General features: G+C 71.5%; 53 protein-coding genes, 5 pseudogenes and 1 riboswitch (1 of these 59 only partly in view). Of the genes and pseudogenes, 33 read left to right on the plus strand and 25 right to left on the minus strand.

Annotation, left to right across the window (positions count from 1 at the left end):
* Nucleotides 1–117 precede the first annotated feature (117 nt).
* The gene (locus AB0C73_RS05140) at nt 118–1,512 is read left to right on the plus strand and encodes an MFS transporter (protein ID WP_362524757.1); all 1,395 of its coding nucleotides are present in this window, start codon (nt 118–120) and stop codon (nt 1,510–1,512) included.
* A gap of 283 nt (nt 1,513–1,795) precedes the next feature.
* On the opposite strand, the gene AB0C73_RS05145 is transcribed toward AB0C73_RS05140, so the two are convergent.
* The 7 genes and pseudogenes from AB0C73_RS05145 to AB0C73_RS05175 form a co-directional block, all read right to left on the minus strand.
* Nucleotides 1,796–2,155 (minus strand): hypothetical protein, encoded by a 360-nt coding sequence (locus AB0C73_RS05145; protein WP_362524759.1) that lies wholly within the window; start codon nt 2,153–2,155, stop codon nt 1,796–1,798.
* Nucleotides 2,156–2,894: 739 nt separating this feature from the next.
* Nucleotides 2,895–3,134 (minus strand): hypothetical protein, encoded by a 240-nt coding sequence (locus tag AB0C73_RS05150; protein WP_362524761.1) that lies wholly within the window; start codon nt 3,132–3,134, stop codon nt 2,895–2,897.
* A gap of 114 nt (nt 3,135–3,248) precedes the next feature.
* A complete protein-coding gene (locus AB0C73_RS05155; RefSeq protein WP_362524762.1) occupies nt 3,249–3,428 on the minus strand; it encodes a hypothetical protein in 180 nt (59 codons plus the stop codon).
* A 100-nt stretch (nt 3,429–3,528) separates the two neighbouring features.
* The gene (locus AB0C73_RS05160) at nt 3,529–4,191 is read right to left on the minus strand and encodes a hypothetical protein (protein ID WP_362524764.1); all 663 of its coding nucleotides are present in this window, start codon (nt 4,189–4,191) and stop codon (nt 3,529–3,531) included.
* Nucleotides 4,191–4,772, minus strand: coding sequence for a sigma-70 family RNA polymerase sigma factor (locus AB0C73_RS05165; protein WP_362524766.1), 582 nt, complete (start codon nt 4,770–4,772; stop codon nt 4,191–4,193). Before AB0C73_RS05165 ends, AB0C73_RS05160 begins: the two co-directional genes overlap by 1 nt.
* A gap of 432 nt (nt 4,773–5,204) precedes the next feature.
* Nucleotides 5,205–6,394: pseudogene (locus tag AB0C73_RS05170) on the minus strand (dihydrofolate reductase family protein).
* 23 nt (nt 6,395–6,417) lie between these two features.
* Nucleotides 6,418–7,845, minus strand: a complete 1,428-nt coding sequence (locus AB0C73_RS05175) for a helix-turn-helix transcriptional regulator (RefSeq protein ID WP_362524767.1) — start codon at nt 7,843–7,845, stop codon at nt 6,418–6,420.
* Between the two features lie 287 nt (nt 7,846–8,132).
* Here AB0C73_RS05175 and AB0C73_RS05180 point away from each other — a divergent pair, with 287 nt between their 5' ends.
* From AB0C73_RS05180 to AB0C73_RS05250, 15 genes and pseudogenes are all read left to right on the plus strand, one after another.
* Nucleotides 8,133–8,618 (plus strand): ATP-binding protein, encoded by a 486-nt coding sequence (locus AB0C73_RS05180; protein WP_362524770.1) that lies wholly within the window; start codon nt 8,133–8,135, stop codon nt 8,616–8,618.
* A 22-nt stretch (nt 8,619–8,640) separates the two neighbouring features.
* On the plus strand, nt 8,641–9,309 hold the full coding sequence (locus tag AB0C73_RS05185; RefSeq protein ID WP_362524772.1) for an HAD family hydrolase: 669 nt from the start codon (nt 8,641–8,643) through the stop codon (nt 9,307–9,309).
* Nucleotides 9,306–11,117, plus strand: coding sequence for a hypothetical protein (locus tag AB0C73_RS05190; protein ID WP_362524774.1), 1,812 nt, complete (start codon nt 9,306–9,308; stop codon nt 11,115–11,117). Before AB0C73_RS05185 ends, AB0C73_RS05190 begins: the two co-directional genes overlap by 4 nt.
* Nucleotides 11,114–12,070, plus strand: a complete 957-nt coding sequence (locus tag AB0C73_RS05195; protein ID WP_362524775.1) for a thymidylate synthase — start codon at nt 11,114–11,116, stop codon at nt 12,068–12,070. Before AB0C73_RS05190 ends, AB0C73_RS05195 begins: the two co-directional genes overlap by 4 nt.
* Before the next feature lie 8 nt (nt 12,071–12,078).
* A complete protein-coding gene (locus AB0C73_RS05200) occupies nt 12,079–13,797 on the plus strand; it encodes a carbamoyltransferase C-terminal domain-containing protein (protein ID WP_362524778.1) in 1,719 nt (572 codons plus the stop codon).
* Nucleotides 13,794–14,849: a hypothetical protein gene (locus AB0C73_RS05205; protein ID WP_362524780.1), complete on the plus strand. Its 1,056-nt coding sequence runs from the start codon at nt 13,794–13,796 to the stop codon at nt 14,847–14,849. The genes AB0C73_RS05200 and AB0C73_RS05205 overlap by 4 nt, the downstream gene beginning before the upstream one ends.
* Before the next feature lie 96 nt (nt 14,850–14,945).
* Entirely contained in the window at nt 14,946–15,461 is a 516-nt protein-coding gene (locus AB0C73_RS05210) for a topology modulation protein (protein WP_362524781.1), read from the plus strand.
* A gap of 31 nt (nt 15,462–15,492) precedes the next feature.
* Nucleotides 15,493–16,338, plus strand: coding sequence for a methyltransferase domain-containing protein (locus AB0C73_RS05215; protein WP_362524783.1), 846 nt, complete (start codon nt 15,493–15,495; stop codon nt 16,336–16,338).
* A complete protein-coding gene (locus tag AB0C73_RS05220; protein ID WP_362524785.1) occupies nt 16,335–17,096 on the plus strand; it encodes a phosphotransferase in 762 nt (253 codons plus the stop codon). Before AB0C73_RS05215 ends, AB0C73_RS05220 begins: the two co-directional genes overlap by 4 nt.
* Nucleotides 17,093–17,749: a histidine phosphatase family protein gene (locus AB0C73_RS05225; protein ID WP_362524788.1), complete on the plus strand. Its 657-nt coding sequence runs from the start codon at nt 17,093–17,095 to the stop codon at nt 17,747–17,749. The genes AB0C73_RS05220 and AB0C73_RS05225 overlap by 4 nt, the downstream gene beginning before the upstream one ends.
* Nucleotides 17,746–18,582: an aminoglycoside phosphotransferase family protein gene (locus AB0C73_RS05230; protein ID WP_362524791.1), complete on the plus strand. Its 837-nt coding sequence runs from the start codon at nt 17,746–17,748 to the stop codon at nt 18,580–18,582. The genes AB0C73_RS05225 and AB0C73_RS05230 overlap by 4 nt, the downstream gene beginning before the upstream one ends.
* Nucleotides 18,583–18,635: 53 nt before the next feature.
* Nucleotides 18,636–19,616 carry an NAD-dependent epimerase/dehydratase family protein gene (locus AB0C73_RS05235; protein ID WP_362524793.1) on the plus strand — a complete coding sequence of 327 codons (981 nt, stop codon included), beginning with the start codon at nt 18,636–18,638 and terminating at the stop codon, nt 19,614–19,616.
* Nucleotides 19,617–19,670: 54 nt separating this feature from the next.
* Complete coding sequence (locus AB0C73_RS05240) at nt 19,671–20,435, plus strand: 3-deoxy-manno-octulosonate cytidylyltransferase (RefSeq protein ID WP_362524795.1); 765 nt, start codon at nt 19,671–19,673, stop codon at nt 20,433–20,435.
* A gap of 99 nt (nt 20,436–20,534) precedes the next feature.
* Nucleotides 20,535–21,002 carry a hypothetical protein gene (locus tag AB0C73_RS05245; RefSeq protein WP_362524797.1) on the plus strand — a complete coding sequence of 156 codons (468 nt, stop codon included), beginning with the start codon at nt 20,535–20,537 and terminating at the stop codon, nt 21,000–21,002.
* Between the two features lie 130 nt (nt 21,003–21,132).
* Nucleotides 21,133–21,303 (plus strand): annotated as a pseudogene (locus tag AB0C73_RS05250) (transposase); the annotation flags it as partial.
* Between the two features lie 247 nt (nt 21,304–21,550).
* On the opposite strand, the gene AB0C73_RS05255 reads toward AB0C73_RS05250, so the two are convergent.
* Nucleotides 21,551–22,516: a pirin family protein gene (locus tag AB0C73_RS05255; RefSeq protein WP_362524800.1), complete on the minus strand. Its 966-nt coding sequence runs from the start codon at nt 22,514–22,516 to the stop codon at nt 21,551–21,553.
* 149 nt (nt 22,517–22,665) lie between these two features.
* Here AB0C73_RS05255 and AB0C73_RS05260 point away from each other — a divergent pair, with 149 nt between their 5' ends.
* Nucleotides 22,666–23,013: a tetratricopeptide repeat protein gene (locus tag AB0C73_RS05260; RefSeq protein WP_362524802.1), complete on the plus strand. Its 348-nt coding sequence runs from the start codon at nt 22,666–22,668 to the stop codon at nt 23,011–23,013.
* A 31-nt stretch (nt 23,014–23,044) separates the two neighbouring features.
* Here AB0C73_RS05260 and AB0C73_RS05265 read toward each other — a convergent pair whose 3' ends face one another.
* Together AB0C73_RS05265 and AB0C73_RS05270 are read right to left on the minus strand one after the other, a co-directional pair.
* A complete protein-coding gene (locus tag AB0C73_RS05265) occupies nt 23,045–25,108 on the minus strand; it encodes a right-handed parallel beta-helix repeat-containing protein (protein ID WP_362524804.1) in 2,064 nt (687 codons plus the stop codon).
* Between the two features lie 12 nt (nt 25,109–25,120).
* Entirely contained in the window at nt 25,121–27,823 is a 2,703-nt protein-coding gene (locus AB0C73_RS05270; RefSeq protein WP_362524806.1) for a hypothetical protein, read from the minus strand.
* A gap of 211 nt (nt 27,824–28,034) precedes the next feature.
* Between AB0C73_RS05270 and AB0C73_RS05275 the strand changes: the two genes are divergently transcribed.
* Both AB0C73_RS05275 and AB0C73_RS05280 read left to right on the plus strand, forming a co-directional pair.
* Nucleotides 28,035–28,529, plus strand: coding sequence for a hypothetical protein (locus AB0C73_RS05275; RefSeq protein ID WP_362524808.1), 495 nt, complete (start codon nt 28,035–28,037; stop codon nt 28,527–28,529).
* A gap of 104 nt (nt 28,530–28,633) precedes the next feature.
* Nucleotides 28,634–29,305 carry a DUF305 domain-containing protein gene (locus AB0C73_RS05280; RefSeq protein ID WP_362524810.1) on the plus strand — a complete coding sequence of 224 codons (672 nt, stop codon included), beginning with the start codon at nt 28,634–28,636 and terminating at the stop codon, nt 29,303–29,305.
* Between the two features lie 152 nt (nt 29,306–29,457).
* Here AB0C73_RS05280 and AB0C73_RS05285 read toward each other — a convergent pair whose 3' ends face one another.
* The 4 genes from AB0C73_RS05285 to AB0C73_RS05300 are packed head-to-tail and all read right to left on the minus strand — an operon-like array spanning nt 29,458 to nt 32,559.
* Entirely contained in the window at nt 29,458–29,829 is a 372-nt protein-coding gene (locus AB0C73_RS05285; protein ID WP_362524812.1) for a VOC family protein, read from the minus strand.
* Entirely contained in the window at nt 29,826–30,047 is a 222-nt protein-coding gene (locus tag AB0C73_RS05290) for a hypothetical protein (RefSeq protein ID WP_362524814.1), read from the minus strand. Before AB0C73_RS05290 ends, AB0C73_RS05285 begins: the two co-directional genes overlap by 4 nt.
* The gene (locus tag AB0C73_RS05295) at nt 30,044–31,093 is read right to left on the minus strand and encodes a hypothetical protein (protein ID WP_362524817.1); all 1,050 of its coding nucleotides are present in this window, start codon (nt 31,091–31,093) and stop codon (nt 30,044–30,046) included. Before AB0C73_RS05295 ends, AB0C73_RS05290 begins: the two co-directional genes overlap by 4 nt.
* Nucleotides 31,090–32,559 carry an NAD(P)/FAD-dependent oxidoreductase gene (locus AB0C73_RS05300; protein ID WP_362525576.1) on the minus strand — a complete coding sequence of 490 codons (1,470 nt, stop codon included), beginning with the start codon at nt 32,557–32,559 and terminating at the stop codon, nt 31,090–31,092. Before AB0C73_RS05300 ends, AB0C73_RS05295 begins: the two co-directional genes overlap by 4 nt.
* 184 nt (nt 32,560–32,743) lie before the next feature.
* Here AB0C73_RS05300 and trxA point away from each other — a divergent pair, with 184 nt between their 5' ends.
* Nucleotides 32,744–33,127: a thioredoxin gene (gene trxA, locus AB0C73_RS05305; protein ID WP_362524819.1), complete on the plus strand. Its 384-nt coding sequence runs from the start codon at nt 32,744–32,746 to the stop codon at nt 33,125–33,127.
* Nucleotides 33,128–33,200: 73 nt separating this feature from the next.
* Here trxA and AB0C73_RS05310 read toward each other — a convergent pair whose 3' ends face one another.
* The 3 genes from AB0C73_RS05310 to AB0C73_RS05320 all read right to left on the minus strand — a co-directional run bounded on the left by AB0C73_RS05310 (nt 33,201) and on the right by AB0C73_RS05320 (nt 35,964).
* Nucleotides 33,201–34,388: a thiolase family protein gene (locus AB0C73_RS05310; protein WP_362524822.1), complete on the minus strand. Its 1,188-nt coding sequence runs from the start codon at nt 34,386–34,388 to the stop codon at nt 33,201–33,203.
* A gap of 136 nt (nt 34,389–34,524) precedes the next feature.
* Entirely contained in the window at nt 34,525–34,818 is a 294-nt protein-coding gene (locus AB0C73_RS05315; protein WP_362524824.1) for a hypothetical protein, read from the minus strand.
* Nucleotides 34,819–34,923: 105 nt separating this feature from the next.
* On the minus strand, nt 34,924–35,964 hold the full coding sequence (locus AB0C73_RS05320; protein WP_362524826.1) for a LacI family DNA-binding transcriptional regulator: 1,041 nt from the start codon (nt 35,962–35,964) through the stop codon (nt 34,924–34,926).
* 188 nt (nt 35,965–36,152) lie between these two features.
* Here AB0C73_RS05320 and AB0C73_RS05325 point away from each other — a divergent pair, with 188 nt between their 5' ends.
* Complete coding sequence (locus AB0C73_RS05325; RefSeq protein WP_362525579.1) at nt 36,153–36,356, plus strand: hypothetical protein; 204 nt, start codon at nt 36,153–36,155, stop codon at nt 36,354–36,356.
* Nucleotides 36,357–36,438: 82 nt separating this feature from the next.
* Nucleotides 36,439–37,881: an SPFH domain-containing protein gene (locus tag AB0C73_RS05330; RefSeq protein WP_362524829.1), complete on the plus strand. Its 1,443-nt coding sequence runs from the start codon at nt 36,439–36,441 to the stop codon at nt 37,879–37,881.
* 70 nt (nt 37,882–37,951) lie between these two features.
* Here AB0C73_RS05330 and AB0C73_RS05335 read toward each other — a convergent pair whose 3' ends face one another.
* Both AB0C73_RS05335 and AB0C73_RS05340 read right to left on the minus strand, forming a co-directional pair.
* A complete protein-coding gene (locus tag AB0C73_RS05335; protein ID WP_362524831.1) occupies nt 37,952–38,128 on the minus strand; it encodes a hypothetical protein in 177 nt (58 codons plus the stop codon).
* Between the two features lie 54 nt (nt 38,129–38,182).
* Entirely contained in the window at nt 38,183–39,010 is an 828-nt protein-coding gene (locus AB0C73_RS05340) for a TIGR02452 family protein (protein WP_362524833.1), read from the minus strand.
* Nucleotides 39,011–39,207: 197 nt separating this feature from the next.
* Between AB0C73_RS05340 and egtA the strand changes: the two genes are divergently transcribed.
* The 4 genes from egtA to egtD all read left to right on the plus strand — a co-directional run bounded on the left by egtA (nt 39,208) and on the right by egtD (nt 43,785).
* Nucleotides 39,208–40,491, plus strand: coding sequence for an ergothioneine biosynthesis glutamate--cysteine ligase EgtA (gene egtA / locus AB0C73_RS05345; RefSeq protein WP_362524836.1), 1,284 nt, complete (start codon nt 39,208–39,210; stop codon nt 40,489–40,491).
* A gap of 224 nt (nt 40,492–40,715) precedes the next feature.
* Entirely contained in the window at nt 40,716–42,071 is a 1,356-nt protein-coding gene (egtB, locus tag AB0C73_RS05350; RefSeq protein ID WP_362525581.1) for an ergothioneine biosynthesis protein EgtB, read from the plus strand.
* Nucleotides 42,071–42,823, plus strand: coding sequence for an ergothioneine biosynthesis protein EgtC (egtC, locus tag AB0C73_RS05355; protein WP_362524839.1), 753 nt, complete (start codon nt 42,071–42,073; stop codon nt 42,821–42,823). The genes egtB and egtC overlap by 1 nt, the downstream gene beginning before the upstream one ends.
* Nucleotides 42,820–43,785 carry an L-histidine N(alpha)-methyltransferase gene (gene egtD / locus AB0C73_RS05360; RefSeq protein ID WP_362524841.1) on the plus strand — a complete coding sequence of 322 codons (966 nt, stop codon included), beginning with the start codon at nt 42,820–42,822 and terminating at the stop codon, nt 43,783–43,785. Before egtC ends, egtD begins: the two co-directional genes overlap by 4 nt.
* Here egtD and AB0C73_RS05365 read toward each other — a convergent pair.
* From AB0C73_RS05365 to AB0C73_RS05375, 3 genes are all read right to left on the minus strand, one after another.
* Entirely contained in the window at nt 43,680–45,455 is a 1,776-nt protein-coding gene (locus tag AB0C73_RS05365; RefSeq protein ID WP_362524843.1) for a 1-acyl-sn-glycerol-3-phosphate acyltransferase, read from the minus strand. The genes egtD and AB0C73_RS05365 overlap by 106 nt on opposite strands.
* On the minus strand, nt 45,452–46,294 hold the full coding sequence (locus tag AB0C73_RS05370) for a GNAT family N-acyltransferase (RefSeq protein ID WP_362524846.1): 843 nt from the start codon (nt 46,292–46,294) through the stop codon (nt 45,452–45,454). The genes AB0C73_RS05365 and AB0C73_RS05370 overlap by 4 nt, the downstream gene beginning before the upstream one ends.
* Before the next feature lie 452 nt (nt 46,295–46,746).
* Nucleotides 46,747–47,994, minus strand: a complete 1,248-nt coding sequence (locus AB0C73_RS05375; RefSeq protein ID WP_362524848.1) for an extracellular solute-binding protein — start codon at nt 47,992–47,994, stop codon at nt 46,747–46,749.
* A gap of 283 nt (nt 47,995–48,277) precedes the next feature.
* Here AB0C73_RS05375 and AB0C73_RS05380 point away from each other — a divergent pair, with 283 nt between their 5' ends.
* Nucleotides 48,278–48,493: a dodecin gene (locus tag AB0C73_RS05380; protein ID WP_362524850.1), complete on the plus strand. Its 216-nt coding sequence runs from the start codon at nt 48,278–48,280 to the stop codon at nt 48,491–48,493.
* A 164-nt stretch (nt 48,494–48,657) separates the two neighbouring features.
* Here AB0C73_RS05380 and AB0C73_RS05385 read toward each other — a convergent pair.
* Nucleotides 48,658–49,145, minus strand: a pseudogene (locus AB0C73_RS05385) (hypothetical protein).
* Between the two features lie 94 nt (nt 49,146–49,239).
* Here AB0C73_RS05385 and AB0C73_RS05390 point away from each other — a divergent pair.
* From AB0C73_RS05390 to AB0C73_RS05400, 3 genes and pseudogenes are all read left to right on the plus strand, one after another.
* A pseudogene (locus AB0C73_RS05390) lies at nt 49,240–49,392 on the plus strand (LLM class flavin-dependent oxidoreductase); the annotation flags it as partial.
* 351 nt (nt 49,393–49,743) lie between these two features.
* Nucleotides 49,744–49,807: riboswitch (cobalamin riboswitch) on the minus strand.
* 220 nt (nt 49,808–50,027) lie between these two features.
* Nucleotides 50,028–50,972, plus strand: coding sequence for a 5'-nucleotidase (locus tag AB0C73_RS05395; RefSeq protein ID WP_362524853.1), 945 nt, complete (start codon nt 50,028–50,030; stop codon nt 50,970–50,972).
* 516 nt (nt 50,973–51,488) lie between these two features.
* Nucleotides 51,489–51,650 (plus strand): annotated as a pseudogene (locus AB0C73_RS05400) (ATP-binding protein); the annotation flags it as partial.
* A 63-nt stretch (nt 51,651–51,713) separates the two neighbouring features.
* Here AB0C73_RS05400 and AB0C73_RS05405 read toward each other — a convergent pair.
* Both AB0C73_RS05405 and AB0C73_RS05410 read right to left on the minus strand, forming a co-directional pair.
* Entirely contained in the window at nt 51,714–52,157 is a 444-nt protein-coding gene (locus AB0C73_RS05405; protein WP_362524856.1) for a hypothetical protein, read from the minus strand.
* A 174-nt stretch (nt 52,158–52,331) separates the two neighbouring features.
* Nucleotides 52,332–52,724, minus strand: a complete 393-nt coding sequence (locus tag AB0C73_RS05410) for a hypothetical protein (protein WP_362524859.1) — start codon at nt 52,722–52,724, stop codon at nt 52,332–52,334.
* A 394-nt stretch (nt 52,725–53,118) separates the two neighbouring features.
* Here AB0C73_RS05410 and istA point away from each other — a divergent pair, with 394 nt between their 5' ends.
* The 3 genes in view from istA to AB0C73_RS05425 are tightly spaced (at most 27 nt apart) and all read left to right on the plus strand, a layout consistent with a single transcriptional unit that may run on beyond the window.
* Nucleotides 53,119–54,717, plus strand: a complete 1,599-nt coding sequence (gene istA / locus AB0C73_RS05415; protein ID WP_362524862.1) for an IS21 family transposase — start codon at nt 53,119–53,121, stop codon at nt 54,715–54,717.
* Nucleotides 54,714–55,481 (plus strand): IS21-like element helper ATPase IstB, encoded by a 768-nt coding sequence (gene istB / locus AB0C73_RS05420; protein WP_362524865.1) that lies wholly within the window; start codon nt 54,714–54,716, stop codon nt 55,479–55,481. The genes istA and istB overlap by 4 nt, the downstream gene beginning before the upstream one ends.
* Before the next feature lie 27 nt (nt 55,482–55,508).
* Nucleotides 55,509–55,746, plus strand: the start of a protein-coding gene (locus AB0C73_RS05425; RefSeq protein ID WP_362524867.1) for a hypothetical protein. Its footprint extends 530 nt past the window's final position; 238 of the gene's 768 nt are visible here — the first part of the coding sequence; it begins with the start codon at nt 55,509–55,511; the stop codon falls past the right edge of the window.

Raw genomic sequence — 55,746 nt, forward strand, 5'->3', positions numbered from 1 at the left:
GGGGTGCCGGGCGCTGCTGGCGTACGTCATCGTTCAGGCTCCTCGCGGGTGGCGCGGGACTCCGGGCAGGCCCCACCCCCCACCCGCTCACATCCCCGACCCGAGACGGTGACACCCGTGTCCGACTCCACCACTCCCGCCACCACCGGCAGCGCCAGATCCGAGCGGCTCGCCGGCGTCGTCGGCGCCAGCCTCATCGGCACCACCATCGAGTGGTACGACTTCTTCCTCTACACCCTCGCCTCCGCCACCATCTTCGCCCCGCTCTTCTTCCCCGACTCCGACCCGCTCACCGGCACCCTGCTCTCCTTCCTCACCTACACCATCGGCTTCGCCGCCCGCCCCATCGGCGCACTCGTCTTCGGCCACTACGGCGACCGGATCGGCCGCAAGAAGCTCCTGATCCTCAGCCTCGTCATGATGGGCGGCGCCACCACCCTCATCGGCTGCATCCCCACCTACTCCACCATCGGCATCGCGGCACCCCTCCTGCTCACCGCGCTGCGCATCGTTCAGGGCTTCGCCCTCGGCGGCGAATGGGGCGGCGCGGTCCTGCTGATCTCCGAGCGCGGCAACCCCAAGCGCCGTGGCTTCTGGTCCTCCTGGCCCCAGGGCGGCGCGGCCCTCGGCTTCGTCCTCGCCGCCGGCGCGCTGACCGTGCTCACCGACGTCTGGGGCGCCGACACGATCCTCGCCTACGGCTGGCGCATCCCGTTCCTGCTGTCCGCCGCCCTGCTCGGCACCGGCCTGTGGATGCGGCTCTCGATCGAGGAGTCCCCGGTCTTTCAGCAGGCCCTCGCCGAGGCGGACGCACGCAAGGCCGAAGGCGTCAAGGAGTCCACCCCGCTGCTGGCGGTGCTGCGCCACCACTGGCGGGACGTTCTGGTCGCCATGGGTGTACGCATCGCCGAGAACATCTCCTTCTACGTGATCGGCACCTTCGTCATCACCTACTGCGTCGCCGTCCTCAAGCTCAGCCAGAAGACCGCCCTCAACGCCGTCCTCATCGCCGCCACCATCGAGTTCGCCCTCATCCCCGCCTTCGGCGCCCTCTCCGACCGGATCGGCCGCAAGCCGGTCTACCTGTTCGGCGCGATCGGCATGGGCGTGTGGGCCTGGCCCTTCTTCACCCTGGTCGGCACCAAGAGCTTCCCGATGATCCTCCTCGCGGTCACCGTCGGCCTGGTCTTCCACGCCGCGATGTACGGCCCGCAGGCCGCCTTCGTCTCCGAACTGTTCGGCACCCGGATGCGCTACTCCGGTGCGTCCATCGGCGCCCAGTTCGCCTCACTCGCCGCCGGCGCCCCCGCACCGCTGATCGCCGTCGCGCTGCTCAAGTCGTACGGCAGCTCCACCCCGATCTCCCTCTACCTGACCATCGCCAGCGCCATCACCGTCATCACCCTCCTCGTCGCCAAGGAGACCCGCGGCCGCGACCTGACCACCATCACACCCACCTCCGGCACACGCACCGCCGCGCCGGACACCACCCCCGCCGCCGTGGAAGCCTGACCCGGCACCCGCACGCCCCCGGCTCGGCCGCCCGCCCAAGGGGACAGCGAGCGGACCATCGCCCTGGACGAAACGCCCCGCGCCCTCCTCCGGGAGCGGAAGTTCACGCAGGACCGGGCAAGGATCCGCTGCCACCAACGGCTGGACCTCGCGGCAAAGGCGGAAGGTTGATGAGGATCGGAAATCACTCGCGCCCTGCTGGTGGATCCCCGGACTCCGTGGTGCGGTATGCGCCTCTTCAGGCGGCACGCCTTTGGTCCGGCCGGCTGATCCGGCGCTTGGCTCAGGCGGCCGGGCGCGGTTCCCGCGCCCGCAGCCTGCGTGCGAGCAGGCCGAGCAGCACGGCGTTGACCAGCCCGGACAGTGCCACCCCGATGGAGAAGACCAACGGGCTCAACCAGCCGATCGAGGAGTAGTACTCAACGGGCGACGACACCGCCATCGCGAGGATGCTGAACGGCGCCGTGGCCATGAGCGGCCAGATGCCGGCGAATCCGGGATCCGGCAGCACGAACGCGGCGCACAGGAAGAAGCCCAGCGCCACCGCGACGACGGCGAGGTATCCACGCGCCAGCCAGTTGTCCACCGCGGGCGCCAGCAAGGCCAGAACCCTCTGCGGGCGGGTGCCCGCAGGGTCCGTCATGTCTGTTCTCTTCCGCTCTCTTCCGCTCAGCCGGGTCCGCGACGTCCGGGAGGGGCTCACGCGCGCCGGCCGATGTGGCGGTCGCGGTCCTCGCGGCGAGGGCGCCGAGCACGGCAGCGTTCACGAGGGTGCACAGCAGGAGCCATACGGCGAAGACCGCGACCGCCGTCACGTCGGCAGCCCCGTCGAGCTCGGCGCCGGGGTCGAGAGGGAGGAACACGCACAGGAAGGAGAGGGGCGCCGTCAGCAGCAGAGAGCTCCCTGCGAAGGCGCTCTCCGGGAAGAGGAACATGACTGTGAAGGAGACGGCGAATACCGCCAGATAGCCCCGGGCGACCCAGTTGCCCGAAGCGAGCGCAAGGAGTCGGCGCAGGCGCGGGACGCGGCGGGGGTGGGACGCAGTCGGCATCGGTTGCTTCCTCGGGTCGGTCCGTTGGTGATCTCCACGGTGGACCACGGGTACCGCTCAGGCATGAGCACGGGTACTCACCGGCAGGGCCGCAGAATCCTCACCCGCCTGCGCAAGACCTCACTCTGCGGTAATCGCCTCTCAACAGGCCCGCGCATTCCGCTCGTCCGCCCGGCATCGTCCGCAGGCCAGCACACCATGAACAGGGAAACAAGGTGAGCAGGTCTGGGGAACCTGCGAGCGCCGGGTGGGGAAGTTCAAGACTCTCCGGAGTTCCGTGAAGTGCAAGGCTGGGTGCGGCACCCGGTGCCTGCGAGCCGGCCAGGTCGGCTACCAGCCCATGTCTTTGGCGACGGCCTCCTGGGCGGCTGCGATCTCCTCTGCGGTCGAGCCGGTGACATCACTGTCGGCTGCCCACTCGAACCGGGACAGAAGATCAGCCAGCGCCTGCTTCTGTGCCGGGTGGGTCACGGGAACCGAATCGAGGTCCGTGGTCATCAGCCAGTCGAACAACACGACAGCATCGGCACGCCACAGCTTCACGGTCAGGGTCTCCAGATCAGGCTCCATGGCCCCATAGTGCCTGCTCAGGGCTGACTGAGAATCCGGGTTCGCAGCAGGCCGAACGAGGCCCGGCCGTACAAACCCGGACCCGGCGAGGCGAACGGGCATCCATGGGGACAGTCACCAAAGTTGCTGGAGCCAGTAGCCGGCAGCGCTCGCAGCGGTGATGCCGGCGCCGTAGCTGAGGCCGCGTACGAAGTGGCCGGCGGCGGCACGGCGCTGTCGGCGGCCCCAGCGGAACAGACCGCGGCGGGTCCGCAGCGTACCGGGCCGGGCGGGCGAAGTGGGGGTGGTGGTCACGGTCGGTCCCTTCCTCGGGGATGCGAAAGGGAGCCCTCCGGGCACTGCGGTGCCCGGAGGGCTCCCTTCGCTGTGGGTAACGTGCGGGTGCTTCGGTGGATCAGCGGTTGGCGAACTCGCGCAGCCGATCGGCCAGGCGCCGGTCGGGCGGGCCGGTTATGCCACCGTCGTCGTCGGCGAGCCGGTCGACCTCCATCTCCAGCTGTCCGGTGGGGGGTGTGCTGCCGACGGAGCCGTTCTTCCTGACGTAGGAGGCCACCGCGCTCAGGCAGTCCAGGAGGACTTCGTCGATTCCACCGCCTTCGGTGGTGGCGGTGGTGACCTCGTGCCGCCAGTGGGCGGCTTCGCGGTGCTCTCCGAGGGCGAGGTGGTGCAGATGGAGGCAGTAGGCGGCAATCCGGTTTCCGGCACCTGCCGACAGCTGCCACCAGAACTGGGCGCTCTCGGGGTGGCTGGTGAGGAAGAGCAGGCAGGCGAAAACGGCGGCGCCGTCCTCGTCGAACTCACCCTGGGTACCACGGGTGGGGGCGTCGGCGAGGCGACTGATGTCGGCCGGGGCACTGGGGGCGTTGATCGCCCACCGGCACACGGTCGAAAGCTGCCGGCCCGCCCGGGCGGCGCCGACGAGGTGGGTGGACGGCGATGCCGAGCTGCGGCCGGCGTCCGCGGCGAGTCGGCGCAGGGCGGCGCCGACGTCGAAGCGAGGGTTCCCCGCGACGGGGACCGCTGCATCTTCCAGGAGGTCGTCGATGGTGCGGGTCACTACTGGCCTTCCTTCTGCCGGGCCGCGGCACGGGTGGGCAGGCCCAGCTTCCTGCCCAGGCGTTCCTTGGCCCGGCGGCAGTGGTGGTTCACGGTGCGCTCATCGATGTGCATGTACCGGGCGACCTGCTTGGTGGAGTACCCCATCAGGAACCGCATCACGATCACCGTGTACTGGCGTACCGGCAGTTCGGAGATCGCCTCGTACAAGCCGATCCGGCTCGGGGCGAACTCCAGTTCGCCACGCAGTGCACGCAGGTTCTGGCCGATCGGACCGTTGATGACGTACGCGGGGTCACGCCCTTCCCGGGCGAGGCGCCTGGCCACATGCCGGTGCAACACCGCGAGGATCCGGCGCTCCAGCTCATCCTCTTGGAGCAGGCCTTCCCAGGAGGTCAGGATCTCCAGGAAGACCTCGTGCACGACATCCTCGGCCGTCGTACGGCTACCGCAGTGGAGTTCGGCGTAGAGGTGAAAGAACTCCTGGTGACTGAGGACGAATGCCTCAAAGTCGAGCGGCAGCGGAAACGTCGTGTGTACGCCGCCGGCACGGCCCGGGTCGGGCCCGGTCACGTCACGCACACGGGCCTCCCGCGTCGCGCGGGCAGAGCAGCACAACAGTGGTCACGGGTACTTCCTTATCGAGGGACGGGCACCAACTCCCGGTGCCGGAGGGCGTGTTGCTCTCCCACCGATCACTTAAGCGAAATCGGCGCCCGAACACTCATGCGCGCACCCAGAAAGTTTACGGACCGCACCCAGGCGGCCACGCAACGCAAGATCGAGAAGGCGGGTGAGCACCTCTGAGCAGGCGCAATCCCTCCCGCAGCACACCCGCACACACAACCCATGTGACATACGGCACACCATTCGCGCCTCGTCGGCGCACTTACCTGCGGCCTGAGACCGCGCTCGTCCAGGCGATCACCACAACATTGGCACCCCTCACCGCACGGGCTCCGTCACGGGCCGCACGAGCGAGGCGGCCGCAGACCGCGCCTTCGGCACCTCGGTTCAGAGCAGATGGCGGTTGGGCACCTTGGCGGCGTCCGCGAACTCGGGCAGTTCGATGACCGTGACGCCTGCGCCCTCCAGGAGCTCGGTACCTTCTGCGCCGGGAACGAAGGTGTCGGGCTCGCGCCAGGCTGTGACGACGCGGCGGATGCCGGCATCGCGGATGAGCTGGGCGCACGGGTGAGGCCGGGAGGCGCGTTTGGCGCAGGGTTCGAGGGAGCTGTAGATCGTGGCGGTGGCGAGTTGGGGATCGTCGGCGGGGAGCTTGGCGAGGGCGGCTTCCTCGGCGTGGTCGTGGGGGTCGTTCTCGCGGGAGTAGCCGCGGGTCAGTTCGGTCCCGTCGGCGGCGACGATGACCGCGCCCACGCTGAAGGCGGTCGTCGAGGGCGGGCAAAGAGCCGCGAGTTCGCAGGCAAGGGCGAGCCAGGCCCGGTCCGCGGCGTTGGGTGCGCGGCCGGGGCCCGGGGCGCCGGCGGAGAAGGGGGTGTTGCTCATTGGGGCTCCGTCGAGATGTCCTTGGGTGCGTACCTCAGAAGTACCACGTCGCCGATCTGGCGGGTCTCCAGGAGCCGGAGGCGGGCAGTGGGGCCGCCCAGATAGTGCCCGGGGCCGAGCATCCTTACGGCGTCGGACTGGCCGACGAGGAGCGGGGCGATCACGAGGTGGAGCTCATCGGCGAGCGCTTGCTCGAGCAGTTGGGTGTGGATGGTGCCGCCGCCCTCGACCATGAGGCGGTGGATCCCGTGGGACCCACCGAGTACATCCAGCGCGACAGGCCAGGTGTGCTCGGTGGGGACGACGACGATCTCGGCCAGGTCACCGAGCGCCGCCCGCGCCTTCCCACCGGCTTCCTGGCCGACGGCAAGCACGAGCTTCTCTCCTCCGTGATGCCAGAACTTCCAATTCGGGTCCAGGTCCCCGGTGCCGGTGATCGTGACCTTCAACGGGTACTCCGGCCGGCCGGCGGCGACCCGGGCCGCGCGGCGCTCCTCGGAGTTCACGAGGAGGCGGGGGTTGTCGGCGCGGAGGGTGCCGGCGCCGACGAGGATCGCGTCAACGGAGGCGCGGACGGAGTCGACGCGGTCGAAGTCTTCCGGGTTGGACAGCATGAGCCGGTCTTCACCGGGGCGGGTGTCGAGGAAGCCGTCGATGGAGACCGCAGCGGACAGAAGGACGTAAGGGCGAGACACGGAGAACTCCATGGGTGAGCAGATCAAGCAGGGTGTAGCACGATGCGGTCGAGCGCGGCCCGGAACTCGGCAACGCCTTCGTCACCCGCCGCAGGGGCAAGCACCAGGTCGAGCCGACCCAGCTGACCGATGATCCGGGCGGACCCGGTTTCGGCCGCGATCCCAACAGCCTGCGTACCGATCCTGGCTGCCAGCGTCATGTTTCCGGTGCCCGCGTGGGCACGCGCTGCCCGGGCCAGGTAGACCCCTCGATCGCGCCGATACATCGCCGGCAGCGCCGCGATCGCGCTGTCGAAGCCAACGGCGGCCCGCTCGTAATCCCCCAGTGCGGCAAGGGAACGGGCACGGGCAGTCCTGATATACGCCTCATCGAGCCACGAGCCCCAGACTCCGTCGACGTCCGCACGGCCCAGCAGGGTGAGGGCGGTCTCGTATGCGCGGTGAGCTTCGGTGCCTTCACCGAGTACCGCGTGCGCGTGCGCCTCGTGGAGGACTGCGATGACTTCGAGCCGACTGCCCGGCCGGGCTGTGCGCCGGGCGGCAGCGGCGAGGCCCAGGCCGTCGGCGGGATGGCCGGTATCAACAGCGAGCTGGGCCTTGCGCGCGAGGATGTACGCGGTGAGATCGGTGTCGCCGGTGACATGGGAGGCGTCGAGCGCCTTCGCCGTATGGCCGTATGCAGCGCGATCGTCACCGATGTCCTGGGCGAACCAGCCGGCCAGCTCCTCGTACCGCGTCTCCAGGGCCAGAAGGTCGGCCGCGTCAGCACCACGGGCTGCCCGACGCCGCGCGGAAAGCGCGACAAGCTGCTGCTCCAGCGCGGGCAGCACGTGCCGGGGGCCCATGAGGTTGTCGGTCTGGATCATCACGCGGCGAAGGCGTGCGAAGTGCTCGACGGGGGATCCCATGTCGGCGACCTCGACCGCGGTCGCCACTGTCGGAGCCGGGAGCGCGGTCGCGGCAAGGCCGGCGAGCCCGGAAGCGAGAACGACACGACGAGGAACGGGCACGAAGAGGATCCTTCCGTGGATGCGGGCAGGGACGACGACCGTGTCCGTGTCGTCGTCGACCGAGCCTGCCTGCCCGAACGCCCCGAAGGCCAGGGCCTCTGGGGCGCTGGCCCCATGGCTCCGCGCATTGGCCCCATGGACTTGTGTCACGGTTCTGGACACGGGGGCGGGACGCACCTGGGGCTGTGCGCCCTCGGCCCAGTCCCAGAGACGGACCAACGCCCCGGCAGCGTCGAGAGCCTCGTCGAGCGCAACTGCGGCATGGCGGGGGACGGGGCGTTCGGCACGTTCAAACCGCCCCAGATGGGAGCGGTCGACCAGTGCCTTGCGGGCGAGTGCCTGCTGCGACAGTCCGCGGGCTTCCCGGAACTGGCGTAATTCGTAGCCCCATCGGTGCCACGGGCCGGCGTCCGGCGTCAGCTCGCTCGGCTGCTGCCCCATGCCTCCCCCTCGTGAACTCCTGCCCGCCTTGCGGGTACTTCCGACGGCTCCGCCTCCAGCTGGATGGGGCCAGAGGGGCCAGCGCACGGGGCCCCATGCGAAGTCTCCCGGCGAGGCCGCCCGGCCGTTTTCATCGTCGGTACGAGCTGATCACACCGTATCCGAACGACGCATGCCAAGGCCCTCATTCGCTCATTGCGGAAAAGCGGGCGGCCGGTTCGCGCGCTGCGACGCGACAACCGGGCGCTTCCCTCAAGGGCTGAGGTACGACCTGTGAGAAGGCGATCATGGAACGAATCGGAAACCTGGGCAGCACGATCGACGCCCCCGAGCATCGGACGAGCCTCACACTGCCCGGGGACGAGCTGGCGCCGAGTCGCGCCCGGTCCTTCACCCGCGCGGCCCTGATTGCCTGGGGAGTCGAAGACCTCCTGGACGAAACCGTGCTGATCGTCAGCGAGCTCACGACGAATGCCGAACAGCACGGTCGCCGGCCTGCCGAACCTGACAACTGGCCGAGTGCGGCGGACAGGAACCTTGAGGAGATCACGCTGACGCTCGCCCTCCAGGCGGACGTCGTGGGGATCGAAGTAGAGGACAACTCCCCCGAGCCCCCCGTCCCACGGATCGCCTCCCCCTACGCGACCGGCGGACGCGGCCTGCTCCTCGTATCCGCCCTGGCCGACGCCTGGACCGCATGTCCCAAGCAGGACGGAAGCGGCAAGCGGGTCATCGCCTTCGTGCAACGTCCCGAGAGCTCCATCGCCCCCTGATCCCGTTCACCGGAGATACCTCATGTCCGCCCTGCTCCCGCCCTCGCCTTTACATCCGAAGGCGCTACTCCTCGACCTCGACGGCGTACTCCTCGACACCCGCCCGATCATGGAGCGCGCATGGCATCAAGTCCTGACCGAGCACGGTCTCGACGTACCTTTCGAGGAGTACGAGCGCCACCTCGGCCGACCTTTTGCCAACATCATGGAACGGCTCGGACTCACCGAGTCCGAGCGGCTCCACCGCGCGTACGAAGCGGCGTCGATCGAGGCGTCCCACCTCGCCCGCAAGTTCGACGGCGCCGTGGAGGTCCTGCACGCCTTCGTCGCCGCCGGCTGGCTCCTCGGCATCGTCACGTCCAAGCCCTTGGAGCGGGCGGCCCCCCTCCTGACCAACCTCGGCTGCCCGTTCTCCACGGTGCGCACGCCGAACGGGGGTGGTCGCGGCAAGCCCGCTCCGGACCCGGTCCTCCTCGCCCTGACCGACCTGGGTGTCGATCCCGCCGACACCGTGTACGTGGGCGACATGGCGGTCGACCAGGAAGCCGCCCGCCGCGCCGGAGTCCCGTACGTTCACGCCGGCTGGGGATACGGATGCCCGGGTTCCCCCTCCCCCGTGGTCGCCGAGTCCCCGAAGGACCTGCTGAGGCTCCTTTCCCCGGGCCCCTTCCTCGAAGGGAGTCTGTTGTGACCACGCCCTCTCGCCATGTTCACGGTCTGGCGCGGACCGACGTCGACGGACAGCCCGCGTGGGCACTGGTCGGTGAAGGCTCGTTCGCGACTATGGCGTCCGACCGGATCACCGCGAGCGAGCTGGAGGCTCTGCCTCTGGACGCTGAGGAGCAGGAAGAGCTCGTCGAGCGCGTCATGGACGCACTGCAGTGGTACGGGGCCTCTCTCAGGACGACGCCGGGCGGGGCCGGGTGGCTGTACGTGCAGCACGTACCGGTCCGTCGCCTGGTGGCGCACGTCGTACGCAAGCTGATGGCTCTCAGCGCCTGGGAGCCATTCAGGGAGACGCCCGGCCCGCTGAAGATCGCTCCGCACGAGGGACTCGTCGGGCTTCGCGAGAGCAGTTCCCGGGAGTACCGCGCCTACACAGTCACGTGGTCCGGCATCGCGTATCTGCTCGGGGCAACCGCGTTGTACAACCCATTCCGTACGGCGCAGCTGCACGACCTGCAGTCGGTGCGCGTCGAGACCACGGTGCCGAGCCCTCCCCCGTCGGCGCTGCCGCGCACCGGTGTCGTCGCGCTCTCGTGGTCGTCCCGCCATGCGGCCACTCTGCTGCCGGTGCTCGAAGACCTGGCGCGCAGTGGCCGGACGAGTCTCCTCGTCGATCTCGCCACGGACCCGGCGCAACGCTGCGACACCCCAGCCGTCGAGGGCATCAGGCTCGTTACGCCTCCTCCTGGCCTCTTCGCTCTGTCCGGAGCCGTGGAGCGCCTGCAGCTGTGGGACGAGGAGTATGTCGTCCAGGTGGGGGAGCACGTCGTCCGGCTCTCGCGTCTGGTCCGTCTCCTGGCCGTCCTGCTGGAGACCAGCGGTGGATGCACCCAGCCCTCGTGGCGCTCCGTGGTTCGTCTGGAGACGTGGCTGCGTGGCGTCCTGCAGGCGTCTCGCCCGCACACGCTGCTCGTCAGCAACGACACCAGCCCCGTCGGCGCGCTCGCCGTCCACCTGGCCGATCTCAATGGCGTGAACACGGTCCATGTGCAGCACGGGGCCTGGACTGCGGAATCGGCCGCGTGGCCCGCGCTGCACAGCCGGGACATCGTCGTCATGGGCGATCGCGATGCTCCGCTCGCCAAGGCGTGGGCGCGGCACCCGGACGCCGAGGTCCACGTGCTGGGGCAGCCCCGCTTCGACGTTCTCGCCGGCCTCGGGCGGGAAGCCCAGAGGCAGTACCTCGAGAAGCTGCTGGTCCCCGGATCCGGGCGGGGCCCGGACCGGATCATGGTCTGGGCCTGCCAGCCCTTCGGTCCCGACCGGCTCAAGGCCCACGCCGACCCCCTCCTGGACGGGATGTGGAAGGCCGAGGGCGAATGGGGACTGGTCATCGCCCCGCACCCGGCACAGAGCCCGGAGGTGTTCGCCTCGCTGTTGCAGCGGGACGGAGGGCCGCTCGTGGCCGTCGCCGATCCGCAGGTAGGGGCGCGGGGTTGTCTCGCCGGCGCCGACGTCGTGGCGAGCGCCTATTCGACGTGCGGCATCGAGGCCGCCCTGTTGGGCGTGCCGGTCCTGGAGATCGGCACCGCCGACGAACGCACGCTGGGGCTCGCCGCTCACGGCCTCGCGCGACGCTGCACCACCGCCGGGGACGTCGCCGACGCGCTCTCCGCACCCAACAAGCCGCCCGCGACTGCCGAACCCGGCTCGGCGGACGCGGTGTGCCGCTGGGGCGGCGACAGCGCCGCCCTGGTCGCGCAACTCATCGTCAGCCGCGCCTCCGGCCATCAGCTCGAACACCTCGGAAACGAAGGAGTCTCCGCCCGATGACATCCCTGACCGCCGACAGCATCGCCGAGCTCTTCGTCGGTGCCGTCGCCCTGGCCAAGTCCGGCGAGAGCGTCAGCCCGCGCGGCATGGCGACTCGTGAGGTCCTCGACGTCCACATGCGGCTGACCCGTCCGCGGGCCCGCCTGCTGTACGCGCCGCCGTCCAGGATCCTGAATCCCGCGTTCGCGGTGGCCGAGACCGTGTGGATCCTCTCCGGCTCGGACGAGCCGTGGATCTTCGACTACAACGCGAAGCTCCGGCAGTACGCCGACGACGGAGTCCTGCGCGGCGCCTATGGCCCGCGGATGCGGAAGTGGACGGGCACGGTGGACCAGCTGGCCCGCGTCGTGGAGATCCTCAAGGAGGACCCGGACTCCCGCCGGGCCCTGATCCAGCTCTACGACCCGGCCCGGGACGCCGCCGGGCACAAGGACGTGCCCTGCACGCTCGGCTTCCGCTTCTACCTGCGTGACGGCCGCCTGCACATGTCGACGACGATGCGCGGCCAGGACGTATGGATCGGCATGCCGTACGACCTGTTCTTCTACACGGTCCTGCACGAGCTGGTGGCCGGCTGGATCGGCGCCGAGCTGGGCGACTTCCACCACCACGTCGGTTCCCTGCACATCTACGAGAACCACCTCGCCCAGGCGGAGGAGTTGACCTCGATCGTCGTGAGCTCCGACATGCCGGACCTCACCACACCGTGGGAGGGATTCGACGCCCTCCTCCATCAGGTCAGGGGGCGAGACGTGACCGGGCACGCCGGCTGGGACACCATGTCCGAGACCCTGCGCAGCTACCAGCTCTGGAAGGGCGGCCGACGGACGCAGGCGACGGGGCTGGCTGGCAAGATCGACGGGCCGCTCGGCCAGGCCATGACCGCCTGGTACGACGAGCTGAGCCGTCGCTCCACGACCTCTTCGGGGCACGCCTCGGCCGGTGCGCGGTGACGGCGGCCGTGGACCAGGCGCCCTCGATCATTCTCGGTCTGTGCTCGTACACCCACGACTCCGCCGCCGCGCTGCTCGTCGACGGGCAGCTCGTGGGCTTCGTCGAGGAGGAGCGGCTGTCCCAGAAGAAGCACACCAAGGACTACCCGAGCCATGCCGTCGAGTGGCTGCTCGGCGAGGCCGGGCTGTCCGCCACCGACGTCGATGCCGTGGCCTACAACTTCCGGCCCGCCCGCTACCTGCTCGAATCCCCGGCCGCGCTGCGTCTGGCTTTGTCACCGAGCACGCGTGACCGGGCGGTGTCGCGAGCCCGTGGCTTCGCCAAGGTGGCGATGCGCACCCAGATCCGGGTCCGCGACATCAGCCGACGGTTCCCCGCCGCACGCGTCACCCCCGTCCTGCACCACCGGGCGCACCAGCTGGCCGCCTTCGCTGCCTCCGGGTGGAACGAGTCCGCTGTGCTCGTCGTCGACAGCCTCGGCGAGAGGCAGACCACGACCATCGCCCGCGGCCACGACACGCTTCGTCCACGCACCCGCACCCTGGAGGCGATCAACGATCCCGCCTCGCTCGGGTACGTGTACGGCGCGGTGACCGAGCACCTGGGATGGCGTCGCGGTGACGAGGAGGGCACCGTGATGGCGCTCGCCGCGCTCGGCGACCCCAAGCGATTCCGGGCACTGTTCACCCGGGCCGTCCGCCTCACCCCCACGGGCTTCGCCGTCAACCCTCTCTACTTCCCCCCGCGGGTGCTGACTTCGGGCTACCCGAGGACGACCCGACGTTTCATCGACGAGACGTGCCCCGAACGCCACCCGAGCGAACCGTTGCGCGACGTGCACCGGGATCTGGCCGCGGCCCTCCAGGAGCGCACCGAGCAGGTGATGCTGCACCTGGCCCGCCGAGCGCGGACCGTCACCGGCTCCCGCCGCCTGTGCGTCGGAGGCGGCGTCGCCACCAACTGCGTGAGCATCGGCCGCATCATCGAGGCCGGCGTGTTCGACGAGGTCTTCGTGCCGCCCGCCCCCGGCGACGCCGGCACCGCGATCGGCGCCGCCATCGCCGTACACCACGATGGCCACGCCCGACAGCCCCTGTCCGGCGTCACCCGGGCCTGCTACCTCGGCCCGTCCTTCGAGGGAACGGCGCTCGACCTCACCTCGTGGCCCGGCCTCCAGGAGAAGGCGCTGGGCAGCGAGGCCGCCGAGTTCCTCGCCGAGCAGCTCGCCAACGGTCTGATCGTCGGTCTCTTCCAAGGACGGGTCGAGGCTGGCCCCCGTGCCCTCGGCAACCGCTCGATCCTCGCCTCCCCTCGGGAGCCAGGTGTCATCGAGCGGCTGAACGCCACGGTGAAGTTCCGGGAACCGTTCCGTCCCTTCGCCCCCATGGTGCTGGCCGAGCGGGCTTCGGAGTTCTTCACTCTGGGCCAGGAGGCGCCATACATGTCGATGGCGTCCGGAGTCACCGACAAGGCGCGCGAGCTGGTGCCGGCCATCGTGCACGCGAACGGCACCTCCCGCCTGCAGACCGTCACGCGCTCGCAGAACCCGTTCATGCACGAGGTCTTCAGCGCCTTCGCCCGGCGCACGGGCGTACCGGTGCTGATCAACACCTCGCTCAACGTCAAGGGCAAGCCGATCTGCGGAACACCCGAGATGGCGCTCGACTGCCTGGCCAACTCGGGGCTCGACGCCCTCCTGCTGGAAGGGCGGTGGATCACCAAATGAAGATCGGATACAGCTTCTGGGGCTTCCTCGGCAACGGGATCACAGACACCCCGGACGGGGGGCGCAGCCACCGCCGCCCCTTGATCGACGCTCTCGTCGACCGCGGCCACGAGATCGTCTTCCTCCAGGCCAACCGCGACCTGATCGAGGCCGGCGACGACCTGGGCAACTCCTACACCTTCCACAGCGGCAGCCCGGACATCGACGTCCTGTTCCTGGAGTGGCGCTGGGCGATCGAGGGACGCAACACCACCCCATGCGGTACCGAAGGCCACACGTGCGACCTTCACCGCCAGGCCGAACTGATCACCCGGTACACCGTGCGCAGGAAGACGCCGACCGTGATCTGGGACAAGGACCGCAAGCTCCGGGCGGAGAGCGTGTGGCGGCGCGTTCCCCAGGCCACTGTCTGCGAGGCCGCTCTCAAACCGACATCCGGGGCGCACCGCCTGCTCTTCCCCGTCGACGACCGCCTGCTCGCCGAGGCGGATCCGGTCGGGCTCGCCAAGCGGCCCCGGGATCTCGTCCTCGGGTACCTCGGCAACCAGTACGACCGCGACGAGCACTTCGACCGCTTCTTCGCACCGGCCGCCGCACGCTTCGACCACCTGGTCGGAGGCAAATGGACCAGGACCGGCCGCTGGCCGCATGTCCGGTTCCTCGGCAGGCTCCCCTTCGAGGCGGTCCAGGGCGTGTACGGCAGGTCGCTGGCGACCGTGCTCATGCTGCCGGAGCGGTACGCCGCCGTCGGGCAGATGACGCAGCGGATCTTCGAGGCCGTGCTCGCTGGCTGCCTCCCGCTAGCCCCTGCTGACATCGCGCACGCCGACCGCTTCGTGCCCGAGGAGCTGATCGTCCGTTCCGGTGTCGAGGTGATCGAGCGGCTGAATCACCTCCAGCGGATCGCCGGCACCCAGCAGCACGCGGACCTGATCGCGGCCTGCCTGGACCGCCTGGACCTGTTCCGTCTGAGCCGACAGGTCGATGCGCTGGAAGCGGTCTTGGACACGGCCGTCGGGCCCGTCGTCGCGCTGGAACGCGGAGCGGCCTGATGCAGCTGAGCAGCCAGGCCACCGCGTCTGGATCATCCGAACGTGCCCAGGCGGCCAGTCCGACCGGGCACCCGAGCACCTCTACGCTGGAGCACCATGAAGAAGGTCGCCATCGTCGGCTGCGGAGGCAGCGGCAAGTCGTACCTGGCTCGCGAGCTGGGCAGGATTCTCGACGCCCCGGTGACGCACCTGGACGCCGCGTTCTACGACGACGAGTGGAACGCACTGCCCATGGAGAAGTTCGCCGACCTGCAGCGGGACCAGGTCGCGCAGCCGAGGTGGGTGATCGACGGGAACTACAACTCCACGTTGCAGATCCGGCTCGAAGCCTGCGACACGGTGGTCCTGATGGACGTCTCGACCGTGTCCGCGCTGTACGGGATCTTCTCCCGCCAGATCCGGCACGGGGCCGGACACAAGGGCAACGGGGTGCACAACCGCATCCACTGGGGCGTGATCAAGTACGTGGCGACGTACCGCCGCAAGATGCGCCCGCGGGTCATGGCCAAGATCGGCGAGTTCGCCTCGGGCCGTGCCGACGTGGTGCTGCTGTCCAGCCGGCGTCAGACGCGCCGCTGGCTGCGGAAGGTCGCCGCCGCCGAGCACCGCTGAGCTCTCCGCTCCCCCAAGGGGAGGGTGCGGCATGAGCGGCGTCAACCCCTTCCTGGACCCAGCTCGGCAGGCAGATCTGTACGGGCACGCCTCTCGGCTGGCCGGCCGGTCCAGCGCGCTGATGCGGGCGAAGACCTCCGGGCGCCCTGTACCGGACACCATCGTCGCGCTGGTCCGCGACCACCACGAGCGACCGGATCACCTCGGATTGGTCCTGGACCTCGGCTGCGGTCGCGGAACGAGCAGTCTGACCCTCGCCAAGGAACTCCGCCCCCGGCGCGTCATCGGCCTCGACGCCGCGCCGGCCCTGCTTGAGCAAGCTCGCCTGCGAGCCCGGCAACTGCACGGCCTCTCGGTGATCTTCCACCAGGGCGACTTCCACCGTCTCCCCGTGTCCGCCAGGTCGTGCGATGTCGTCGTCGCCGCGTTCTGCCTCTACCACTCGCCGCGCCCGCAGGCTGTGGCCGCAGAGATCGGCCGGGCACTCGCTCCCGGCGGTCTGGCCGTGTTCGTCACGAAGGGCCTCGACAGCTACCGGGAGATGGACCAGCTGGCGGCCGCCGTCGGCCTCGACCCGCGAGCCGAGCAGCACGAGAGCCTCTACGTCTCGGCGCACAGCGGCAACCTCGCCGACCTGGCCGCCGTGTCGCTCGACGTACTCGCCGTGGAGCACGAGGAACACAGCTTCACCTTCGACGGCCACGACCACGTCGCCGAGTACCTCGCCACCAACCCGAAGTACGACCTCGCCCCCGGCCTCTACGGCAACGCGGACGCGCTCACGGCGACCCTGCACGAGCTCCTGCCGGACCGGCCCCTCACCACCAAGTCCGTCGTCACCTTCGTGCTCGCCCAGTCACGGGGAGGACGGAAATGAGGCCCCGGTATTTCACCAAGCGCTACGAGGCTCCTGAGCGGGTGGCGTCGGCAGCCCGCCATCACGCCTGGCTCGCCCAGCACGCGCAGCCGCTGCGGCTGCCGACGCTGACGGTTGTCGGGCCAACGAGTCTGACGTACGAGTGGATCGACGGCCGCCCGGCCCGGCCCGAGGACCTGCCGGCCCTGGCCGCGCTGTTGGGCGACGCCCACGGAGCCGCCTGGACCACGGACCTCCGGCCGGCCTCTCTGAACACGCCGCACCGTTTCCGGGACGGCATCGCTTTCGGCGACTACATCGGTCCTCGCCAGACCGCCCTGCGAAGAAGACTCGAGCAGGGATACCTGCCGGACCGGGGCGCCCTCCACGCAATGCTGTCGCTGCTGGAGCAGACCGCCCAGGGGCCGACCGCCTTCTACAAGGACAGCAACCCCCGGAACTTCCTCATCACCGAAGCCGGCGACGTCTACACGGTCGACACGGACGACCTCACGCTGGCGCCGATGGGGTACGACCTGGCGAAGCTGATCGCGACACTCATCCTGACGCACGGGCATCTGCCAGCCCCAGCTATCGACTCCGCCCTGCGCGCGTACAACGAGGCTGCCGAGCGCCACGCCCTCCGGCTCGCCGCAACGGATCGCGAGCGGCTCGACGACTTCCTCACCCTGCACGCCGTCCTGAACGCACCGTACGCCGGGCGCAACGGCTACCGCTACAGCTGGCCGCCCCAGTCCTGCCCCCGAGGTTCCGCATGATCACCACCGAACTCGTCTTCGTCCGCCACGGCGAGGCCCAGTGCAACGTCGACGGCCTGGTCGGCGGCCCTCGCACTTGCACCGGGCTGACCAACCGCGGATACGACCAGGTCGAACGGGTCGCGTTCCGACTGGCCGCCGAGCACCGCGACAAGCCCTTCGACGCGCTGTACGCCGGCCCCCGCATCCGCCTGCGCCAGACCGCCGAGATCATCAGCCAGGCCCTCCGACTCCCCATGTCCACGGACGACCGTCTCGACGGCCCCGTCCATGGCGCCGCCGATGGCCTGCTCTGGACCGAGGTGAAGACCGCCGCCGATGGCGGGCCGCATGCCCACCCGGACAGGCCCTGGGCGGCTGGATCCGACACCTGGAACGGCTATCTGGAGCGGGCCGGGCGCTTCCTGCAGGAACTCATCGACCGGCACGAAGGCGAGCGCGTCCTGTTCGCCGCGCACGGCGAGACCGTGATCGCCGCGCACACCCTGCTCCTGGGGATCCCGCCGGGCTCTTCGGCCGGATTCACGGTGTCCCACGGGTCCATCACCCGCTGGCAGCACCACCTCAACCGCCTCGGACAGAGAAGGTGGATGCTCGACCGCCACAACGACACCGAGCACCTGGTCGCCTTATCGCAGGAGGCCGCCTCGTGATCACGATCTACGACGATCCGCGCGTGAAGCTGGCCCGAGGCGCGCTCGGAGCAGTCCGTGTCGTGCACGATCCGACGCTCCCGCCCCGCGTCCTGCGCCTGGTCAACGCCGACGGCGACGAGTTCTTCGCCAAGCAGCACAGCGACCGCGACCGGTACACCCGCGAGCTGCACGCCTATCTCGCCTGGGCACCCAACCTGAGCGGCCACGTCCCCCGCGTGGTGGGCCGCCAGGACCGGACGTGCACCCTGCTGCTCACCGCTGTCCCCGGCGTACGAGCAGACACGGTCACACCGGGGTCACCCGAGGAGGAGCAGGCCCACTACGAGGCCGGACGCGTGCTGAGCAAGCTGCACCGCTCCACTACGGTGCCGCGTACCGGCGCCGTCGGCACGGAACTCGCCCAGCGACTGCGCGACTGGATCGGCCGCGCGGACCAGGCCGACCTCATCTCCACGATCGAATGCGACCGACTGAGCCACCACGCGGATGTCCTGGCGAACACGCTCATGGACAGCGCCGTGTGCCACCTCGACTACCAGCCGCGGAACTGGCTCCTCGGGGGCGCCTTCGGACTGTGCGACTTCGAGCACATGCGCCGCGACGCCCGCATCCGCGACTTCACCCGGCTCGAGTTCCGCCGCTGGCAGGCCGCCCCGAACCTCCGGACTGCGTTCTTCGCCGGATACGGACAGCCGCTGAACCACACCGAGCAGCGGCTGTTGGAGTCCTTCGGCGCGATCGAGGCCGTCACCGCGCTCGTCCGCGGGCACGAGCAGGACGACCTCGCCCTCAGCACCCACGGCCGCACCGTTATGACCCGCCTCACCTAATCCGCCCCTCCCCCGGAACCCTGGAGATCTCCGTGTCGCAGCTCCCATCCCACTTGACCACCGCTGTCCCCCGCCGGGCGGTCGTGACCGGCGCCGCCGGCTTCATCGGCTCCCACCTCGTGCACGCCCTCGTCCAGGCCGGCACCATCGTCGTCGGAGTCGACCGACGCGACCCGGCCACCGACCCCACGGCCGCAGCCAACCTCGCCATCCTGAAGGGGCTCCCGGGGTACATGCACGTCACCGCCGACCTCCTCAGCTGCGCGATCGAGCCGCTTCTCGTCGACGCGAACGCCGTCTTCCACCTCGCCGGCATCCCGGGAGTACGCCCCTCCTGGGGACCGAAGTTCAGCGAGTACGTCGCCTCCAACGTCTTCGCCACCCACCGCGTCATGGACGCCACCACCCGTATGGGCGTCCCCCGACTCGTGGTGGCCTCCTCCTCCAGCGTCTACGGCCCCACCGACGGCGGTGCGAGCATCGAGACCGACCGGCCTCAACCGGCATCCCCGTACGCGGTCACCAAACTCGCCGAGGAGCAGCTCTGCCTCGCGCACTCCACACAGGCCCACTGCCCCACCAGCGTCGTCGCCCTGCGGTACTTCACCGTCTACGGCCCCCGGCAGCGCCCCGACATGTTCACGCACCGGGCGCTCACGGCCGCCCTGACCGGCCAGCCGCTGCGGCTATACGGGGACGGGCACCAGCGCCGGGACTTCACCTACGTCGACGACGCCGTGGCGGCCACCATCGCCGCGGCCACCATCCCAACGGCCAGCGGGGTGATCAACGTCGGGGGCGGTTCGAGCGCCTCCCTGCTCGAAGTGATCAACATCGCGAACAGCCTTGCCGGGCGCGAGATCCAGGTTCACCAGGAGAACCCGCGCAGCGGCGACGTCCTCACAACCCGCGCCAACCCCGGCCGCGCCCACGAGGTCCTCGGCTGGCAGCCCCAGGTCGACCTCCACAATGGCATGCGAGCACACATGCAGGCGCTGGCCGCAGAGTCCGCCGCGTACGGCCACGCGGCATAGCAGGCTGCCCACGACTTCGCACCCACGCTCGCCACTCACCGACAGGAGCACGCCGTGGCTGCCACCGCTTCACCGCGCACCCCCGCACGTCGACACATAGCCGTCATCCCCTGCCGCTGGGGCGCCTCCCGGTTTCCCGGCAAACCCCTGGCTCAGCTCGGGAACAAGCCGCTGCTCTGGCACGTCCACCAACGCTGTTTGAAAGCCAAGCGTCTCGACGGCGTGGTGGTTGCCACAGACGACGAGCGCATCATGGAGGCGTGCCACGAACTCGGCATCGAGTGCATGCGCACCGGGAAACACCTCACCGGAACGGACCGTGTCGCCGAGTGCGCGCATCGCCTGCCGGCCGACGCCTACATCAATGTCCAGGGCGACGAGCCGTTCATCTCGCCCGCCGCTATCGATGCCATATCCGAAGCCCTGGAGCACATGGCCCCCGGAACAGTCGCGGTCAACGCCTACACCGAGTCAAACGACGTGGGCGCCGTCCTGGACCACAATGTCGTCAAGGTCGTGGTCGATGCCCAGCGCAACGCTCTGATGTTCTCCCGGCAACCGATCCCCTACCCACGAGGGGATCGGCCGCGGTACCTGCGGCAGCTCGGCCTCTACGGCTTCACCCGAACAGGCCTCAGCTTGTTCCGGCACACTCCGCAGGGACCGCTGGAGCGAACGGAAGGCGTGGAGATGCTGCGCTTCGTCGAACACGGCCACCGCGTGCAGATGCTCTCGGTCGAGGACGAAGGGGTAGCAGTCGACACGCCAGCGGATCTCGCAAGGGCCCGCACGATCCTTCTGTCTCAGTCGATCCGGTGACGGGCAAGGTCACGGAGGCGACGACGGTCGCGCCCGGCCTCCTGCGTACCACGGGAGCCGTAGCCCCACACCTATCGCAAGGTTCGAAGCCTGTCCGAAATGCAGGTGCTCGACATTCCACTGGTGTCGTTGAGCCTCACGGATCGGATGCGACCAACGAGGGTGATCGGCTTGGCCTCCGCCGAAACGACGAGCAGCCCGACATCGCAAGCCTGGTCGCGAACGCCGTCCGCTCCGAGCCTCTTTCTCGGTCAGCTGCCGAGCGCGCTGGCGCTGTGGGCCGGTGCCCTGTCGGACCGGCACTCGAAGCGCCCTCAGCTGATCGCCTCGGACCTGGCAGCGGCGTGGCTCTCGCCATGGTCCCGGCCTCCGCCCCGGCCGGCATGCTCACCATCGGCGGTGGTGGCGGTGGCGTCGGTCAGGTTGAAGCCGCCGGGGACCTTCGCGGCGCGCACGGTGCCGTACCACAGCGGCGCGGCAGGCACCTTGGTGGCGGTCGGCGCGAACAGCGTCTCGGCGACGATGTATCCAGCGAGGGTCTGCCTGCCGTCGGTCGTGGCCTTGTGATGGGTGGGATCGGCCGGTGGCAGGTGGCGGCGGCCAGGCAGTGCCGGATGGTGTGGGCCGAGGGCCGCAGGAGCGGGCCGGGGACCAGCCCGTGACCGCCAGCAACCATGGCCCGGATGGAGCGAGGGAGGTGAAGGCGGAGGTTGCGCTGCCCCCTTCGTTCCGGCGTGTGGTGCCCGAGACGGTGGTGGTGCCGCCGCAGGGAGGTGGTCGTCGGCGGGCGGGGGATCGTAAGTGTCTCGCCGCGATCGTGTTCGTCGCCACGTCGGGCTGCACGTGGCGACAGGTGCCGCCGTTGTTCTGTCCTCGGCATCTGGGCGGTGAACGGTGACCGCCCCATCATCTGACCACCAGTCAGAAAAGTCAGCAAAAGGTCAGCATCGATCCGATTGAACGTTGACGCACAAGCTTGAACACGAGACTCGGTCGCCCCCTCTCGAGCCGAGCAGACCCCCGAGCCCCGAGGCCAGGGCATCACGCGGATCGGGGGTCCCAGCACGGCAGCCGCCAGCGAGAGCACGGCCAGCCCGAACATAGGTTTCCCCAGGTCAGCGCACTCGTCCACGCGGCTTCAGCGGGGTGGCGGGCAGTTCCGGGGCGGCCAGGCGGGTGCCGTCGTAGCCGTGCACCTCGCCGAACCGCGAGCCCTTCTCCCAGTCGTTTCGTGCCTGTACGATCTCGTCACCGGATCGGCCGACGAAGTTCCACCACATGACGATCTCCTCCTCGAACGGCTCGCCGCCGAGGAGCATCAGGCCGGCGTCGGAGACGGCGCGCAGCGGGAGTTCGGTGCGGCCGCAGCCGAGGTAGAGCATCGAGCCGGGGAGTACGGGGACGTCGTCCACGTGGGCCTCGCCGGACATGGCGAGGACCGCGTACTCGAAGTCCGGGTCGAGCGGGAGGCGGGTCTCGGTGCCGGCGGTGAGGGCGAGATCCGCGCCGACCAGGGGGCTGTAGGTGGTGCCCGGGGAGGCCGCGCCGTCGAGTGTGCCGAGGATGACGGTCGCGGTCAGGCCGGGGGCGGTGACCTGCGGCAGTACGGCGTGGTGCTGGAAGTGGGGTTCGACGTGCCGGTGGGCGTCGGGCAGCGCGACCCACAACTGGGCACCGTGGAGGTAACGGGGGTGGGATTTGGGGCTCTCCTCCGAGTGGGAGATGGCCCGGCCCGAGGTCATCAGACCCAGCTCGCGGGGGCGGACGGTCTGCAGGCTGCCGGTGGAGTCGCGGTGCAGCACCTCGCCCTCGTGGAGCCAGCTGACGGTCTGCAGGCCCATGTGGGGGTGGGGCGGGACCTGCATGCCGGGTTCGTCGGCGATGTCGTCGGGGCCGTAGTGGTCCACGAAGGCCCAGGCGCCGACCATACGGCGGCCCAGGTTGGGGAGCAGTCGGCGGACCTCGGTCGATTCGCCGAGCTGGACGTGGCGGGGGCTGAGGAGCTCGCGCACCGGTTCGGCGACGACGAAGCCCCGGCCACCGCAGACCTGGAGGGTGGCCTGGCGGTCGAGATTGCTCATGGCGCTCAACCTATTCCCGTGAGGCGGCCGAGGGTGGCGGACCCACCCGGCGAATATCGGTGGAATGTTCAATGACCTTGCCGTGTTGTCGCCCTCGTCAGAGCCCCGGCAGCAGCACAGCACAGGCACCACCAGGGAGAGAGTGAGCAGTGAGCGACGAGACGTACTACGAGTTCGGCACGCCGGCCGACCGCTGGAGCCGCGCGCAGCTGTTCTTCGAGGCCAAGGAGTACCTGACGGCGGCGCGGATCCTGCGCGGTCTGGTCGCCGAGCACCCGGACCAGACGGCCCAGCGGCTGCTGCTCGCCCGGGCGTACTACCACTCGGCGCAGCTCTCGAAGGCCGAGGGGGAGCTCCGCGCGGTCCTGGAGCGCGACCCGGTCGAGCACTACGCCCGCCTGATGCTCGGCCGCACCCTGGAGCGGCAGGGCCGCCCGGACGAGGCCGCGCCGCATCTGCGCCTCGCGGCCGCCATGTCCGGCGAGACCGTCGAATGATCCTCATGCCCTGAACCTCTCGGCGTGAATCTCACGGCGTGAACCGGAGGTCGGTGCCGCCCCGCAGCAGCGGGGCGTCGCCGGCCTCCGTCCATTCCCGGTGGTTCAGGAGATCCTGCACGCAGGTCTCGTTCGCCGTCGGGATCACGGCACCGGGCTGGACGGCCGAGGGATAGCGCCTGGTCAGGGCCGTGTTGCCGTGCACGGTCCTGTGTACGGCGGCCAGCGTGACGTCCACGCGCGGCGCGTCCGGGAAGGTGGCCTGGAGCACGAACACCCCGCCGCCCTTCGCGAACCTCGGCCGCGGCAGCGGCGCGCCGTGCTCGTCGTAACCCGCGCGGTTGCCACTGATCTCGCCGGCCGCGTCCATCCGCACGGTGACCTTGGTGACGCCGAAGACCTCCCGCAGGATCGCCGTCCACATGTCCGGGACCCCGCCCATGTTCCCCTCGGTGTCGGCGTAGTGCACGATCCCGCCGCCGGGCCGGTCGGCGGTGGTGTTGCCGGTGATCCGGGTGCCGGTGAGGGTGAGGTCGGCGTTGCGGGCGGAGATCCCGCCGCCGCCCGGGTGCGCCCGGCGCGGCTGTCCCGGCGGCGGGGCGGCCTCCAGGCCCCGCGAGACGTTGTTCTTGATCACGCACCGTTCGAAGGTGCCGGCGGAGCCCATGGTGAGGCGGATGCCGCCGCCCATGCTGCCGGTGCGGTTGCCGCTCACCTCGGTGCCGGTGAGCCGGACCCGGGACAGCACGGAGGCGTAGAGTCCGCCGCCGTCGTCGGCGGCCGTGTTGCCCGTGATCCGGCAGTCGGTGAGCGTGACCGACCGCCGCCGGGCGTCCAGGATCTCCTCCTCCTGCCAGGCCGACCACCGGTCGAGACGCAGCGCGGAGGCGGCGATGGCATAGAAGCCCAGGTGAACGGCCTCCTCGACCCGGCCGGTGAGCAGTTCGGCGAGGATCCGAGGGGTCTTGGCGAGCACCGGGTTGGGCTCGAAGGGGTTCAGGAGCCAGCGCAGGAAGTGGTAGAGCTCGGTCGGGGTGAGGGTGACGATCGTGCCGGGGTGCAGGACCGCGGTGCGGGCCGCCAGCGCCCGGTCGGCGAGGAACGTGATGAGGTCCAGCTCGCTGAGGTCGCGCCCGAGCCGCCCCGGCAGGGAGATCTCGCAGCCGATGCCGCCCCCGTCGAGCCTGCCGCGCCTCCCGGAGGCGTTGCGGTCGATCCAGCAGCCCTCCAGGGTCGGCCAGCCGTAGCCGACGACGGCCAGTCCGCCGCCCCGCCCCTCGGCGGTGTTGCCCCGGACGAGGCAGTGCCGCAGGGTGGGGCTCGCCCAGACGGTGGCGACGCCGCCGCCGAAGGACTGCCCGGCCAGCCACATGGCGCGGACGCCGGGCGGCACGAGCGTGTCGAAGGTGCGCGCGGCCCGCGCGAGCAGCGCGGCCCGGTCGATCCGGGGCAGCGGGGCGGCGCCTCGTACCCAGGACAGCATGGTGTTGACGGTGTCGATCAGATGGTTGGCGGCGGTGACTCCGCCGGCCGGCAGGACATCGCCGAGGAGGGTGACGACGGCGTCGCGGAGCGCCGTCCGGTCGGATTCCGGCCAGGCCGGGAAGGGCGCGGTCTCGGTGCGGTTGCCGGTGATCGCGCAGCGCTCGATCAGTACGTCGTCGGCGTCGACGACGGCGATCCCGCCGCCCGCGCCGAGCGCGGGATCGCGCGGGGTGTGGACGGAGTGCCCGCCGGTGATCCGCAGGCCCTTGACGGCGACCGGCCCGAAACCGCGCCGCCCGCCGGGCGCGCCGGGGCCGATGCGCAGCACCCGGTGCCGCCCGCCGCCGTCGAGGGCGGGCAGGGCGCGTGGGTCGAAGCGGGCGTCGGTGGGGTCGGCGGCCGGGTGGCCGCGCAGATGCTCGCTGATCAGGGTGACGGGCCGGTCGAGGACGAGTTCGGGTTCGCGGTAGACCGCGTTGTCGAGGACGACGACGGTGTCGCCTGCCGCGGCGGCCCGCAGCGCGTCGGCGACCGTACGGGCGGGCTTGCGCTCGTCGTCGAAGCGGCCGGACCGCACACCGCGGCCGGCATGCACATAGCGCGTGGTCATGGCGGGTGCGCCTCAGATCTGCTGGCCGGTCTTGGGGTCGTACGTGACCTCGACGGCGACGACCTGGTCGGTGGGCAGGACCTCTACCCACTGGTCGAAGATCCGGTACGGCTCGGCGGGGCGGAAGCCGCCGGCGAGGGGGTCGAAGCCGGTCTCGAAGACCTGCTCGGCGGCGAGGGTGTTGGCGACGCTGGTGTTGGCCGTCTCCAGTTCGGCGGCGAGGAGTTCGAGGACCCGGCCGATGGTCTGGTCACGGTACGCGTCGGGGTCGCCCTCCTGCCAGGCGTACGGCTTGTCGAGCGCGGCCTCGCCCTCGACCCCCGCCTGGGTGAGCCAGCCGAGGGCCTCCCGCTCGTGGCCGGGCCGGATCGGCAGGACGGCCTTCACCCAGGCCGAGTTGAGGAACTCGTTGCGCCGCTCGTCGCCGTCGGCCTGGACCAGCCAGCCCAGCGAGCTGCCCATGGGCGCGGGCTGGGAGTCGGGGGTGATCAGATAGTCGACGCGCCATTCCTGCGCGGGGGCGGGGTTCTTGGCGTCGGGCGCGTTGTGCGCGCTGGTGCGGGAGTAGGCGGTGAGCACGGTCTCGCCGGCCAGCGGGTCGCCTTCGGTGCCCTCCCAGCGGGCGGGCGGCACGGGGTAGCGGCCCGCCGAGTCGGGTCCGGCCGGGGCGGAGACGTCGTCCGGGCGCCAGAAGTCGGGCGAGACGAAGTACAGCATCTGGTCGACGTCGAAGATCTGCCGGATGAGTTCGGCCTCCAGATGCGCGTCGGCGGGGTCGAACAGGCGGAGCTGGTCGACGAGATGGGCGAAGACGGAGTGCCGTTCCTCCTTGCGCAGGTCCTCGGCCGGCCGCGGCCTGACCTTGCTGAGCAGGGTGGTGCGTTCGCGCACGGCCGCCGCGTACGCCTTGCGCTGGAGGGCGGCGACCTCCTTCTCGTACTGGGCGAGCGCGGCCCGGTAGGCGACGGCGGCCGGGTCGACGGCGGGCGGCTCCCAGCGCAGCTGGAGGGTGAAGGTGATGACCGGGGTGCCGCCGAAGTGCACGTTGTCCGCACGGACCTGGAAGCGGCCGGTGTCGGGGCGCTGGATCACGTACTTCACCAGGAACTTGGCGTCGGTGCCGTGCCCGTTCTTCGCGGAGACCAGCTGCACGAAGTCGGGGTTGGTGCTCAGGGTGTAGCCGGGGGCGGGCGGGATGGCTCCGTAGTCGAAGTTCGCGACGATGTACTCGTCCTCCTCGCCCCGCCACATCCGGTCGAAGCCCTCCTGGCGGCGCCAGTCGGCGTCGTTGTGCGGGGCGTTGGTGCTGTCGGGGTGCTCGGCGATCGGGAAGGTGCCGGTGAAGGTGGACAGGATCGGGGTGAGCGGCTCGGGCGGTTCGGGCTTGCGCAGCGAGGTGAGGTCGGGCGCGGGCACGATGTCGACGAGTTCGCCGAGGCCGAGCACCCGGCCCGGCGCGTTCACGAAGACCTGCCAGCTCATCCGGGTGCCGATGTGCTGGACCTGCACGCCGACCTTGCGCATCTTGCGGCGCAGCTCGTAGTTGGCGAGCCGGTCGGTGGTGTTCTGCACGACGTACCGGCGGCTGGACGTGTCGGTGGTCTCGGTGACCGTCTTGAAGGTGGTCGAGAAGTTGCGCCGGATCTCGCTGCTGACCTTCGAGCTCTGGGTGCGGGTGTGCTTGTGGGTGAGCTCGGAGGACTTGCTGGTGGTGGACTTGGTGGCGTAGCTGGCGCTGGCGTCGGCGTGGTAGATCCCGGCGAAGGAGGCGCCGCCGGCGGCGCTCGCGCCGAGGCTGGTGTCGTTGGCGTTGGACTCCTTGACGGCGTCGGCGACGTCGTTCTGGTCGGTGAGGGTCTCCTCGGACTTGCGGACGGTCTCCTCCGACTGGCTCGCGGTCCGCTCGACCAGCGTGCGGCGGGTGCTGGTCTCGACGAGCTCGACCATGCCGCCGGGGCTGAGCCACAGATGTCCGGCGGGTGCGCCGAGGAAGGTGTCGAACTCGTAGAAGTACTGCCGGAACAGATTGACCAGGCCGACCGGCGACAGGATGCCCTCGGTGGGCGGCTGCTGCCCGGCGAGCCGGGCGAGCGCGGCGAGCTCGGGGTGCTCCAGGCCGCGCGCCGCCGGGCCGGCGAAGACCGTGGCGGCCGGGCGCGGCGCGTTCGGGTCGGCGAGCCGGCCCGCGCTCCCGTATCCGAGCCAGCCGGGCAGCGGCTGGTAGACGCCGAACAGCTCGCTCGCGTACGGCAGGGTGCCGGCGAACTCGCCGACCGGCCGCCCGGCGCGCACCGGCCCCGGCACGGGCGCGGGCAGCACCCGGGACGGGCCGGCGGGGCCGCCGGGCGAGGTGGCGAAGGGGGTCACCGTCCAGGGCCGGCCGGTGTCGCGGACCACGAGGAGCAGGTCCCGCTCGGACTGGGTGGGCGGGGCGACGAAGGAGATCGTCACCGGTCCTGTGCCGGTCACGGTCCGGCCCGCGTACTGCCGGCCCGAGCCGGGGTCGGCCTCGGTGAAGGCGCCGTCGAGCGCGGGCACCCCGGGGAACAGCGTCGGGTCGCGCAGGTCGACGTCGGCGGGCAGGGCGAGGGCGACCCGCTGCCCCGGACGGAGGTCGGCCGGAGTGGCGGGCTGCACCCGGTAGGACCAGATCTGGTACCAGGAGCCGTCGGTGGGGAGCGGGGTCCGTCCGGCGAAGGTGACGACGATCGACATGGGCGTGCCTCCCGGCGAGTGGTGCCTTCCGTGATCAGGGTCGGGCCGGGGACGGGCCGGTGTCACCGGCGTGGCCGGTGTACGCCACGGGGGTGGATCCGGCGCCCTCGGACGGTACCGGGCTGGGGTATCGGGTACGGTCGGTCGGGGCGAACGGACAGACGGACAGACGGACAGACGGACGCATCGAGAGGCGGGAGGAGAGGCAGCCGTGCACACGGGACGAGAGCGCAGTGGCCGGACGCCGGCCCGCGGTGCCCTGGCGCACCTGCTGCTCGTCGTCGTGCTCGCGCTCGGTGTGTTCGTGATGCACTCGGTCGGCCACCCGGGGGGCTCCTCCGGCGGTGGTACGGGCGGGGCGGCGGCGCATGTCGCCGTGGCCGCCCATGAGGCCGGCGGCACCTCGTCCGCGGGCGGCCACGCGCACACCACCGGCCCGTCGGCCGGGCACCACGCGGACCGCGCCTCGGCCGCCGTCCCCGCCCCGGCGTCCTCGCACGACTCCGGCGGCGGGATGGACATGACCACGCTGTGTGTGGCGGTCCTCGGGGCCTGGCTGCTCGCCGCCCTCGTCCGCGCCGCCCTGCGGCGCGCCCGCCGGGACCTCACCGTCCCGCCGCTCGCCCGGCTCCTCGCGGCCCTGCGCCCGCACGCGCCGCCGCCCCGTCCTCCCGACCTCGCCGCGCTGTCGGTCCTGCGGATCTAGGGCGTACCGCCCCGCGGGCTGCCTCGTGCTGCCTCGTGCTGCCCGCAGACGCGTACGACCGACCACAGGAACGACACCACGAACGAGAACGAGGTGTGACACCCATGCGTGCCCTCAAGAACGTCAAGAACTCCCCCGCTCGCTCCGCCACCCGCCGTACCGCCCGACGGCTCGCCGTCACCGGCGCCGTCGCCGCGGCCGGGCTGCTGCTCGCCGCCTGCGGCGGGTCCGACGGCGGCTCCATGAGCGGGATGGACCACGGCGGGATGACCTCCGCCCCGGCCGCCTCCGTGCCCGCCGGCGCCGGCGCCTCGGCCGGCTCCTTCAACGACGCGGACGTGATGTTCGCGCAGATGATGATCCCGCACCACGAGCAGGCCCTGGAGATGGCGAAGCTCGCCGACGGGCGCGCGGAGGACGCGGAGATCAAGAAGATCGTCGGGGCGATCGAGAAGGCCCAGGATCCCGAGATCCAGAAGATGCAGTCCTGGCTCAAGGCCTGGGGCAGGCCCGAGGCCATGGAGGGCGGAAGCGGCCACTCCATGGGCGGGATGATGTCCGACACGGAGATGAAGGACCTGGCGGCCGCGAAGGGCAAGGAGTTCGACCGCACGTTCGCCGAGCTGATGATCGCGCACCACGAGGGCGCGGTGAGCATGGCGAAGACGGAGCAGACGAGCGGTGCGGACCCGGAGGCGAAGAAGGTCGCCGACGACGTGGTGCGGACCCAGACCGCCGAGATCACCCAGCTGAAGCAGATCCTCGCCCGGCTCTGAGCCCCGGGGCCCCGAGCCCCTCGGCTCCCGGGCCCGCCCGGCGGTCCCGCGCCCCGCGCGCGGGACCGCCGGTGGCCACCGCGGCGAAGGCGGGGGTGAGCTGGAGGGGGGCGGCGGTCGCGGTAGTGGCCGCGACGGCGTTCCGGTTCACCTCACGCTGATGGGCGGTCTCCGGACGGGCCCTGGCCCCAGGTGCGGGAGCAGTGGGCCGGGACCCAGGTGCCGCCGGCGGCGAGGAGGCGGGCGACCTGGAACTCGGCGACGGGCCTGCCCAGGTAGACCACGAACAGGTCGTCCACGGTGGGGGTCGGTTCGAGGGGCTGCTCGGCGTGCGGGTCGCGGGTGAGTTCGAAGTGCCAGCCGCCGGTTGCCGGGCCGACCATCAGCAACTCGTGCTCGCCGGGGGCGGGGTCGGTCTTGCGCCACAGGACATCGAGGCCCAGGCCGTCGACGTAGAAGCGCTCGGCGGCGGCGAGATCGTGGGAGGGGCGCGCGACGCGGATGTGCGTGGCGGCGTCGATCACGCGGAGGCCTCCGGGGCGGGGTGGTGGGAGGCGCGGCTGAACTGCTCGGTCATGTCCGAGGACTCTACGATCACGGAACCGAGCCGGCCAGTCCGCCTCCGCTCCGGGCCCTCGGCGGTGGCCCAGTGGTGCCCGCCCGTCCACAGCCCGGGAACGATCTCGTGCCACGGGGCCTCCGGCTCGGGTGTGCCGTCCTTGTCTTTCTGACTGTCCCTCAACTTCCATTCTCCTCCCAGGGAAGGGGCTCGATCTCCTCGAACGGCCAGGCAGGAGCGTCGGGGTGACGTTCCGTCTGCTCGGCGTACCAGATGATCTGCTCGGTGTGGAGCGCGGGCCGGGACAGCCGGGCCAGTGTGGGGTACGAGGCAGGGATCGCCCGCGCGAGGGCGAGCGCGGCGCCGGCATCGGAGCCGGGTTCGCCGGGGTGGAGGTGCGGGATGCCGTACCAGTCGGCGACCGCGTGGAGGGAACGGCTCCCGGGGCGGTAGCGGTCGGCGTGCCGGTCGAGGACGAGCGGATCGCAGATCGGACCGACACCGGCCGGCACGCGGACGCTGAGCGGGGCGAGGCCGTGCCGGAGCAGCTCGGCGTGCAGCGTCGTCAGGACGTAGGGGGCGAACCAGACGACGAGGATCTCCCCGGAGGCGAGGTGCTCGGCGACGAGACCGGCCACCTCGTCGAGGACCTGGGCCGGGGGCAGGGGTGGCGGTTGAGGGGTGGGGGTGGGGGCGGCACCGGGAGTGGGCGCAACGCCCGGCTCTCTACCGGAGCCCGGGCCGGGCGTGAGGCCGGAACTGGCCGACAGGCCGGGCTCGATCTTCCGGCCAGGGTCGCCATGCGGCCCGCGGCCGGAATCCGGGGCCCGCCCCGAGCCGGACAGCGGGCCGGCATCCGGCGCCCGGCCAGGACCGGCGCTCGCGCCCCCGCCACGGCCCGCCACGCCGCCGTCCCCGGCCTCCCGCCCCGGGGTGATCGCCCAGTCGCGTTCCTCCCCGTCGCTGCTTCTCAGCGCCGCCGACACGATGCGGTCGATCGCGAAGCGGTGGCCCGTGGTCGCGATGTCCAGCGAGAGGAGCCGGCGGTGGTGCCAGCCCGGGTGGTCCGTGGGTGGGGGCGGGCCCGGGGGTGGGGCGTGGGGTGGGTGGTAGGTCTGCCAGCCGTGGGGGGTGTGGCGGAGCAGGCCCGTGCCCGCCGGGACCGGGGCGCCGCAGTGGGCGCAGATGGCGTCGTACTCGTTGGCGCGCTCCCCGGAGCCGGGCGTCATGCCGGGCCCCCTCCGTCGCGGTACGCCTCAAGGAGCCTGAGCCAGGCCTCGCTGAGCGTCGGGTAGGACGGGACCGCGTGCCAGAGGCGGGCGATCGGGACCTCGGCGGTGACGGCGACGGTGGCCGAGTGGAGCAGTTCGCCCACGCCCGGGCCGACGAAGGTCACGCCGAGGACGACTTCGCGGTCCAGGTCGACGACCATCCGCGCGTGGCCCTTGTAGCCCTGCGCGTAGAGCCCGGCCCCGGCGACCCCGGTGAGGTCGAGGTCGACGGCCCGCGCCCGGTACCCCGCGGCCTGGGCGGCGGCCAGGCTGAGCCCGACTGCCGCCGCCTCCGGGTCGGTGAACACGACCTGCGGCACGGCGGCGTGATCGGCCGTCGCCCGGTGCGGCCCCCACGCACCGCCATCCGCCTCATCCGCCTTGTCCGCCTTGTCCGCCGTCGCTCGCGCGGCGATCGCGGCCCCCGCGATCCGCGCCTGGTACTTGCCCTGGTGGGTGAGCAGCGCCCGGTGGTTGACATCGCCGACCCCGTACAGCCAGTCGTACCCGTCGACCCGCAGGCTGTCGTCGACGGACAGCCACGAACCCGGCTCCAGGCCCACCGTCTCGAGGCCGATGTCCTCGGTGCGCGGCCGCCGCCCGGTCGCGAACAGCACCTCGTCGCCCTCGACATGGTCGCCGCCCTCCAGGACCACGGTCACCGGCCCCGTGCCCCCGTCCCGTACGACCGCGGCGACGGACGCGCCGTAGCGGATGTCGGCACCGCGTTCGGCGAGCGCGGCGGCGACGAGTTCGCCCGCGAACGGCTCCATGCGGGGCAGCAGTCCACCGCCCCGGACGAGGAACGTGACGCGGGAGCCGAGTGCCTGCCAGGCCGTCGCCATCTCGACGCCGACCACTCCCCCACCCACCACCACGAGGCGTTCGGGCACGCGCTCGGAGCTGGTGGCCTCGCGGCTGGTCCAGGGGCGGGCGCCGGTGAGGCCCGGCAGGTCGGGCAGGACGGCGCGGCTTCCGGTGCAGACGGCCACGGCGTGACGGGCGGTGAGGACATGGCGGTCGCCCTCGGCGCCCTCGACCGCGACCCGGCGCGGGCCGTGCAGGCGCCCCTGGCCGCGGTAGAGGTCGGCGCCGGTGGACCGTACCCAGGACACCTGGCCGTCGTCCTGCCAGTTGCCGACCACCTTGTCGCGGTGGGCGAGCACCTCGTGCGCGTCCAGCGGGCCGTACGCGTGGGAGCGCAGACCGGCCACACGGCGCGCCTCGGAGCGGACGATCGCCGGGCGGAGCAGTGCCTTGCTGGGCATGCAGGCCCAGTACGAGCACTCCCCGCCGACCAGTTCGCTCTCAACCACCGCCGCGCTGAGCCCGGCCGCCCGGACCCGGTCCACCACGTTCTCGCCCACCGGTCCCGCGCCCAGGACCACCACGTCGTACGTGCGCTCGTGCGTGTGCTCGTACATGCGCTCGTGCGTGTGCTCGTGCGTGTGCTCGTGTTCCGCCGCTCGTGTCATGCAGACCAGTCTGCGGGCGGCGGCGCGGATCGGCGCGGAATACGGCGGCTCGGTACGCCGTTGTGCCGGACGAGTCCCCAGGGGACCGCAAGGCAACCGCCAGGCAGGCGCCAGGAGACGGAAGGCAGGGAGCATGAGCACCGTAGAGCTCACCAAGGACAACTTCGACCAGATCGTGAGCGAGAACGAGTTCGTTCTGATCGACTTCTGGGCTTCCTGGTGCGGCCCGTGTCGTCAGTTCGGCCCGGTGTTCGAGGCCGCGTCGCAGCGGCACGAGGACCTGGTCTTCGCCAAGGTGGACACCGAGGCGCAGCAGGAACTGGCGGCGGCCTTCGAGATCCGCTCGATCCCCACGCTGATGATCGTGCGCGACAAGGTCGCGGTGTTCGCGCAGCCCGGCGCGCTGCCGGAGGCGGCTCTGGAGGACCTGATCGGCCAGGCCCGCAAGCTGGACATGGACGAGGTGCGCCAGTCCATCGCCGATGCGCAGGCAGCCGGCGCCCAGAAGCAGGCCTGAGCCTGGCGTGACCCGGACGTGAGAGTGGCGGGCCCCGTGATCCACGGGGCCGCCCTTCGCTCGGCCCGGGTGTTCAGCGCTCCAGGACGAGGGCCAGGCCCTGGCCGACGCCGATGCACAGCGCCGCGAGGCCCGTGCCGGAGCCGGCCGCCGCGAGCTGGTGGGCGACCGCGCCGGCGAGGCGGGCGCCCGAGGCGCCGAGGGGGTGTCCGATCGCGATGGCGCCGCCGCGCGGGTTGACGACGGCGGGGTCGAGTTCCGGCCACTCGGCGAGGCAGCCGAGGGATTGGGCGGCGAAGGCCTCGTTCAGCTCGAAGGTGGTCAGGTCGCCGAAGCCACGGCCGGACTTCTCCAGGGCGCGGCGGACGGCCTCGACCGGGCCGAGTCCGAAGAGCTGCGGTTCGATGCCGGTGACGGCAGACGCGCGGATCCGGGCCAGCGGCTCGCGGCCGGTCTCGCGCAGACCGTCCTCGTCGACGAGGAGCAGGGCCGCGGCCCCGTCGTTGAGGGGCGAGGCGTTGCCGGGCGTGACGGTGCCGCCGTCACGGCGGAACGAGGGCTTCAGCCTGGCCAGGGCCTCGGTCGACGTGGAGTCGCGGATGCACTCGTCGCGTACGAGATCCACGCCCTCGTACGGCACGACCTCGCCGTCGTACAGCCCCTTGGCCCAGGCCTCGGCGGCCTTCTGGTGGCTGGCGAGGGCGAAGGCGTCCTGGGCCTCGCGGCTGATCGCGTGCTTGTCGGCGACGAGTTCGGCGCCCTCGCCGAGGGCCACGGTCCACTCGGCGGGAAGGCGCGGGTTGGTCATGCGCCAGCCGAGGGTGGTGGAGTGGAGCTGCTGGTGGCCCGCCGGGAAGGCGCGCTCGGGCTTCTGCAGCACCCAGGGGGCGCGGGACATCGACTCGACGCCGCCGGCCACGGCCACGGAGGCGTCGCCGAGCGCGATGGCGCGGGCCGCCTGGATCACGGCCTCCAGGCCCGAGCCGCAGAGCCGGTTGACGGTCACTCCGGGCACCGAGGCCGGGAGGCCGGCGAGCAGGACGGCCATCCGGGCCACGTCCCGGTTGTCCTCGCCGGCGCCGTTGGCGTCGCCGAAGTACACGTCGTCGATCCGGGCGGGGTCGAGGTCGGGGGTACGGTCGACCAGGGACCTCACCACGTGGGCGGCGAGATCGTCGGGGCGGACGGAGGAGAGCGCACCGCCGAACTTGCCGATCGGAGTGCGGACGGCGTCGACGATGTAGACGTCGCGGATGCTCATCGGTTCTCTCCCACATGCCCTGTGTCGGAACGGCCCGGACGGGCGGACGGATGCCGGGAACGACGACGATCCGTTCGCCTGGTGAAGGCTTCTTCGCCTTCGCCCGCCCGAGTCTCCGCCCGCCCCGCGCCTCCTGTCAACGCCCGCCCTCGGCGCTCCGCCGGGCCGTCTCCGGGCCCCTGATCAGCGCCGTCAGTCCGTAGTCCAGCTCGCGTCCGTCGACCAGGAGCGCCTCCACCGTCCGCGTCTCGGGGTCGATGTCGGCCACCAGACCGTGGCCCTCGTAGATCGGATAGCCGGTCTCACCGGTGCGGCCGGTCGCCTCGACCACCGCCGAGCGGACGGCACTGTCCTCCACGGAGGCGCCGCCGCGGTTCTCCACGTGCGCCGGAACCAGCAGGATCTCGAAGCGCTTCGGATGTGTGCTCATGCAACCGACGCTAAGCCGCCCGCCCCCGGCCCGCCGCCCGGCCGGGGGCCGGGGCCCAGGCCGGGGGCCGGGGCCCGGGCCGGGGCCGGGCGGCGGGCCGCGCCGTCAGCTGGACTCGCGGACCACCATCCGCGAGGCGAACAGCTCGTGCCGCTCCGGCGGCGTCCCTGGCTCGCGCACCACGCGGTCCACCAGCTCCGCGAGCTCCTGGCCGCCGACCATGTCGATGTGCACGGTGCTGAGCCGGGGGCGCAGCAGCCGGCCGAGCACCAGGTCGTCCGAGCCGACCACGGCCGTCTCGTCCGGCACCGCGATCCCGGCGTCCTGGAGGGCGCGCATCAGCAGCATCGCGTACTCGTCGTTGTACGCGAACACCCCGTCGACGCCGAGTTCGCGCCATCGCGCGGCCAGTGCGGCGGCGGGCTCCTCCTCGTACGCCAGCGGCAGCGGTACGACACGGGCGTCGGCCTCGGCCGCCGCGGCCCGCACGCCCTCCAGGCGCGGTACGGAGAACATCTCCAGGCCCGGTTCCTCGGGCATCACCACGCCGATGGTGCGGCAGCCGCGCGCGACGAGGTGCGCGCCGGCGTCGCGGCCAACCCTGGTCAGGTCCATGACGACGGCGTGGGTGCCCTCGACCTCCCGCGGGCCGATCGTGAGCACGGCGCGGGCGCCGGCGCGCCTGAGCAGGTCGACGCCGGCGGGGGTGAGGTCGACGTGGCCGAGCGAGACCACCGCGACCGGCCGCAGCTCGGCCCAGGCGCGGACCGCCTCCTCCCCGTCGAGGCCCACGCTGCCGTACTGCACCACGGTGTAGTCGAGTCGTCGCAGGGCCCACTGGAGTTCGTTGAAGAAGCGGCTGTAGAGCGGGCCGACCGGCACGTGCGCGGTGGGCATGAGCACCATCCGGCTGTGTCCGGCGCGCAGGCTGCGGGCGCCGGCGTGCGGCACGTAGCCCAGTTCCTCGGCGGCCTCGCGGACCCGGCGGCGGGTGGGCTCGCTGATCCGTACGGCCGCGGTGTTGTTGAGGACGTAGCTCACGGTGGCCCGGGAGACCCCCGCGAGCCGCGCCACGTCGGCGCTGGTGGGGACGGAGCGCCCGGCGGACTGCAGTGCGGCGGGCTGCCCCTTGGGTGACTGGCTCATCGGTCCGGCATCTTTCCAGAACGATCCGGCGCAGGGTCTGGCGGATGGCCGGATTCGGGTGTCACACAAGCTTCACACGCGCCGTTGACACGTGTCATCACCCACCACCCGTTCCGTGCGCTGACCGGCTCCCGTACCGCCCGGGCGGGGTACTGACGTACCGTTCGGTCATGGACGACGACGCTTCGATGGTGGGCCTGCTCGGCCGCGTGACCGGCACAGTGGGACCCGGCCTCGTCGGCGAGGTGATCGTCCGCATCCGGGGCGGCGCCGAGCACTTCCTCGCCTACCCGGCCACGGGCAAGGACCGGATCGAGCCGGGAACGGTCGTGATGGTGGTGGAACATCTCCCTCCGCGCACCGTGTATGTCACAGCCGCGTACGACAGTTGACAGATCCATTGAGCGGCAGGGGCGCCAGGAGGAGACTCCCTTCACCGGAACCGCTCGGCTCCGGTGAAGGGGGACCTGTCCAATGAGCCTCGGGATCGTGGCGGGCGGCGTCGTCGGCGCCCTCGTCCTTCTGATCGCTCTGTTCAAACTGATGTGGCGCGTCGCCGAACCCAACGAGGCGCTGATCATCTCGGGTTCGAACCACAAGAACGAAGGCCTCGGCGAGGGCATGGGCTTCCGGATCGTCACCGGCCGGGGCACGCTCGTGCTGCCCGGTGTCCAGGCGGTGCGGAAGCTGTCGCTCGACCTCAACGAGACGCAGCTGTCGGTGGAGTGCGTCACGCACCAGGGCATCCCGCTCAAGGTGCGGGGCGTCGTCATCTTCAAGGTGGGCGACGACTTCGTGTCGATCGCCAACGCCGCCCGCCGTTTCCTCGACCAGCAGAAGCTGATGTCGGAGCGGGTGCACATCGTCTTCGCCGGTCATCTCCGCGCCATCGTGGGCGGGTTGACGGTGGAGGACATGATCCGTGACCGGGAGAAGCTGACCGGGCAGGCGCGGGCGGCCTGTGGCACGGAGATGGAGAAGCTGGGGCTGATCGTGGACTCCCTGCAGATCCACGAGATCGACGACCCCACGGGCTACATCAAGAACCTGGCGGCGCCGCACGCGGCGGCCGTGCAGCGGGACGCGCGGATCGCGCAGGCGGAGGCCAACCGCCGGGCGACCGAGGCCGAGCAGCAGGCCGCGGCGCGGATGTCGGAGGCGACCAGGGACAGCGAGATCCTGCAGGCGGGCTACCAGGCCGAACGGGACCAGGCGGGCGCGAAGGCCCGTCAGGCCGGTCCGCTGGCGGACGCGGCCGCACGCCAGGAGGTCGTGGTCCAGGAGACCCGGGTCGCGGAACTGGAGGCCAACCGGAAGGAGCAGCAGCTGCAGGCGGAGGTCCGCAAGCCGGCCGACGCCCTCGCGTACGAGAAGCGCACGCTGGCGGCGGCCGAGCGCGACGCCCGGATCCTGGCCGCCGAGGCGGAGGCCCGTAAGACCGAACTGGCGAGCGCGGCGACGGCGACGGCCACCCGGGTGACCGGTGAGGCGGAGGCCGCCGCGGCCCACGCCAAGGGTCTCGCGATCGCCGAGGCGACCCGGGCGAAGGGTCTGGCCGAGGCGGAGGCGATCAAGGCGCGGGCCGCGGCGCTCGCCGAGAACCAGGAGGCCGTGGTCGCGCAGCAACTGGCCGAGAGGTGGCCGGAGATCGTGGAGGCGGGTGCCTCCGCCTTCGGCAACGTCGACCAGATGGTGCTGCTCAACGGCGCGGACGGGATGGCGGACATGTTCGCCAAGGCACTCACCATGGGCGGCACGGGCCTCGGCCTGGCGCGGCAGCTGCTCGCCAACATGAGCCCGAACGGTGCCGGGGCGGCGCAGCAGCAGTCCCCGGCCTCGGTGCCCGCGCCGCGCACCGAGGAGATCACGGTCGGCGACGACCCGCAGCAAGGGAGTGAGCAAGACCTGAGAAGGTGAGCACGTCCGGAGACACCGGAAGGGGCCCGGTGCGCCAGTCGGCGCCGGGCCCGTTCCTCCGGTGCACGTCTCAGTTGTGCCCGAACTTCCGTTCCCTGCGGTGGGAAGGGACGTCGATGGCCGGGCGTGGCGCCTCGGACGACATCGGCGAGCTCGGGCTCTCCTTGGCCGCGACCGCCGCACGGTGCTCATGGCCTCCGCTGCGGGCGCCCTTGTTGACCCGGGTCTGCTTCTTGCCCACGATCATGCCTCCCGTCCTGGATCTCGTTCCAGACTCGCACGGAGGCACGAAAGGCGCATATCAGGCGCCCTGGAAGACCTGCCGGAAGGCAGCGAGGGTCGTCTTCTCGCGGGTGCGGTCGAGGATGCCGAGGACGATCTCGTCGAAGTGGCGGGCGAAGCGGCCGTCACCGGTGAGCAGGGCCTTGAAGGCGCCCGCGACCTCGGCGGGGTCGTTCTGGAAGACGCCGCAGCCCCAGGCGCCGAGGACGAGCCGGCGGTAGCCCTGCGCGGCGGCGGTCTCCAGGACCCGCTCGGCGCGGGCGGCCAGGGCGGCGGGGACGCGGCCGGCCAGTGCGGGGGTCTGGCGGCGGATCACTCCGGCGTTGGGCGCGGGTGAGGTGAGGAAGCCGACGGCGAAGGGCTCGGCGAGCAGCCGTCCCGCGTCGTCGCGGAAGACGGGGACGGCGGGCGAGTAGATGACCCGGTCGGTGTAGAAGGCGTCCCGGTGTTCGCGGTGGTGGGCGTAGTACTCCGGAGCCCGCAGCAGAGTGGTGTAGAGGGCGGAGGAGCGGCACAGGGCCTCTTCCTGGGCCTGGGCGCCGTTGAGGTAGCCGCCGCCGGGGTTGCGGGCGGAGGCGAAGTTGAGGACGGCGACGGGGGTGCCGGGGTCCTCGCGGAGCATCCGGCGGGCGGCGGCGAGGCTGCTCTCGCCGGTGACCGCGATGCGGGTGGTGCGGTCGGTGCCGGGGGTGACGGGTACGGGCTCGGGGCCGTACAGACGGGTTCCCGCCACGGCCGTGGCCAGCCGCTCGGCGAGGGGGACGACGCGTCCGCCGGGGCCGGTGTAGTGGCCGGCCGCCACGATCTCCTCGTTCTCGCGGGCGAGGGCCCGCAGTCGTGCGCTCATGTCCCGAAAGCATGATCGACACCGGTGACGCGGGGCAACGGGATTTGCGCCGTGGGTACGCGCCGGGCGCCACGCGGGGCGGGCGAGGGGTGCGCGAGGGGTGTACGCGGGGTACGCGAGGGGTGCGCGAGGCGCCCTTGCACGCCCGTGCCGGGTGGCTTTAGGTGGAAAGCAGCGCTTTCCCAGGAGGTGGAGCGATGACGACACCGTCGTCGAACGGCATACCCCGAGGTGGTTCTCCTCTGGGTGATTCTCCTCTGACCGAGGAGACGGCCGAGGACCTGCTGCGATGTATCTGTTTCAAGACGGGGCCGCCGCGCGCGGTCGGGGCCGAGCTGGAATGGCTCGTCCACGATCTGCGTGATCCCCGCCTTCCCGTTCCGCCGCGCCGGCTGGCCGCGGCGATCGACACCGTACGGGCGCTGCCGCTGGTGGCGGCCCTCACCTTCGAACCCGGTGGGCAGCTGGAGCTCAGCTCGCCGCCCGCCGCCTCCCTCATGGAGTGCCTGGACTCGCTCGCCGCGGATCTGCGGGCGGTACGGCAGGCACTCGCCCCGCTCGGACTCGGCCTCAGCGGCTACGGCGTGGACCCCTGGCACGCGCCGCGCGCGCGGGTGCTGCACGAGCCGCGTTACGACGCCATGGAGCTCGCCCTCGGCCGGACGGGTCCGTCCGGGCGGGCCATGATGTGCGAGTCGGCGTCCGTGCAGGTCTGTCTGGACGCCGGTCTCGACGACGACGGGCCGCTCGGCTATCGCAGCCGCTGGCGGCTCGCGCATCTGCTCGGCGCGGTCCTGGTGGCCGCGTTCGCCAACTCGCCGGTGCACGGCGGGCGTCGGACCGGCTGGCGGTCGACCCGGCAGGCGCTGTGGACGGACCTGGATCCGGGCCGGGCGCTCGCCCCGTCCCCGGACGGCGAGCCGCGCGCCGAGTGGGCGGCGCACGTCCTGGACACCTCGGTCATGTGCGTACGCACCCCGAGCGGCCCGTGGGCGGTGCCGGAGGACCTGACCTTCCGGGAGTGGCTGCGCTCGGGCCTGCCGCGCCGGCCCGACGCGGACGATCTGCGCTACCACCTGACCACCCTCTTCCCGCCGGTGCGACCGCGCGGGCATCTGGAGCTGCGGATGATCGACGCACAGCCGGGGCCCGACGGCTGGATGGTGCCGCTGGCGGTCACCACCGCCCTCTTCGAGGACCCGCGGGCCGTGGCGGCGGCGCACCGGGCGGTACGGCCGCTGGCGGCGCTCGCCGGGGACGCGCCCGCGCCGCGCAATCCGCTGTGGACGACGGCGGCCCGCGACGGGCTGACGAGTCCGCTGCTCCACCGGGCGGCGAAGGCCGTGTTCGAGGCGGCCCTTGAGGCGCTGCCGCGGACGGGGGCGACGCCCGAGGTGGTGGGCGCGGTCGCCGCGTTCCACGCCCGGTACGTGGTGCCGGGCGGCTGTCCGGCCGACGAGCTTCTGGAGGTGGCGTCATGACGGCGCAGGGGACGACAGCGGGCGACGGGAACGGAGCCGGGAACGGGAACGGGAACGGTTCCGGGCCGGGGGCGGGGAACGGGACCGGAGCCGGGGCCAGGGCAGGAGCAGGCGCCGGAGCCGGGAACGGTTCCGGGAACAGTTCCAGGCCGGGAGTCGGGGCCGGCTCCTCGCCTGCTTCCGCGCCCGGGTCCGCGCCCGGGTCCGGGCTCGACGAGGGGGAGCTGCGGCGGCGGACGGTGGCCGTCCTCGACGCCGCGCGGGCGCGCACCGCGCTGCTCACCTCCTGCGTCGAGGACTCCGAACTCACCGCCCAGCACTCGCCGTTGATGTCGCCGCTCGTGTGGGACCTGGCGCACATCGGCAATCAGGAGGAGCAGTGGCTGTGGCGGGCCGTCGCCGGCCGCGAGGCGCTGCGCCCCGAGATCGACTCGATGTACGACGCCTTCCAGCACCCGCGCGCCAGCCGCCCGTCACTGCCGCTGCTCGCCCCGGCCGAGGCGCGGGCGTACGCGGCGGACGTACGCGACCGGGTCCTCGGCATCCTCGGCGCCACCCGGCTCGAAGGGCGTCCGCTGGTCGACGCGGCCTTCGCCTTCGGCATGATCGCGCAGCACGAACAGCAGCACGACGAGACGATGCTGATCACCCATCAGCTCCGCAAGGGACCGGCGGCACTCACCGCCCCTCCCCCGCCGGTCACGGCCGCGGAGCCGCTCACCGAGTCCGAAGTCCTCGTCCCCGGCGGCCCGTTCACCATGGGAACCTCGGACGAGCCGTGGGCCCTGGACAACGAACGCCCGGCGCACACCCGGATCGTGGCCTCCTTCCACATCGACACCGTGCCCGTCACCAACGGCGCCTATCAGGCCTTCATGGCCGACGGCGGCTACCACGACGAGCGCTGGTGGCGGGCCGAGGGCTGGGACCAGATCCGCCGGCACGGCATCGAGGCGCCGCTGTTCTGGCGCCGGGAGGGCGGGCAGTGGCTGCGCCGCCGCTTCGGGGTGACCGAGCCGGTCGCCGAGGACGAGCCGGTGCTGCACGTCAGCTGGTACGAGGCGGACGCCTACGCGCGCTGGGCGGGGCGCCGGCTGCCCACCGAGGCCGAGTGGGAGAAGGCCGCCCGCCACGACCCGGCGACCGGCCGGTCCCGCCGCTACCCGTGGGGCGACGCCGACCCCACCCCCGTACACGCCAACCTGGGACAGCGGCACCTGGGACCCGCGCCCGCCGGAAGCTATCCGGAGGGGGCCTCGCCGCTCGGGGTGCGCCAGCTGATCGGCGACGTGTGGGAGTGGACGGCGAGCGACTTCCTGCCGTACCCGGGCTTCACGGCCTTCCCGTACAAGGAGTACTCGGAGGTCTTCTTCGGCCCCGAGCACAAGGTGCTGCGCGGCGGCTCGTTCGCCGTCGACCCGGTGGCCTGCCGTGGCACCTTCCGCAACTGGGACCTTCCGGTGCGGCGGCAGATCTTCGCCGGGTTCCGCACCGCCCGTGACGCCGGTGACGCCCATGACGCCCGTGGCGTCCGTGACACCCGTGACGCCCGTGACACCCGTGCCGCGGAGTCCGCCTGATGTGCCGGCATCTCGCGTTCGTCGGCGCGCCGGTGGCGCTCGGCGACCTGCTGCTGCGGCCGCCGCACTCCCTGGAGCACCAGTCCTGGGCTCCGCGCACCCAGGCCAGCGGGACCGTGAACGCGGACGGCTTCGGTGTCGGCTGGTACGCGGACGGCGATCCGGTGCCCGCCCGCTACCGGCGTGCGGCGCCCATCTGGGGCGATCCCGGCTTCGCCGACCTCGCCCGGGTGGTGCGCACCCGGGCGCTGCTCGCCGCCGTCCGGGGCGCGACCCTGCCCGGGGCGGACGGGGAGGCCGCGGCGGCGCCCTTCGCGGCCGACCGCTGGCTGTTCAGCCACAACGGGGCGGTGCCCGGCTGGCCCGGTTCGCTCGCGCCGGTCGCGGCGACCCTGCCGGCGGCGGCGCTCCTCGACCTGGCGGCCCGCACCGACTCGGCGTTCGTCTGGGCGCTGGTCCTGCACCGGCTGCGCGCCGGGACCGCGCCCGGCGACGCGCTCGCCGCGACCGTGCGGGAGGTCGCCGGGGCGGCGCCCGGCGCCCGGCTCAACCTGCTGCTCACCGACGGCTCGACCGTCGCCGCCACCACGTGGGGGGACTCGCTCTGGTACCTGACCGGGCCCGGCCGGACGGTCGTGGCCTCCGAACCGTACGACGACGATCCGTCCTGGACCGAGGTGCCGGACCGCACGGTCCTCACCACCGGTCCCGGCGGCGTCACCCTCTCCCCGATCGAGGAGCCCTCCCCGTGAGCCCGTTCCAGCTGACCCGCACCCTCGCCGAGCACGCCACGGAGGCCGCGCTGCGCGCCGATGTGCTGCACGGCCTGACCCGTACGCCCAAGGAGCTGCCGCCGAAGTGGTTCTACGACGCGCGCGGCAGCGAGCTGTTCGAGGAGATCACCCGCCTGCCGGAGTACTACCCGACGCGTGCGGAGCGCGAGATCCTCATCACCCGCGCCCCCGAGATCGCGGCCGCCACCGGGGCCCGGACCCTGGTGGAGCTCGGTTCCGGCTCCTCGGACAAGACCCGCCATCTGCTCGACGCGCTGCTGCCCGGTCTGGAGTCGTACGTCCCCGTGGACGTGAGCGAGTCCGCCCTCAAGGGCGCGGGCGAGGCCCTGCTCGCCGAACGGCCCGGCCTGCGGGTGCACGCCCTGGTCGCGGACTTCACCCAGGGCCTCGACCTGCCGCCGACCACCGGCCCGCGGCTGGTGGCGTTCCTCGGCGGCACCATCGGCAATCTCCTTCCGGAGGAACGCCGCGCGTTCCTGGGGGCGGTCCGCGCGATGCTGACGCCGGGCGACGCGCTGCTGCTCGGCACGGACCTGGTGAAGGACGAGGCGACGTTGGTCGCCGCGTACGACGACGCGGCCGGGGTGACGGCCGCCTTCAACAAGAACGTGCTCGCCGTCGTCAACCGCGAACTCGGCGCCGACGCCGACCCGGCCGCCTTCGAGCACGTGGCGCTGTGGGACCCGGCCCACGAATGGATCGAGATGCGCCTGCGGGCGCGCCACGCGCTCGCGGTGAAGATCCCGGAGCTGGATCTGGTGGTCCCGTTCGAGGCGGGCGAGGAGCTGCGGACGGAGGTCTCGGCGAAGTTCCGTCAGGAAGGGGTACGGGCGGAGCTCGCGGCCGCGGGCTTCGCACTGGCCCGCTGGTGGACGGACGAACAGGGGCGGTTCGCGCTCTCGCTGGCGACGGTGGTCTGAACGAGGATCGCTGCGAGCGGGGCCGCGGCAGGGCCGGCCGAGGCGCCCCGGCCGGCCCCCGCAGCGACAAGGCCAAGGCCGACGGCGGCCTCGGCGGCCCGAGCCAGCACCCGGCGGGCCGGCACACGCGGGTCCCGGGTCCGGGGGCCTGAGGTCCGCCCGCCCGGGGTCCGGCGTTCGGGCACCCCACGGTCCGGGGCCTGGGGGTTCTCGGCCCGGGGACCCCGGGACTGAGGATCCTGGGGCTGGGGGGCCGCCGTCCGGCGGTCCGGGGACACAGGGGCCGGGATCCGGGGAGCCACGGTCCGGTGGTCCAAGGCCTGAGGGTCCAGGGTCCGGGAACCCGAGATCCGGGGACCCGGGTCCTGAGAATCCGCGGCACGCAGGTCCGCGGTCCGGCAGTCCGTGCCCGGGGAGCCCTGCCACCCCGGGCCCCGACTCCCCGGGGACTGAGAGTCCGCGATCCGAGGACCCAGGACCTGGGAATCCGCGGCACGCAGGTCCGCGGCCCGGCAGTCCGGCGCCCGGGACTCCGCGCCCGGGCAGTCCTGCCACCCCGGGCCCCGACGACCCGGGGACTGAGGGTCCGGGATCCGAGGACCCAGGACCTGGGAATCCCCGGCTCGGCGGTCCGAGGACTGCGGGTCCGCAATCCGGCGAGCCGACGCCCAGGCGTCTTGGGCGCCCACGTCCGCGGCCCGGCGGTCCGACGCCCGGGAGTCCGGTGCCTGCCGCTCCGAGGCTCGGCGGTCCGGGAGCTGAGGGTCCGGGATCCGGGGACCCGGGTCCTGGGAATCGAGGGCGCGCCGGGGCGCAGACCGTCGGTCTGCGGCGCGGCGGTCCGAGGGGTACAGGTCCGCGGCCAGGGAGTCCGATGCCGGCCGCTCCGCGGCACGGCCGCCCGGCCCGCGGCCTTCCGCATCTCCCACCGGCGAGAGCGGCTCCATGAGCCGGATCTCGGCGACGAGGCCGCGTGTCGTCGCGATGCGCCACAGCGACGCGCCCAGCGAGTCCTCGCCGACGTAGCCGGCGGGGCCGACCGGGGTGTAGGTGATGCGGACGGGCTGGATGTCGGTGCCGGTGTCGACGGCGGCCTGGAAGGCGGCCGGGCGGAAGGCGCCGCGGGCGCGGCCGCACCAGGTGGAGCCCTCCGGGAAGACGACCACCCGGCCGCCGGCGGCGAGCGCGCCGGACATGGCGGCCACGGTGGCGGGCAGGCTCTTCAGCCGGTCGCGGTCGATGAAGACGGTGCCGCCGAGCGCCGCGAGCGGGCCGAGCACGGGCCAGCCGCGCACCTCCCGCTTGGCGAGCATCCGCCCCGGAAGCACGGCCGCGACCAGCGGGATGTCCAGCCACGAGATGTGGTTGGCGACCACGAGCAGCGGCCCGGGGCCCGGCACGGGCCGGCCGGTGACCCGGACCCGTACGCCGAAGGCACGCAGCACGGACCGGCACCAGAGCCGTACCAGGAAGTGGCGCCCCGCGGCCGGCAGCGGCGCCGCGAGCGGGGAGAGCAGCACGCCCAGGAGCACGGTCGCGAGGCCGGTGGCCAGCCGGAGGGCGCCCGCGACGGCGCCGCCGCGCGGGGCGGCGGCACCGGGGTGGGCGGCGCACCGGCCGGGTGTGCACGGCGCCGTGGGGAGCCACGGCGAGACGGCCGGGGTGCTCACCGGGCCGGGGCGAGCGAGAGGAAGTGGCGCAGATAGCGGGGGTTGGTGCGGCCGAGCGAGAGCAGCACGTAGAGGTCGGCGACGCCGAAGTCGGGGTCGTGCGCGGGCGCGCCGCAGACCCAGGCGCCGAGCCGCAGGTAGCCGCGGAGCAGCGGGGGCAGTTCGACGCGGCCCTCGGCCGGGGTGACGCCCTCGGGGGTCCACAGGCGGTGCGGGGTGACCCAGTACTCCTCGGGGGCGAGGTTCTTGGCCTTGACCGTCTCCCAGGTGGCGGCGGCGAGCGTGCCGCCGTCGGCGAGCGGCACGGAGCAGCAGCCAGCCAGCCAGTTGTGTCCGGTGCGGGTCATGTAGCGGGCGAGGCCGGCCCAGACGAGGGCGATGACGGCGCCGTTGCGGTGGGCGGGGTGGACGCAGGAGCGGCCGACCTCGACCAGGTCGTGGCGGATGGGGGCGAGCCGGGTGAGGTCGAACTCGCTCTCCGAGTAGAGCCGGCCGGCGACGGCGGCCCGCTCGGGCGGGAGGACCCGGTACGTGCCGACGACCTCGCCGGTGTCCTCCTGGCGTACGAGCAGGTGGTCGCAGTACGCGTCGAACGCGTCGCTGTCGAGGCCGGGCTCGGGTCCGTCGAGGCGGGCGCCCATCTCGCCGGCGAACACCAGGTGGCGCAGCCGCTGGGCGGCGCGGACGTCCTCCTGGGTCCTGGCCAGCTCCACCACGTACCGGGGCTGCGGCGCGGCGCCGGCCTGCGGCTGGGGCTGGGGCTGCGGCTGGGGCGGGATCGCGGCGAGGGGGACGGCCGAGGGTTCGGCGACGGGCTGGGCGAGGGGAACGGCGGCCATGTCGGGCTCCTCCGGCGGTGCGAACGGGGACGGTCGGAGCCGGGCCGTGCGAGCGGTGGCCCGGCCCTTCGTTTCTTCCGCGACCGACTGGATTCGACGTGACCGGACGGGGACCGGTTGGTGTGGAGGCGCTGAATGGTGGGCGGAGCGGGCGAGGTGACCGGCGCGTGGCCGCGGGGCGCGGCGCGGGCGGGTGCGGCCCGGCGTGGGCTGGGCGGTTCGCCGCGGAACCCGGTGCGGCCCGACGGGGTCGGGTGCCGGCCCGCCCGACGGGTGAGGCGAACCCGGACGGGCCGTGCTCCGCCCGTCCGGCGGAGTGGACGGCCTGACCGGCGCTTCGCCGCGCGGCCAGGTGCGGCCCGGCGTGGGCCCGGCCGTACGGCCGGGCGTGACCGCCCTGTCGGCGGAAACGGGGCGCCCCCGCTCCCCCTACTCCACTCCGCCTACTCCGCCTACTCCGCCAGCGTGTCCGTGATCTCCTCGGACGCGGCCCTCGCCGCCTGCCGCGGGTCGTCGCCCGACAGCACCGCCGTCATGTAGGGCTTGATCGGGTTGTCGGCCTCGACGTCGGCCCACTGCGGGGAGTTGGGGGTGGCGCGGCCGCGGGCGGCGCCGACCGCCATGGTCGCGGTGGCCTCCTGGCCGGCCACGACGGACGCGAGGGAGGCCTTGTTGGGGACGTAGTTCATGGCGCGGGCGAGTTCGCCCTGCCACTTCTCGCCTGCGAGGGCCTTGACGACGTCGAGCGCGGCGGTCCGGTCGGGCGCGTTCTCCGGGATGATCAGGTCGGAGCCGCCGGTGAAGACGGCGCAGGGCCGGCCGGCCTTCTTGCCCGGGATGGGGAAGAAGCCCAGTTTGTCCTTGAGTTCGGGGTTGGCCTTGGTGATGGCAGCGATGGCACTCGGCGCGGCGATCATCTGCGCGACGTCGCCCCTGGCGAACACCTCGGCCTGCGGCGGGGTCTGCTCGTCGGCGTCCTTGGGGCCCTTGCCGAGGGCCTGGAGGCGCTTGTAGAAGTCCATGCCGCGCAGGGACGCCGGGCTGTCGAGCGCACCGACCCAGGCACCGCCCTTGTCGACGGCGAGGTCGCCGCCCTCGTCCCAGATGAAGCCGGAGAGGGTGTACCAGTCCTGTCCGGCCAGGTAGATGCCCTGGGTGCCGCCGTCGTTGAGCTCGGCCGTGTCGTCGAGCCACTCGTCGCGGTCCTTCGGCGGCTTGACCCCGGCCGCGGCGAACAGGTCCTTGTTGTAGATGACGATGCGGTTGGCGGCGTACCAGGGGATGCCGTACTGCGCGCCGTCGATGCTGCCGGGCACGGCGAGACCGGGCAGCCAGTCCTCGCTGCCGAGGTCGCGGACCGACTCCAGGGTGAGGTCGTAGAGCTTGTCGGTGTCGGCGTACTGCGCGACCTGGGTGTTGCCGACCTCGATGACGTCGGGGCTGCCCTCGCCGGTGATGGCCTCGGTGACCTTCTTGCCGATGCCGGTCCACTCCTGGATGGTGACCTCCAGTTCGATGCCGTCGTGCTCGGCCTCGAAGGACTCGGTGAAGCGCTGGAGGAAGTCGTCGCTGACGCTGTCTCGCATCAGCCACAGGTTCACCGTGCGGGACTTGGGGCCGCCACCGGGGAGGAGTCCGCAGCCGGCGAGGGCGAGGGCGGACACGACGGCCAGCGGACAGACGAGACGGCGGTTCTTCACGTGGGTCACCTTCTTCGGTCCAGTGCATGGCGCCCTGGTGGGGGCGATGTCATGGGGGCTGACCCGACGTGTGGGGGGACCTGACGGGAGGTTCGCGCGGGTATGTGGCCTGGATTCTGGTCTGGACCAATGCGGATGGTCAAGTCCTTGACCATCTCCGTCTCGCTCGTCTCCCCATGCCCGTCCCCCTCCCCGGCCCGGACGCGGACGTGTCGCGGACCCGCCCTGTCTGGGGCACGGTGGAGGAGACCGCACCGAGGGCACCGAGAGGAGTCCGGCTCCCATGTCGAACCACACCTATCGCGTCACCGAGATCGTCGGCACGTCCACCGAGGGCGTCGACCAGGCCATCCGCAACGGAATCGAACGGGCCTCGCAGACCTTGAGGGGTCTGGACTGGTTCGAGGTCACGGAGGTGCGCGGCCATCTCGTCGACGGCGCGATCGAGCACTACCAGGTGGGCCTGAAGGTCGGCTTCCGCCTGGACGAGGAGGGCTGAGGGCGGGCTCAGGCGTTACGGGGCGGGGTGCGGGCACCGCGACGACGCGGCGCCCGCCAGGGGACGGAGGCCAGGACGGTTCCGCCGCACCCGGCCCCACCGCACCCGGGCCCCGGGTCGGCGCCGTCCACCCCCGCCCCCGGCGCCCCGCACCCCACCCCTCGTCAGGTCCGGCCCTCCGTCTCCTGCGCCTCCTTCAGGGCCTCGGACGGCGCCGCCCAGCGGGCCCGTACCACCGTGAAGCCGGCCGACTCGGCGGCGTCGCAGACCAGCTCGTCGTCGTCGACGAGCATCCGTACCTCGCGGTCGCGCGCGAGACGGCGCAGCACCTCCAGCTTGGTCTGGCGGGCCGGGCGGAAGTCCCGGTCCCGCCGCATGTGCACCGGCCCCTCGGGCAGTCCGTGCGCGGCGAGCCAGTCGAGGGTGTCCGGCGGCAGCGCTCGGGCCGCCCGGTGAGATAGACGACATCGCAGTCCTCGGCGCTCTCCCGGCACAGCGCGACCCCCTCCCGCAGCGGCGGGTCCTTGGGCGCGGCGGCGAAGAAACCGTCCCAGTCGCGGGGCCTCCCCTCCAGGAAGTGCTGCCGGTGCGCGGTCGAGGCGAGGGTGTTGTCGAGGTCGAAGACGGCCACGGGCCGGTGCTGTCGGGTCACTCCCTCAGCGTAGACACGGCCGCTGACACCACCCGGCCGTCACGCTCGGCGGGAATCCTCCGCGCCGGAAGGCGTTGGAACGGGGGTGAGCAGCATGACGACGTCACTCGACACGATCCGCGGCATCCGCTTCTCGGTGCTCGACCGCTCCCGTACGCGGGAGGGCGAGGACGGCGCCCGGGCGCTGCGCGACACGGTGCGCCTGGCCCAGGAGGTGGAGGCGCTGGGCTATCACCGGTTCTGGGTGCACGGTACACCCTGCTAGCAAGAAACATTGCAGGTCAGAGCCACTTGAACCCATAGCGACCTCCCTACCCTCCGCCGGCCGGCATGTGACCGTTTCAAACCAAGGCCGCGCCCTCGTGAGCACCATCAAGCACCGAGGCCCCAACGTACTGACGCACCTCCGCCCCCCGGGATCCTCCGCCAGCTGGGAAGGGCTTCACTGCCCACGATGAGGGCCTGCTCCGGGTCCGACACGCCTCGGCGCCGCAAAAGTTCCCCGGACAGGTATGCGGAGCCAGCCAGCCTGGCGGTCCACAGCCTGATGCCGCTTCATTCCTGTTCGGCGTCTTGACTCGGCGGCAAGAGAGTGCAGCCGGGCTCACTGCCGGTCCTCGTTCCCGCTCACCGCTGCCGGGCAGTCCCGGATTCCCACCGGGTTCCCAACGACGCATCCCGCCTGGCGGACGGGGCGAACCAGCTGCCCGGCCACCCTAGGCCGGGTGCACGCTGGGCGACGACCGCCGTCCATTGTCCGGACGAACGAGACACGGCCGCCCGAAGCTCAGCTGGTCACCGAGCAGAGGCCGCACATGTTTTCGGCATATTCGAACAGGAGATAACCCTCTCAATGTTGCACGTGTGCCAGCAGGGGGCGAGATGAAATACGACCTGTCCGACCGCCTCGTCATCGACATCGCCTCGAGCGCCCTCTTCGACCTCACCGACTGCGACGCGGTCTTCCGGGAGCAGGGCGAGGACGTGTACCGGTCCTACCAAGAGGCCCATGTGGACGATGTCCTGGCCAAGGGAGTTGCCTTCCCCTTCGTCCGGCGCCTGCTGTCGCTCAACGATCTCGCGGATCCGTCCGATCCGCTGGTCGAGGTCATCATCCTGTCGCGCAACGACCCGGACACCGGACTCCGCGTCATGCGTTCCATCGCGGCGCACGGCCTGCACATCAGTCGGGCCGTCTTCCAGCAGGGCCGGCCGTCACACCGCTTCATGCCCGCCTTGAGCATGTCCTTGTTCCTCTCGGCCAACGGATCCGACGTTCGGGAAGCGGTGACCGACGGCATGCCGGCGGGGCACGTACTCGCGACAGAACGGGTCGATGACGAAGCCGACCAGGAACTCCGCATCGCCTTCGACTTCGACGGCGTACTGGCCGGCGACTCCTCCGAGCAGGTCTTCCGAACCGCCGGCATCGAGGGGTTCCGCGCGTACGAGGTCCTCAACGTGACCACCCCTCACGACCCCGGCCCTTTGAAGGAGTTCCTTGCAGGCATCAACCGCATCCAGCGCCGCGAAGAGGAGGAGCGCAGCAAGGATCCCGCCTACCAGCCCCGCCTCCGGGTGTCCCTGGTCACCGCCCGGGACGCCCCCGCACACGAACGAGCCGTGCGGAGCCTCAAGCAGTGGGGCCTGCGCGTCAACGACGCTTTCTTCCTTGGCGGCATCGACAAGGCCGCCGTGATGAGCGCCCTCGACCCGCACATCTTCTTCGACGACCAGGTCTCCCACCTGAACGACACGGCACCGGTCACCCCGAGCGTCCACGTCCCGTTCGGAGTCGTCAACGCTCATCCGTCGGGTCCTGCATGAAACGCGGGCTGTTGCAGCAGGCGACTGACTGCGGGACGAGCAAACTCAGGGCGATGACTGCCTCGCGTCTGGGCGGCGTAGCCGTCAGTGGTTCCTGTCACGATCGGAGTTCGGACTATCGCATTACACCGGGAGGAATGCCCCGGATCAGAGCAGCGGCCCAGTGCGGTCGTGCTGGCGAGCGAAGGTCAGCATGCCCAAACCGGTACGTACGGCTGGAAGGCTTCGACCAGCCATCGTGGGCAGAGGCGTCGGTGAGCGCACTGTGCGGTTCCACGAGGCGTGCCGCGGCGAGTGCTGCGTCGTGAGCCGATTCCCCCGACGCCTCAGCGGGCTCTGTCTGCCATCGTCGCCCCTCTGGCCTGCGGCGCAGCCGATGCTCAGACCTCAGTAAGACGGCTCAAGTTCGGTGCCCGGCACGGGACGCGCGGTCAGTGGGCCTCCCCGACTACGCTCGGTCGGGCAGATGCAGACCAGCACACAGAGGCAAGGGCCGCCGGGGCTCCGGGCGGCAGGAAGACCTTCAGTGAATGGGGGCAGGTGTTCGGCGACGAGGTCCTCGCCACCGCCATCCTCGACCGCCTCCTCCACCACTGCGACGTGATCTCCATCAACGGCCCCAGCTACCGGCTCAAAAACCGCCTCGCCGCCATCGAACGGGAAACTGAGGTCGCCTGAGCGCTTGACCAGTCGTCTCAACAAACTGTGGCTGTTGCCTGGGCGTCGAACGGCTTCAGGCTTTCACTGGAGCACAGAGGCTGCATCATCGCTCTGCGCCTGGTAAACGGTCACGGTCGCGGCCACAGCATCGACTTCGATCGGTCCCGCGATCCTCAGCCAGACCAGGTCGGGCAGGCCCTCGGAGCGATCGAGTCGACCGACCGCCTCAGTGGGCCAGGGCAGCGGCAGCTTCGGCAGATGGACGAGGAAAATCCCATCGATGAAGGAGAAACCCAGTCCGGGTTCCCACGGGCGAACCGAGTAGAGATTGGACAGCGAGACCACCACATCGGGCTTCCGCGGCCCCTCGCGCAGCCATACGTCCAGTGTGTTGTCCTTGCGGTCCTCATTGGACTCGTCCAACGAGACGCGCTCGATGGAGTAGCTGATGCAGGACTCCAACGTCCGCGCCGCATTCGTGCATCGGTTCTTGAAGGCGTCAGTCGCCCCATGCTCGTCTGCCACGACACGAGACTACGGTGAGTGGAACGGTCCATGAGAGCGGCTTTGCTGAGACCAATCAGTGGTGCACGCAACTTCGTACGCGCTGGAGCACTTGGATAAGTACGCGGACACTGACTGCCGCACCCACGCCGGCCGACGCTGCCAGGCTGACCGGCAGCCAGTTGCGCGCGCTGCCTAAAGCCGTGGGCCCACGAAGATGTCGACTGCGGCCGCGTTCCAGCCAGGTTCGTCAACAGCGACATGGATTTGCCGTCTGCCCCCTTCACCGATGAGGCTCACGAAGCGCGTCACACCCATGACGTCACCGATGACCAGCCGTCCGTCGGCCAACGAGATCGGCCCCTCGAAGACGGTCGTGAAGGAAGGATCCGGCCCTGTCCCCTCGTCGAGCGGATCGGTGAAGAGCCGGACCTTGATGAGCCGAAGCTGAGCCTGAACCCGGATTGCCACATGAGTGTCACATCCGACCGCGGCCTCGCCTCCCAGTTCCAACACCGGCAGCCAGTCGGTCGACCCCAGCGCCAGAACCGGATGATTCACCCGAATCTCCACGCCGGCGACCTGCATATTCGGCCCTCTCTGGTGTCCGCCTTATGACGCGCCGCGATGCTATCGGGTGGCTCCGACAGACGAGGCACCTCACCTCCGACCACTGGGATCGGAGGTGAGGCTGCCACACACTGAGTTGACCTCCGACGACATGAGATATCTTCGACCGCTCCGCCACCGCGTGATCGCGGGTGGGAACCAGAGTGCCGTCCACGATTGTCGACGATCAAGTATTTCCCCAGGTTGGGCGGTTTGAGCGTCATGTAATTCCCCATGCCGAATTCTCCTAATTGGCCATGGGTAGCGCGGAGGTCGGGATCGAGGGACCTGGTCGTCGCGGAGCTGCTCAAGTTCCTCGTCCCGTGGTTCGGATGGCCGATGGGCAGCCCGGATGGCGAGGAGAACGTTCGTCGTGGTCGACATCACCGAGATCTACGTCCACTGGTACGCGGGCCGCTCGAAGAGCGAGCTGGCCGCGTCGCTGGGGGTGGACCGCAAGACGGTCAGGAAGTACCTGGCACCGGCGGAAGCGGCCGGGATCAGCCCAGGCGGCCCGCCGATGAGCGAGGCCGACTGGTCGAAGCTGATCAAGGAGTGGTTCCCCGGGCTCATCGACAGACGGCTCAGGCAGGTGACCTGGCCGGACATCGACCAGCACCGCGACTACATCAAGAGCCTGCTCGGAACGGTCACCGTCTCGACGATCCACCAGCGGCTCCGTGACGAGCACAAACTGCAGGTGTCGATCTCCTCGTTCCGTCGCTGGGTGCACGCGACGTTGCCGGATGAGGTGGCGAAGTCGCAGGTCACCGTGTTGCGCGACGACATCGAGCCCGGTTCGGAGGCTCAGATCGACTACGGCTTTCTGGGGCCGTGGATCGATCCGCGGACCGGGAAACGCCACCGGGTCTGGGCGTTCGTGATGGTGCTGCCGTGCTCGCGGCACATGTTCGTCCGGCCGGTGCTGCACCTGGACCAGCACGCGTGGACGGAAGCGCACGTCGCGGCCTTCCGCTACTTCGGCGGCGTCCCGCGCCGGCTCGTCCCGGACAACCTCAAGACCGGCGTCGACAAGCCCGACCTCTACGACCCGAAGATCAACAAGGCGTATGCCGAACTCGCGACGCACTACGGCGCGTTGGTCGATCCGGCCCGGGCGGCGAAGCCGAAGGACAAGCCGCGGGTCGAGCGGCCGATGCCCTATGTCCGCGACTCGTTCTGGCGAGGGCGGGAGTTCACCTCGATCGAGCACATGCAGGCCGAGGCCGTGACCTGGAGCCAGCAGGTCGCCGGGCGGCGGAAGTGCCGGCCGCTGGGCGGGGCAGCCCCGATGACCGTGTTCGACGCGCTGGAGGCGGCCGAACTGCTGCCTCTGCCGCCGACTCCGTTCGTGCTGGCCCGCTGGTCGACCGCCACGGTCGGCCCCGACATCCACATTAAGGTCGGCCGCACCCTCTACTCGGTGCCGTGGAAGCTGATCGGCCGCCGCGTCGACGTCCGCTCCACCGCCACTATGGTCCAGGTTTTCGACGACGGTTCCTTGGTCAAGACCCACACCGCTCTTGACCAGGGCAAACGCACCGACAAGAGTGACTATCCGCCGGAGAAGATCGCCTTTCAGATGAGGACGCCGGTCTGGTGCCGCAGCCAGGCGTCCGAGGTCGGCGACGCCTGCCGCGAGGTCGTCGACCAGCTGCTGGAGGTCAACGTCCTCTATCGGCTCCGCGCTGCCCAGGGGGTCCTCGGGCTGCGGAAGAAGTACGGCGACACGCGTCTGGAGGCCGCCTGCGCGAGGGCCATCGCGGTCGGCGACCCGTCCTACCGCACCATCAAGGGCATCCTCATCGCCGGCACCGAGACCGATCCCGAGCCCGAGACCAGCGGAGACGCCGGAGCCGCGGCCTTCCTCCATGGCCCTGCCCGGCTCTTCGCCACCGTCGCGACCCCGGACACGACGGACGACGACCACGACGACCAGGTGCACGACGAAGCCGAGGTGGAAGCCCGATGACCGTGATGGACGCCGCCCTGCGGGAGTCGCTCAAGGCCCTGCGACTCTCCGGCATGCTGGAAACCCTCGACGCCCGCTTGGCCCAGGCCCATGGCGGCGAACTCGGTCACCTCGACTTCCTCCAGGTTCTCTGCCAGGACGAGATCACCCGCCGGGAGACCGTCGCGTTCCAACGCCGTCTGCAGCGGGCCAAGTTCGAGCAGCAGGTCACTCTGGAGGAGTTCGACTTCACCGCCTCATCGAAACTGCCCGCCGCCCAGATCCGCGATCTGGGTGCCCTGCGCTGGCTTCATGCCGGCGAGTCGGTCATCCTCTTCGGCCCGGTCGGAGTGGGGAAGACCCACATCGCCCAGGCCCTCGGCCACCTCGCCGTCCGCCAGGGCGCCCACGTCCGTTTCGCCAAGACCAGCCGCATCCTCGCCGACCTAGCCGGCGGTCACGCGGACCGCACCTGGGAGAAGCGGATCCGCGAACTCGTCCGTCCCGACGTCCTCATCCTCGACGACTTCGCCATGCGACAGCTGTCCGCGGCACAGGCCGACGACCTCTACGAACTCGTCTCCGAGCGGCAGGGACGCTCGCTGATCATTACCAGCAACAGGGCGCCCAGCGACTGGTATCCCCTCTTCCCCAACCCCGTCGTCGCCGAGTCTCTCCTGGACCGGCTCATCAACACCAGCCACCAGGTGATCATGAACGGGCCCAGCTACCGCCCCAACAAGCGACCCAGGACGAGCCCTGCCGGGGCGGCCAAGGCTGACTGATCCACACAGCAGTAGGCTGCGCTGGCCATGAACATGCACACCTCCGACCGGAACGACCTGCCGGACGAGCCGCCAATCCGGCGGGTCTTCCGGGACGTCATCGCCGACCGTCTGACAGACCCGCGGCCGCCGCAGGCCGCGATGTTGTTCCAGTCCCCGGTCGACCCGTTCTGGACGGATGACAGGTTCTTCCTCGGCGACTTCTACAACGGGATCCTCCACCAGGACACCTGCCAGCCTGGCACCGCCGACGGCGTCCCCCTGC

The sequence above is a fragment of the Streptomyces sp. NPDC048623 genome (genome assembly GCF_040650755.1).
Lineage (GTDB): Bacteria > Actinomycetota > Actinomycetes > Streptomycetales > Streptomycetaceae > Streptomyces.

Excerpts from the sequence above, each read along its gene's own strand:
- AB0C73_RS05180 (WP_362524770.1), top strand. The coding sequence starts at position 8,133 with ATGGAACGAATCGGAAACCTGGGCAGCACGATCGACGCCCCCGAGCAT.
- AB0C73_RS05215 (WP_362524783.1), top strand. The coding sequence starts at position 15,493 with ATGAGCGGCGTCAACCCCTTCCTGGACCCAGCTCGGCAGGCAGATCTG.
- trxA (WP_362524819.1), top strand. The coding sequence starts at position 32,744 with ATGAGCACCGTAGAGCTCACCAAGGACAACTTCGACCAGATCGTGAGC.
- AB0C73_RS05245 (WP_362524797.1), top strand. The coding sequence starts at position 20,535 with ATGCAGGTGCTCGACATTCCACTGGTGTCGTTGAGCCTCACGGATCGG.
- AB0C73_RS05410 (WP_362524859.1), bottom strand. The coding sequence starts at position 52,724 with ATGCAGGTCGCCGGCGTGGAGATTCGGGTGAATCATCCGGTTCTGGCG.
- AB0C73_RS05320 (WP_362524826.1), bottom strand. The coding sequence starts at position 35,964 with ATGAGCCAGTCACCCAAGGGGCAGCCCGCCGCACTGCAGTCCGCCGGG.
- AB0C73_RS05220 (WP_362524785.1), top strand. The coding sequence starts at position 16,335 with ATGAGGCCCCGGTATTTCACCAAGCGCTACGAGGCTCCTGAGCGGGTG.
- AB0C73_RS05185 (WP_362524772.1), top strand. The coding sequence starts at position 8,641 with ATGTCCGCCCTGCTCCCGCCCTCGCCTTTACATCCGAAGGCGCTACTC.
- AB0C73_RS05335 (WP_362524831.1), bottom strand. The coding sequence starts at position 38,128 with ATGATCGTGGGCAAGAAGCAGACCCGGGTCAACAAGGGCGCCCGCAGC.
- AB0C73_RS05330 (WP_362524829.1), top strand. The coding sequence starts at position 36,439 with ATGAGCCTCGGGATCGTGGCGGGCGGCGTCGTCGGCGCCCTCGTCCTT.
- AB0C73_RS05255 (WP_362524800.1), bottom strand. The coding sequence starts at position 22,516 with ATGAGCAATCTCGACCGCCAGGCCACCCTCCAGGTCTGCGGTGGCCGG.
- AB0C73_RS05295 (WP_362524817.1), bottom strand. The coding sequence starts at position 31,093 with ATGACGCCCGGCTCCGGGGAGCGCGCCAACGAGTACGACGCCATCTGC.
- AB0C73_RS05195 (WP_362524775.1), top strand. The coding sequence starts at position 11,114 with ATGACATCCCTGACCGCCGACAGCATCGCCGAGCTCTTCGTCGGTGCC.
- AB0C73_RS05325 (WP_362525579.1), top strand. The coding sequence starts at position 36,153 with ATGGTGGGCCTGCTCGGCCGCGTGACCGGCACAGTGGGACCCGGCCTC.
- egtA (WP_362524836.1), top strand. The coding sequence starts at position 39,208 with ATGACGACACCGTCGTCGAACGGCATACCCCGAGGTGGTTCTCCTCTG.
- AB0C73_RS05280 (WP_362524810.1), top strand. The coding sequence starts at position 28,634 with ATGCGTGCCCTCAAGAACGTCAAGAACTCCCCCGCTCGCTCCGCCACC.
- AB0C73_RS05265 (WP_362524804.1), bottom strand. The coding sequence starts at position 25,108 with ATGACCACGCGCTATGTGCATGCCGGCCGCGGTGTGCGGTCCGGCCGC.
- AB0C73_RS05150 (WP_362524761.1), bottom strand. The coding sequence starts at position 3,134 with ATGGAGCCTGATCTGGAGACCCTGACCGTGAAGCTGTGGCGTGCCGAT.
- AB0C73_RS05205 (WP_362524780.1), top strand. The coding sequence starts at position 13,794 with ATGAAGATCGGATACAGCTTCTGGGGCTTCCTCGGCAACGGGATCACA.
- egtC (WP_362524839.1), top strand. The coding sequence starts at position 42,071 with ATGTGCCGGCATCTCGCGTTCGTCGGCGCGCCGGTGGCGCTCGGCGAC.
- AB0C73_RS05380 (WP_362524850.1), top strand. The coding sequence starts at position 48,278 with ATGTCGAACCACACCTATCGCGTCACCGAGATCGTCGGCACGTCCACC.
- AB0C73_RS05310 (WP_362524822.1), bottom strand. The coding sequence starts at position 34,388 with ATGAGCATCCGCGACGTCTACATCGTCGACGCCGTCCGCACTCCGATC.
- AB0C73_RS05145 (WP_362524759.1), bottom strand. The coding sequence starts at position 2,155 with ATGACGGACCCTGCGGGCACCCGCCCGCAGAGGGTTCTGGCCTTGCTG.
- AB0C73_RS05210 (WP_362524781.1), top strand. The coding sequence starts at position 14,946 with ATGAAGAAGGTCGCCATCGTCGGCTGCGGAGGCAGCGGCAAGTCGTAC.
- AB0C73_RS05315 (WP_362524824.1), bottom strand. The coding sequence starts at position 34,818 with ATGAGCACACATCCGAAGCGCTTCGAGATCCTGCTGGTTCCGGCGCAC.
- AB0C73_RS05395 (WP_362524853.1), top strand. The coding sequence starts at position 50,028 with ATGAAATACGACCTGTCCGACCGCCTCGTCATCGACATCGCCTCGAGC.
- AB0C73_RS05270 (WP_362524806.1), bottom strand. The coding sequence starts at position 27,823 with ATGTCGATCGTCGTCACCTTCGCCGGACGGACCCCGCTCCCCACCGAC.
- AB0C73_RS05340 (WP_362524833.1), bottom strand. The coding sequence starts at position 39,010 with ATGAGCGCACGACTGCGGGCCCTCGCCCGCGAGAACGAGGAGATCGTG.
- AB0C73_RS05225 (WP_362524788.1), top strand. The coding sequence starts at position 17,093 with ATGATCACCACCGAACTCGTCTTCGTCCGCCACGGCGAGGCCCAGTGC.
- istB (WP_362524865.1), top strand. The coding sequence starts at position 54,714 with ATGACCGTGATGGACGCCGCCCTGCGGGAGTCGCTCAAGGCCCTGCGA.
- AB0C73_RS05300 (WP_362525576.1), bottom strand. The coding sequence starts at position 32,559 with ATGTACGAGCACACGCACGAGCGCACGTACGACGTGGTGGTCCTGGGC.
- AB0C73_RS05370 (WP_362524846.1), bottom strand. The coding sequence starts at position 46,294 with ATGGCCGCCGTTCCCCTCGCCCAGCCCGTCGCCGAACCCTCGGCCGTC.
- AB0C73_RS05175 (WP_362524767.1), bottom strand. The coding sequence starts at position 7,845 with ATGGGGCAGCAGCCGAGCGAGCTGACGCCGGACGCCGGCCCGTGGCAC.